This window comes from Pseudomonas sp. PDM10 (assembly GCF_014852295.1).
Classification (GTDB): Bacteria; Pseudomonadota; Gammaproteobacteria; order Pseudomonadales; family Pseudomonadaceae; genus Aquipseudomonas.
The window spans coordinates 226,648-283,964 of the sequence record NZ_JACVBJ010000009.1; the positions used below are offsets into that span (position 1 = coordinate 226,648).

The following is a 57,317-nucleotide window of genomic DNA, read 5'->3' on the forward strand; positions in this document are numbered from 1 at the left end:
TCAGCGTCACTGAGCTGACCAGCGCGCTGCAGACCAGCAGCAGCTCATCGACCAGCACCGACACCAGCGCCGCGTTGCTCAAAGTGCTGGATAGCGACAGCAGTGGCGGCGTCAGCAGCGACGAGTTGAACGCTGCGTTGCAAGCCGGCCGCGAGCGAAACACCGACAGTTCCACCGATCAGTCGAACGTGACCGAAGCCCTGAATAAAATGATTGCCAACCTGAGCAAGCAGTACTCGCTCGACAACGTGGCGACCGTAGGCAAGTACCTGAACGAGGCCACTTAAATCAAAAGCTTCGCGGGCAAGCCTTGCTCCTACAGGTTGATCGTTCCCACGCTCTGCGTGGGAATGCATCCCGTGACGCTCTGCGTCACATCCCGAAGCGGAACGCGGAGCGTCCCATGCGGCATTCCCACGCAGAGCGAGGGAACGATCAATCTCAGGGCCGGCGATCCTCAACCCGGGCCTGACTCTTGCTCCAGTCGTTCAGCAGGCTGTAGGCCACCGCCAACAACGTCGGGCCGATGAACAAGCCGATAAACCCGAAGGCAATCAGCCCGCCAAACACCCCGAGCAGGACAATCACCAACGGCAAATTCCCGCCCCGGCTGATCAGATACGGTTTGAGCACGTTGTCGACGCCACTGATGATGAACATCCCCCAAATCCCGAGAAACACCGCCATCCCGTACTCGCCCTTCCAGGCCAGCCAGGCCGTGGCCGGAATCCACACCAGCGGCGGTCCCATCGGAATCAGGCTCAACAAAAACGTGACGATCCCCAGCACCAGCGCCCCGGGTACCCCGGCAATCAAAAACCCGATCAACGCCAGAACCGCTTGGGCCGCTGCCGTCCCGATCACGCCGTTCACCACCCGCTGCACCGTGCCCGCCACCAACTCAATGTAATACCCGGCACGCTCACCGATCAGACGTTCCAGCAACCCGTGAACAAACGCCGCCAGACGCGGCCCGTCACGGTAGAAAAAGAACACGAAGACGATACTCAACGTCAGCTCAAGTATCCCGCCGCCAATCTGCGCACTGCGCGCCAGCAACCAATTGCCGACCTGACCCAGATAAGGTTTGACCGCCAGCATCATCGCCGCGCCCTGCTGATCGATACTGTTCCAGACCCCCACCAGCCGCTCGCCCACCAAGGGAATAGTGCCCAGCCAGATCGGCGCTTCTGGCAGCCCATCGACCTGCACATCCTTGATGAACGCCGTGGCATCGCGCACATGGTCTGCGAGGTTGAACCCCAGCCAGACCAACGGCAACGCCACCAGCAACATCCAGCCCAGCGTCAGTACTGCGGCCGCCAGAGATTCGCGACCTTTGAGCAAACGCGTCAGCAAACGCATCAGCGGCCAACTGGCAAATGCCAGCACCGCGCCCCAGAACAGCGCCGACCAGAACGGCGCCATCACCCAGAAGCTCGCGCCAAACAGCACCAGAAGCAGGATCTGCACCAACAGCCGATCGTTATTGATCATCTAAATCTCGAAAAAATCAGTCCGCAAAAGAGTAGGCGAACGCAGCGTGTACGTTCGCCGGATAAAGCTTACCGCAACAGTTCGATGTGCAAGCCAGCGCCGTCGATGCTGCCGGCTTCCATCCTGGCGGTACGCACCCCCTGCCCGATCAGTGCCTGACGCCAGGCTTCGGCCTTCGGCCCGGAAACACTGACCCGCAACGTGGTGTCCAGATTCAGCCCACGAGAGATCAGGCGCAGCCAGGACTCGTCAGGATCGCCGGTCAGTTTGGGGAAATCGAGTTCACCGGTGCTTTTGAGCTCTCGAAGCAAGGTTGCAGAAGTCGGCAGCAAATCACCCAGTGGCGCGGCGGCGTCAAACTGTTCGACGTGCAGATAAGCTTTGCGATTGCCGCGCGTGATGCTGTAAAGCGCCACCAGCGTGTTGTCCTGTGGGGCCGCCAGACGCAACAGCAAAAACGCTTGCTGATCATCTGCGCCATAAAGCTTGGCATTGCCGAAGACATCATTGGCCCACAGGCTGCTTTCGCCGCAATCACGGGCCTGGCACCAGAACAGCAACTGGGCCTCCTGCTTCTGCAAGGCTTCACGAGCAGCGGTGAAGGCCTCGGTGGAGGAATGCTCCGGTGGCAACTCGTAGGTTACCGACGTGGTTTGCCCTCGGGCAGCGACCTGGCCGTCGAAGCGCAACTGGCCGCTGATTTTGCGGATCGAACCCAATGGATAGATCCGCTCAAGTTCGGCGACCGGACGATAGTCAACGATCTGCGCATCGGCCATACGCGGCACGATCGGCAAGTCATGGCTGCCCGGGACATCGGCGGCAAATAACAGCGGACTGAAACAACACAGCGCCAGCAGACTGAATGAACGCATGGATAGACTCATCGGATCAGCATGGCCTGGGCACCCTTGATGATACTGGCGTCATCGATGCGCTCAGGCACCAGCAAACCGCGCTGTACCGCCGGACGCGCCTCCATGGTTGCCATCCAGCGTTGCAGGGCCGGCAAACCGTCGACCGCGACACCCGACCACTCATGGCCACGGACCCACGGATAAGTGGCGATGTCGGCAATGCTGTATTCACCGGCCAGAAACTCCACGGCTTGCAGACGCGTGTCGAGCACTTCATAGAGGCGGCGGGTTTCATGTTGATAGCGATCGATGGCGCCCTGGAGCTTCTCCGGGAAATAACGGAAAAACACGTTGGCCTGGCCTTGCATCGGGCCGATTCCACCCATCTGGAACATCAGCCATTGCAGGACCACCGAGCGCCCCTTGGGGTCTTTTGGCAGCAGTTTGCCGCTCAATTCAGCCAGGTAAATCAGGATCGCGCCGGATTCAAACACAGCGAAATCGCCGTTGGCGCGGTCGACAATCGCCGGAATCCGGCCATTGGGATTGATCTTGAGGAAGCCCTCGGACTTCTGTTCCTTTTTGTCGAAACTCAAGGCGTGCACCGTGTAGGGCAGGCCGAGTTCCTCGAGCACGATAGAGACCTTGTGGCCATTCGGGGTCGCAGCGGTGTAGAGATCTATCATGGTTGTCTCCCATTTCAACCCGCCCAGCCTCGACAGTTGCCCGGCGCAAGTCAAGGAACAGCGAAGAACCGATTGAAACAGTCTGCGACAAGGTCGGCACCGGGTTCGTCATTCAGGTGCAAATGATGACCGCCAGGCAGCTGTTCACGGCTAAAGGGTAGACGCTCCAGCAACTCGGGATGTTTGGCGAGCATGCCGTCGGCAGCCACCACCAGTTTTGCAGGACAACTGACTCGCTGGACGAAGGCCATCGCCTGTTCTGAGGTCAGACGCAGCGGCGACGGTAAGGTCAGGCGGTTATCGGTGCGCCAGGTATAACCGCCCGGCACGGGCATCAATCCACGTTGGGCCAGCAGTTCTGCGGCTTCGCGACTGACAGCGACCAAGCCTTTCATGCGCGCCTCGATGGCCCGGTCGAGGGTGTTGTAGACCGGTTTGCGCTTCTCCCGCAAATCCAGCTGCGCTTGCAGGGCCATGCCCATCCGTTCGGCAGCGTTTTCGCCCTTGTCTGTAGGAGGAATGACTCCGTCGATCAAGGCCAGATGGGTCACGCGTTCCGGCAACGAACCGGCCAGCACCAGCGAAACGATCGCGCCCATGGAATGCCCCAGCAGCCCAAAGCGCTTCCAGCCCAATTGCTCGGCCACTTGCAGCACGTCATGGGCGTAGTCCCACAGCGCGTAACCGGCACCGGTAGGCCGATGCCCGGAATGACCGTGACCGGCCATGTCCAGCGCGATGATGCGCAAGCCTTTGAGCTTCGGCGCCAGCCGGGCGAAGCTGTTGGCGTTGTCCAGCCAGCCATGCAAGGCGATCACCGGCAGGCCGTCTTCGGGGCCGAACAAGTGCGCTGCCAACTCGATGTGCGGCAGGCTCAGGCGAACTTCTTCAACGACATTGCTCATGCGCAATCCTGTTGGCGGCGACCGTCCCACCGGCTGAGCAGGTTCTTCAGCAGCGTGGCCGTGTCCTGGGGACGTTCGAGGGGAAACATGTGGCCGCCAGGCATGGTCAGGGACTCGCCCAGCGGCAAGCGCCCCACGAGGCTTGCGTGATGACGCATCACCACTCGGCTCTTGTGCCCGCGAACCACCGCCAGCGGCACTTTCAGTTGCCGTGTGCGGCCGGGACTGGTGTGCGGCACACCACGGTAGATACTGATTTCCGTGGCCGGGTCGAAGCGCAGGCGCAACCTGTCGCCCACCTTGTGCAAACCGTGTTGCAGGTAAGCGTCGAAGCATTCCGGGTCGAAACCGCGAAACAGGGTTTTGCCCGCGAAATAGAGTCGGGCCGCGTCCAGATCGGTGAACTCTTCCCGGCGTCCCAACGTACGGCCGGCCGGGGTCAGGCGATCGATGAAACCGAAGCGTTTGGCGGCGCGGATCACCCATTGATCAGCGCGGGTCAGCACCGGCGAATCAAGCATCACCACGCCGCGATAGAGCTCGGGGCACCGCAACGCCGCGTGCAGGTGCAGCACGCCACCGAAGGAATGGCCGACACCCCACACCGGTTCCGGTTGCTGCTTGAGGTGATGAATCAGCTCATCGACCAGGTTGTACCAGTTGTCGTCCGCCGGAAAACGCGGGTCATGGGCGTGCTGCTGCAGATGCGTCACCTGATACTCGGGCGCCAGCGCCGCGAACAACTTGCCGTAGGTGCCTGAGGGAAAACCGTTGGCGTGGGCGAAAAATATCTGTTGCGACATACCGGTGATCCATCAACGAAAACAAGGGTTGATTGTCCGTAAGACGACGTCCTACAGCAATGACCGTAAGTGCCAGGAATGATGACAGTCCGGTCATGGGGAATGCGAAATTGTGGATGTTCTGAGTCTGGTGCATGCCTCAAGATCCACCCCTCACCCCAGCCCTCTCCCCACGGGGAGAGGGGGAAAGGGAGCAGATCTTCAAGCTTTTCAAACTTTGAGTACGACTTAATATTTCAGGTCGAAGTAGCTCCAAGAACAACTCGGTCAGTCCCCTCGCCCCCGTGGGGAGAGGGTTAGGGTGAGGGGCGGATCTAATTGAAGAAACACACTCTCAACGCGCCGGCGGATTCTCACCCAATGGCACCACCGCCATGGTCAACCGCGACACACAACTGGCCTTGCCCTCATCGCTGGTCAAACGGATATCCCAGACATGCGTCGTGCGGCCAATGTGAATCGGCTTGGCCACCGCCGTGACCCGCCCGCTGCGCAAGCCGCGCAAATGGTTGGCGTTGATTTCCAGGCCCACGCAGTAAAACTTGCTGGCGTCGATGCACAGGTAACTGGCCATCGAGCCGACCGTTTCGGCCAGCACCACCGAGGCGCCGCCGTGCAGCAAGCCGTAAGGCTGGTGAGTGCGATGGTCGATGACCATGCTCGCGGTCAGGGACTCTTCGTCGAAGGCTTCGAAGCGAATATCCAACACTTCGCCGATGGTGTTTTTCTGGATTGCGTTCAACTGTTCAATGTTGGGATGGGTACGCCACAAGCTCATTGCTGACATCCTTTGTTGGTTTTATTCGTGACTCAATCCTGCCACAGCACCGCTTCGCTGCGCGCGCTCCATTCTTCGAAGCGGGCACCGTAAGCCGCCTCGATCACGTTGCGCTTGATCTTCAGGGTCGGCGTCAGGTAGCCGTTTTCCACCGCCCAGCTGTCCTTGACCACCACCAATCGATGCAAGCGTTCGTGTTTGTCGAGGACGCCATTGACCTCCTCCAACAGTTTTTCCAGGCTTGAATGCAGGCCCGCCCGCGCCGTTCCGCTGGCGTCCTGCTGACCGACCGCCGAGAGCACGCACAACCCCAGCGGCGCACTCAGGCCATCGCCCACCACGCACACTTGCTCGATGCGCGAATGCTCCGCCAGACGATTCTCGATCGGTGCCGGGGCGACGTATTTGCCTTTGCTGGTCTTGAAGATTTCCTTCAGTCGACCAGTCAGGCGCAGGTTGCCTTCGGCGTCCTCCTCGCCCTTGTCGCCGGTGCGCAGGAAGCCGTCCTCGGTGATGGTTTCGGCGGTTTTCTCAGGCTCCTTGAAATACCCGAGCATGGTCGCGCCGCTGCGCACCATGACTTCGCCCGACTCGGCGATCCGCACCTCGACCTCCGGGCAGGGCTTGCCGATCCAGCCGGGTTTGTTCTGGCCCGGCCGGCAAACGTGCGAATACCCGCAGCTTTCGGTCATGCCGTAGACCTCCAGCACATCCAGCCCCAGTTTGCGGTACCACAGCAGCAAGGTCTGCGGCACTGGCGCGGCGCCGGACAGGGCGATGCGCAAGGCATCCAGCCCGAGCCCGGCCAGGACTTTGTGGCCGACCCGCTTGCCGATGATCGGCAGACCGAGCAGGAAGTCGAGGCGCATTGCCGGGATCTTGCTGTACACGCCCATCTGGAATTTGGTCCAGATCCTTGGCACACCGAACAGCGCGGTCGGTCGTGCACGGCGCAAATCAGTCAGGAAGGTGTCGAGGCTTTCGGCAAAAAACACCGTTTGCCCGGTGTAGATCGACGCCAGCTCGACGAACATCCGCTCGGCGACATGGCACAGCGGCAGGTAGGACAGCAGCCGATCCGACTCATTCAAGCCAAACAACTGCGTGCCACGAGTGGTGGCAAACCCCAGATTGGCGAAACTGTGCATCACGCCTTTGGGCATGCCGGTGGTACCGGAGGTGTAAATGATGGTCGCCAACTGGTCGGCGGCCGGCTTGGGATCGTCCTGGATCGGTGAGCTCTTTTGCAGGTCGGCCCAGCTGTAGTCGAAAGTACCAGGCGGATGCAACGGCAGGCTGATCGTCGGCAGATCGGGGCTGACCCCGCGAGACATGCCGGGCCAGTCATCGAGTTTGCCGATGAACACCAGCGCCGCTTCGGAGTGTTCAAGGACCTGGGCCACGGTCTCGGCGGTAAGGTTCGGGTAGAGCGGCACCGACACGTGGCCCGCCATCCAGATCGCCAGGTCGGCGATGATCCAGTGGGCGCAGTTTTTCGAGATTAGGGCGATGTGGCTGCCTTGGGGCAGTTCGCGTGCGCGCAGCCAATGCGCAGCGCAGCGCGCCTGATGACCGACGTCGGCCCAGCTCAGGGTCTCGACCTGTCCGCCGCCCGTGGGCTGGACCAGAAAGCGCTGGCGGGGATGACGGGCCTCGCGCTCGTAGAAGACGTCCAGCGGCAAACGAAAAGCAGTAGGCATGCGACTCGCTCCTTTATTTTTGGTCTGGAGCAAGCGTAGCCAACCAAGCAGTTGCTTGGTTGACTATTTCAAACAAAGTCAGGAGTCACCGCCCCCCTGTAGGAGCAAGTCTTGCCCGCGATGCAGACACCGAGGTGTTTCTGCCAGACTGAGTTGATGCCTTCGCGGGCAAGCCTTGCTCCTACAAAGGCAAAGGCAAAAACAACAGCAGTTACGGGTGCTTGATGGCGTTGAGTTTCATCCCGCCGGCCAGCGGCAAATCACCTTCAAGTTCTGCAAGGCCGGCGGTTTTCACCGCTTCCGGGTCTTGCACATGGCCGTGCTGCAAGTAACCCAACAGGTTGCCCACCAGCGGGTTATGACTGACCAGCAACGCGTGATCCACAGACACCAACTGCTCCGCCACCGCTTGCGGGCGGTTGTCGGGAGTCAGCCAGTCGACGGTGCGAATCTCCGGCGCGAAATTCAGCGCTGTACGCACAATTTCTGCGGTCTCCTGCGCTCGCAGGTAAGGACTGGCGTAGATCGCGGTCAGCGGCTTGCCGGCCAACTCGGCGGCAGTGCGCAGCACTTCTTCACGACCATGGGCAGTCAGTGCCCGTTCCGAATCAGGACGTTTGCCGTGTGGCTCGGCTTCCCCATGACGCAGTATCCAGAGTTTCATAGCTTGGGTTCCTCATCTCGGGCCGGGTGTGGTGCCGGCGCCACAGTGTGCGGCGCTTCACCTTCCGGTGTACGCGGCGTTGGCCAGTCGGCGAATGGCCACGGTTTCTGGTCACTGTGGAAACTGCCGAATCGACCGATCTGCGCCAGGAACTGGCTCAGGCTGTCGCCGAAGTTCATCAGGCTGGCGCTCGGGGCGCCATATATCAAACGATAGATCAACTGCACCAGCACCACGGCGCCAAGGATGAACTGCGCCACTTGCCAGACCAGCACATAGACGATCATCCACAACACTCGCAGCAGGATGGATTCGTACTTGTCCTCTGTTTTCGGATCGTTCATGTCTCGCTCTCCCTGATGCTTAGTTGAAACCACTGGTGGAAATAAAATCGACGTCGGTTTTCGGCTCGGCACGCATCAATAGACCGATCACCTGCTCAAGCGTGCGCCCTTCGAACAGGATGGCATGCAGCCCGGCGACCAGCGGCATGTACACGCCCACCTCCTGAGCCTTGGTCTTGAGCACCTTGAGGGTGTTGACCCCTTCAGCGACTTCGCCCAGGCGCGTCACTGCATCTTCCAGGCTCAAACCCTGACCGAGGGCGAACCCGACCTGGTAGTTACGGCTTTTCGGCGACGAGCAGGTGACGATCAAATCGCCGACGCCCGCCAAACCGAGGAAGGTCATCGGGTTGGCGCCCTGATTCACCGCAAAGCGGGTCATTTCCGCCAGCGCCCGGGTGATCAGCATGCTCTTGGTGTTTTCGCCCATGCCCATCGCCACGGCCATGCCGGCAATGATCGCGTAGACGTTTTTCAACGCCCCGCCCAGCTCCACGCCATAGCGGTCGGCGCTGGCGTAGACGCGAAAGGTCTTGCCGTGCAGCGCTTCCTGGACCCGCTGGCAGAGTTCTTCGTCTTCGCTGGCGACCACCGTGGCGGTCAGCGCGTGTTCGGCGATTTCACGGGCCAGGTTCGGCCCGGACAACACGCCGATGCGCGCTTGCGGGGCGATCTCTTCGAGGATTTCGCTCATTAACTTGAAAGTATGGGCTTCGATGCCTTTGGTCAGGCTCACCAACAATTTGCCGTTCAAACGTTCGGCGTGCGGCATCAATACCGAGCGCAGCGCGCTGGACGGCAGTGCGACGAAGCACAAGTCGCAGGCTTGCAGAGTGGCCAGCAGGTCGGTGACCGCTTCCACGGCCGGCAGAATCTTGATGCCTTTGAGGTAACGCGGGTTCTCGCGATTGACCCGTATGGCCTCAGCCTGCTCGGGGTCACGCATCCACAGCCGGACCTGATGCCCGTTCTCGGCCAGCAGATTAGCCACGGCGGTACCAAAACTTCCGCCTCCCAGGACCGCAATTGGGCGCTGTTCAGTCATATGCAATCCGTTAATCCATACCAGTGGCGATGTCGGCATTATACGGAGCGGCCCAGTGGCGGCCAGCCCCCGCATCAATTACCGACACTTGTAGGAAGAAGACCAAGAAAACCGAGGAAAATGCCCGCAACGTGACTGGAAAAGTCATTGCGCTCGGTTAACATGCGCGCCAATTGTTCGCTATCAAGGATGTGTTGTGTCGTTTGGCTCCCCATCACCTCGCTCGCCGCTGGTACTGGCGCTGATGTTCAGCTCGCCATTGCTTGCCGACGACTTGTTCCTCGACAGCGAGCCGCTGCCGCAAGTACTGACCGCGACGCGACTCAAGCAGTCGCCAGCCGCAGTACCGGGGAGCATGACGGTGATCGACAGCGAACTGATCAACGCCAGCGGCGCCCGGGACATCAGTGAGTTGCTGCGACTGGTGCCGGGAATGATGGTCGGCAACATCAACGGCAACCAGGCGGCGGTGAACTATCACGGCACCAATGCGACCGAAGCGCGACGCATGCAAGTGTTGATCGACGGCCGCTCGGTGTACCGCGCAGGCCTGGCCACCGTGGACTGGAGTGACATTCCGGTGGCCCTGGAAGACATCGAACGCATCGAAGTTTTCCGTGGCCCGAACACCGTCAGCTATGGCGCCAATGCGCTGATGGCGGTGGTCAACATCATCACGCGCAACCCGGCCGACAGCCACGGCACGCGAATGAAAGTCACCCGTGGGCAGCGCGGCATCGACGACTTTTACGCCAGCCAGGGCGTGGGCTGGGACGGCGGCGACCTGCGCCTGTCACTGTCCGGCCAGCAAGACGACGGCTTCGACTCGGACCGCAATGGCGCCGACTACCGCGACAGCCGCCGCTTGAACCGCTTCAACCTCGCCGTCAGCCAGACGCTCACTGAAAACCAGAGTATCGACTGGCAATTGAATGCCAAGGACGGGAGCAACCAGCGGCCGTATACCTACCGCCCGGTCTTCTCGGGGATTACCGCTGCCGGGAACAATTCCGACGTCGTCGCCAAGGACTACGCCGGCTCGCTGCGCTGGAACCTCGACATCAATCCCGATCACAGCCTTTACATCCAGGGCTCGGCGCAGCACTGGGATCGTCAGCAGACCTGGCGTGCCTGCGATGCCGAAGTTTCGTTCAGCCCGCAGTTGACCGAACTCTGGCAGCTCAACCCGAATTACACCGAACGCCTGGCACGCAACATGGATCGCTACACCGGCCCCGGCGCGCCCGCAGGTGACCCGACCCAGCGCGCACTGGCCAATCAAGTGCTCGACCAATGGCGAAACGGCGCCCGGCAAACCCTCTGTGGCGATATTGACCAGAGCACCCGGGAATCGCGCTACGACCTTGAATTACAGGACACCCTCAGCCTGTCCGACAGTCTGCGGCTGGTCAGCGGCATGAACTATCGTTACGACCGGGCAGATTCCGAGACCTACTTCAATGGCACCCTCGACGACACCACCTGGCGGGCGTTCGGCCAGCTCGAGTGGCGCGCCACCGAGCATTGGTTGCTGCAGGGCGGTGCGATGTTCGAAGACACGCAATTGATCGGCAGTTCGCTCACCCCGCGGGTGGCGGTCAACTACCTGATCAACCCGCGCCATGGCCTGCGAGCGGTGTATTCGGAAGCCATCCGCTCGCCGGACATGTTCGAGAACAACGTCAACTGGAGCTATCAGGTAAAGAACCTGCGACCCAGCGCCTATGGCCAGTCCAGTGCCCGTTATTTCGTCAAGACCCGTGGCCCCGGCAACCTCGAACAGGAATACATGCGCTCTCGGGAGCTGGGCTATAACGGTTACTTTGCCGAAGTGGGGCTGGCGGTCGATGTGAAACTGTTCTACGACGAAATAACCGGGATGATCAGCGAACCGCTGCGCAACAATCAGTACATCGCCAGCAACTCAAACAGCGCGCGCCTCGAAGGGGCAGAAACCCAGCTCGACTGGAGAATCAGCAGCGCCGATCGCCTGCGTCTGACGTATGCCTACGTCGATGCCGAGGCGAGCAACCCGCAGGATGCCCAACAGACCGCCCGAAACAGCGGTTCCGCCGGGTGGCTGCACAACTGGGGCCACGGCTGGAACAGTGCGCTCTTCTACTATGGTGACGATGCCCTGAACGGCTACCGCTTCGAACGGGTCGACACGCGCATCGCCAAACGCATCGGCCTGGGCAAGGCCAGCCTGGAACTGGCCGGTGTGCTCCAGCAACGCCTCGACAGTCAGCCCACAACCTTCGTCGACAATAACTACGACGAGCGCCGGGTGCTTTACTTCAGCGCAGAGCTGGCGTTCTAAGATGCGGTATAGCCCGTCACGCAAGACGCCAATCCTTGGCCGCCTGCTGGCCGGGCTGTGCCTGGTGTTTGCCGGACTGCTGAGCAGCCTGGCGGCCAGCGCCGCGGACATTTTGCTGACCGGCGCCGAGGACAGCCCCGGCGCGCAATCCTTCGTCCAGGCCCTGCACGAGATGCGCCCTGACGACAGCGTGCGTTTCCAGACACTGGCCAGTCTGCCGGAGCCAGGCAAACTGCCCGCCGGTACCCGTCTGATTCTGCTCGACCTGCCAAGCCTCGACTGGCGCCTGCAAGACCCCCAAGGCCCGGCGACGTTGGTCCTGCGCATCAGCCGCCTGCAAGCCCGCCAGCGTCTGGGGACCACCCTGCCCTCACACCTCAGCCTGCTTTGGAGCGATCAGCCTCTGGACCGGCAATTACGTCTGACCCGGCTCCTCCTGCCCCATGCCAAACGCGTGGGTGTGCTCTTCGACAGCCACAGCGAATTCCTGTTGGAAGAATTGCATCAGGCCGCCCACTCCCTGGGCCTTGAGGTGGTTACCCAGCGTTGGGACAACACCAATGACAGCCGACCATTGCAGACTCTGCTGAAAAACAGCGACGTGTTGCTGGGCCTCGACGACCCCGATTTGTACAACCCGAAAACCGCGAAGAACCTGCTGCTTAGCAGCTACGCGCGGCAAATGGCGCTGATCGGTCCCAATCCCGGATTCGTCAAGGCTGGCAGCCTGGCCAGCACCTACAGCGATCAGAGTGATTGGCTGGAGATTCTCAATGAGCTGCTCGACCGACCACCAACGACATGGCCACGCGCGCATTACCCGCAACATTTCAAAGTCTTGAGTAACCCGCAGGTGGCTCGTTCATTAGGTATAGAACAGATGCCTGATGCGTTTGTCGCAACACAGCTGGCCGCAGGAGAACGCCACCCATGACTTTCCGTCGCCGTTGGGACATCAACACCCGCACCCAAATCATCAGCCTCGGCCCTGCCCTGTTACTGACGTTGCTGTTGATCAGTTTCTTCACCTTCGTGCGGATCCAGGACCTGCGTCAGGAGCTCAATCACACCGGGCAACTGATCGCCAACCAACTGGCACCGGCCACCGAATACGGGGTGATCTCGGGCAACAACGAGGTGCTCGACAGTTTGCTCAAGGCTACCCTGGCCACGCCCAATGTGCGCTTTCTGGAAGTCCAGGACAGCGCCAACCGGATTCTGGTGTACGTCGAGCAACCGTCGGAAACCCACAACCGCTCGCACCAGGTCGAAGTGTTCCAGGCCCCGGTGCGGCTGCAACGCATCCAGCTGCACAATGATTTCCTGCAGGGCAGCCGCGTCGCCAACACGACGCCCAGCGAGGATTATCTGGGTCGGGTGATCGTCGGCCTGTCCAATGACGCCTTCAGCCAGCGTCAGCAGGAAATCCTGCTCAAGGCCGGGATCCTGGCGCTGTTCGCCCTGCTGTTTACTTTTCTGCTCGCCCGGCGACTGGCCGGCAGTCTGTCGCAACCGATCCGCGACATCGGCAACGCGGTCAAGGCGATTCAGGACGGCGACTACAAAACGCCGCTGCCGATCGTCGACGACACTGAACTGGGCGCGCTGTCGCAACACATCAACAACCTCGCCAACGGGCTCGAGCAAGCCAGTCGCGAACAGCATCAAGCAATGGCGCAGTTGATTCAGACTCGCGAGGAAGCGGAAAAGGCCAACAACGCCAAATCCGATTTCCTTGCGATGATGAGCCACGAACTGCGCACACCGATGAATGGCGTGCTGGGCATGCTGCAACTGCTGGAAACCACCGAGATGACCGAGGAGCAGGTCGAATACGCGGCGCTTGCCTCGGAGTCCACCGAACACCTGCTCAAAGTCATCAACGACATTCTGGATTTCTCGCGCATCGAGCGTTCGGAACTGGAGCTGGAACACATTCCATTCAACCTCGCAGACCTGATCGGCAGTTGCGCCCAGTCGTTCTCGCACAGCGCCTTGCAACGCGGGCTCGACCTGGTGCTGTCGATTCCGGACGACATGCGCGCGTTGCAGGTGCAGGGCGACCCGACGCGGATCCGGCAGATCCTGGTCAACCTGATCGGCAATGCGCTGAAATTCACCGAACAGGGCCGCGTCAGCATCGAACCGCAATGGCAGTCGCTGGATCACGAACTGCTGTGGTTCACCTGCACTGTGCGCGACAGCGGGATTGGTATCTCGGCTGAAAGCCTGGAATTGATGTTCAACGCCTTCCAGCAGGCCGACAGTTCTATTTCGAGGCGTTACGGGGGCACCGGGCTGGGTCTGCCGATTGCTCGCACGCTGGCTGAACGCATGGGCGGCACGTTGCGCGCCCAGAGCGAGGAAGGTCGCGGCTCGGTGTTCACCCTGGAAATCCCGCTGGCGCTCTATAAACAGACGCTGCCTGTGCTGGTGCCGCGCATACCGACCGGCAGCGGTGATGGCGAAGGGCGCAACGTGTTGCTGGTGGAAGACAATCCGGTCAATCAGACGGTCATCGAAGCAATGTTGCGCAGTCTGGGCTTTACTGTCAGCGTCGTCACCGATGGCGCCCAGGCTGTGCGCAGTGCGGAGAGTCTGATTTTCGAAGCGATTCTGATGGACTGCCGGCTACCGATCATCGACGGCTACGAGGCCACCCGACAGATTCGCCAATTACCCGGCTGCACAGACTTGCCGATCATCGCGCTGACCGCCAACGCCTTGCAGGGTGACCGCGAAGCCTGTTTATCGGCGGGAATGAACGATTACCTGGCCAAGCCCTTCAAACGCACAGATTTGCAGCAAATTCTGCAGCGCTGGGTGCAGTAGTGCAGGCCTTTCGGCTATCTGCGACTGGCGTGAAAGGCGAAAGTGCGGCAGTCTTAGGCACCCGAACAGGCCCGAAAAGGGGCTTGAATAATAATTTCAGTGCACAAGTGTACATTCATGTCCTTGGTGCTGTGACTTTCACCACAACGCAATAGTCTATGAGTAGGCTGCTGACTCGAGGCATGAACGCCTCGATCGGCCGGGAAGATTTGCCCCACCTGCCGCATGGGACTATTGAGGAGCTCGCATGACCCAACAAAACGCCTTTACTCGGGAAGACCTGCTGCGCTGCAGTCGCGGTGAGCTGTTCGGCCCAGGTAACGCACAACTGCCCGCCCCGAACATGTTGATGGTGGATCGCATCACCCATATCAGCGCCGAGGGTGGCAAGTACGGCAAGGGTGAATTGGTCGCCGAGCTGGATATCACTCCGGACCTGTGGTTCTTCGCCTGCCACTTCGAAGGCGATCCGGTGATGCCAGGCTGCCTGGGCCTCGACGCCATGTGGCAACTGGTCGGTTTCTTCCTCGGCTGGCAAGGTCTGCCGGGCCGCGGTCGCGCCCTGGGTTCGGGCGAAGTGAAATTCTTTGGTCAGGTTCTGCCGACCGCCAAGAAAGTAACCTATAACATTCAGATCAAGCGCGTACTGAAGGGCAAGCTGAACCTGGCCATCGCCGATGGTTCGGTCAGCGTCGACGGCCGCGAGATCTACACCGCCGAAGCCCTTCGGGTCGGCGTTTTCACCTCCACTGACAACTTCTAAGGGTTATCCGCATGCGCCGCGTCGTTATCACTGGTCTGGGCATCGTTTCGTGCCTGGGCAATGACAAAGAGACCGTCTCCGCTAACCTGCGTGCAAGCCGCCCTGGCATCCGGTTCAACCCGGAATATGCTGAAATGGGTCTGCGTAGCCAGGTTTCCGGCTCCATTGACCTTCCCCTCGAAGAGCTGATCGATCGCAAGATCTATCGCTTCGTCGGCCACGCGGCGGCTTACGCCTACCTGGCCATGAAAGATGCCATCGCCGACTCCGGTCTGACCGATGAGCAGGTTTCCAACGTGCGTACCGGCCTGATCGCCGGTTCCGGTGGCGCGTCGACCTTGAACCAGATGGAAGCGCTGGACATCCTGCGCGAAAAAGGCGTCAAACGTGTAGGCCCGTACCGCGTCACGCGGACCATGGGTAGCACCGTTTCGGCTTGTCTGGCGACGCCGTTCAAGATCAAGGGTGTGAATTACTCGATCTCCTCCGCGTGCGCCACCAGTGCTCACTGCATCGGTAACGCTGTGGAGCAGATCCAGTTGGGCAAGCAGGACATCGTGTTCGCCGGCGGCGGTGAAGAAGAACACTGGAGCCAATCGTTCCTGTTCGACGCCATGGGCGCACTGTCCAGCCAGTACAACGAAACCCCGGAAAAAGCTTCCCGTGCCTACGACGCCAAGCGTGACGGTTTCGTCATCGCCGGCGGTGGCGGCATGGTCGTGGTCGAAGAGCTGGAACACGCTCTGGCCCGCGGCGCGAAGATCTACGCGGAAATCGTTGGCTACGGCGCGACCTCCGACGGCTACGACATGGTCGCCCCAAGCGGCGAAGGCGCCATCCGCTGCATGCAGATGGCCATGGCCACCGTTGACACTCCGATCGACTACCTGAACACCCACGGCACTTCGACTCCGGTCGGCGACGTCATGGAAATGAAAGGTGTGCGTGAAGTGTTCGGCGACAAGGCTCCGGCCATCAGCTCCACCAAGAGCCTGTCGGGTCACTCCCTGGGCGCCGCCGGTGTTCACGAAGCGATCTACTGCCTGCTGATGATGGAAGGCAACTTCATGGCGGGTTCCGCCAACATCGACGAACTGGACCCGGAAGTGGCTGACATGCCGATCCTGACCAAGACTCGTGAAGACGCCACCATCAACACCGTGATGAGCAACAGCTTTGGCTTCGGCGGCACCAATGCCACGCTGGTACTGAAGCGCTGGGCCGGTAAGTAATACCTCCCCCGCTACGCTGCACACAAAAACGCCCCGACTGGTTCGGGGCGTTTTTTTTGTGCCTGAAAGATTGAACACCGCAATCCCTGTGGGAGCGGGCTTGCTCGCGATGACGGCACCACATTCAACATTTCTGTATGAATAAGACCGCTATCGCGAGCAGGCTCACTCCCACAGGTTTTGTGTGAAGCCAGACATTTTCTTCAATGCGAACATGAAGCTTTTGTCATGAAACTCAGCGGCCTGCGACCGAATGCCGCGCGCTTCAAGGGCTGCAGGATTTTCTCTGTTTTTGCAAAAGTCCGTTACCAAACCCAGTCGTTTACTTAGCAGGCTAACCAAACATATAACGGAGTCCTGCACACGCCTTGCTGCAGATAACAGAGATTGGAGCTAGCAGATGACTGTAAAAGTAACTGAACGCGACGATTCACATAAGTCCCACGAAGGCGTAGCCGCCGGTATCCGGATCTGGGACGTTCACCAACAAGACATGCTGGTGGGGATGTTCCACTCCGAAACCGATGCCCACAGCTACAAGGCCGAACTGGAAAAACTGGAGCAGCAACGAGCGCTCCAATCCGCATAAGCAATGACAGCATTGAAAACGACAAACCCCGCCATGAGCGGGGTTTGTCGTTGTTGCAGCCTTTAACGGCTTACCACATCAGATCGTCCGGGATCTGATAGGCCGCGTACGGATCGTCCTCGACAGCGACTTCTTCGGTCTTCACGTTCATCTGCACGATACGCTGTGGGTCGCGCTCCTGGATCTTCAGGGCCGCCTCACGCGGGATCACTTCATAACCGCCGGCGTGGTGGACGATGGCCAGCGAACCGCTGCTGAGCTTGTTGCGCATCAGCGTGTTGACGCAGATGCGCTTGACCTTCTTGTCGTCGACGAAGTTGTAGTAGTCCTCGGTCGTCAGCTTCGGCAGACGCGAGACTTCGATCAACTGTTTGACCTGAGCAGCGCGAGCCTTGGCCTCGGCCTTCTCCTGTTGCTGACGGTTCAGCTCCTGATCGCGCTTGACCTTCTCGGCCATGGCTTCCTGAGCCGCCCGCTGCTGCGAGTCATCGAGTTCGATCTGGCCTTTGTGGGCCAGACGCTGCTGTTTCTGCTTCTCTTTGCCGACCTGTTTGGCCTGCTTCTGGTTGACCAGCCCTGCTTTGAGCAACTGGTCGCGAAGGGAAATGCTCATGGTGCTTATTACTCACTTAGGCAACTGCTCAACCGCAGCTGGGCAAATTCTTTTCCTGACGTTTGGCTTCGCCCCACAAGGCGTCCAACTCTTCGAGGGTGCAATCTTCTATGGGACGGTGGGTGTCGCGCAATGCCTGTTCGATAAAACGGAAGCGTCTTTCGAACTTGCTGTTGGCGCCACGCAGTGCAGTTTCGGGGTCGACCTTGAGATGACGCGCCAGATTGACCACGGAAAACAACAGATCACCGACTTCATCGGCAATCGCTACCGAGTCATTGTCGGCCATGGCTTCGAGCACTTCATCGAGCTCTTCGCGCACTTTGTCGAGCACCGGCAAGGCGTCAGGCCAGTCGAACCCGACCTGCCCTGCGCGCTTCTGCAACTTCGCCGAACGGGACAATGCCGGCAGTGCTGCGGGTACGTCGTCGAGCAAGGACAGCTGCATTGGCGTGGATGATTTCTCGGCACGTTCCTCAGCCTTGATCTCTTCCCAGCGCTGCTTGACCTGATCTTCATTCAGACGCGGAACATCCAGCGGTGCGTACAGATCACCGCTAGGAAACACGTGCGGATGACGGCGAATCAACTTGCGGGTGATGCTGTCGATGACACCGGCGAATTCGAAGCGCCCTTCTTCCCGCGCCAGCTGGCTGTAATAAACCACCTGGAACAGCAAATCCCCCAACTCACCCTGCAAGTGATCGAAGTCTCCGCGCTCGATGGCGTCGGCGACTTCGTAGGCTTCCTCAAGGGTGTGCGGGACGATAGTTTCGTAGGTTTGCCTGATGTCCCAAGGGCAGCCGTACTGCGGGTCGCGCAGACGGCTCATCAGGTGCAGCAAGTCTTCAAGGCTGTACATCAATCATGTCTCATCACAAAAACCTGTGGGAGCGAGCCTGCTCGCGATAGCGGACTTGCAGACAACACAGATGTTGACTGAAATACCGCCATCGCGAGCAGGCTCGCTCCCACATTGGTCATCATTACGGCGTCCGGTTACGACGGGTTTCGATGATGTTCGGCAACTGGGAAATCCGCCCCAGCAACCGCCCCAGCGCATCCAGCCCCGGAATCTCGATGGTCAGGGACATCAACGCGGTGTTGTCCTCTTTGTTCGAGCGGGTGTTGACCGCCAGCACGTTAATCCGCTCGTTGAGCAGCACTTGCGAAACGTCACGCAGCAGACCGGACCGGTCGTAGGCGCGGATGATGATGTCCACCGGATAGGTGAGCACCGGCACCGGCCCCCAGCTGACCTGGATGATCCGCTCGGGTTCGCGGCTGCCCAGTTGCAGCACCGAGGCGCAGTCCTGACGATGGATGCTCACGCCGCGGCCCACGGTGATGTAACCGACGATCGCATCCCCCGGCAGCGGCTGGCAGCAACCCGCCATCTGGGTCATGAGGTTGCCGACGCCCTGGATCTGGATGTCGCCGCGCTTGCCCGGTTTGTAGCCGGTGGCCTTGCGCGGAATCAGTTCCAGCTGTTCGTTGCCGCGCTCCGGCTCGACCAGTTGCTGCGCCAGGTTCACCAGTTGCGCCAGACGTAAATCGCCTGCGCCCAACGCGGCGAACATGTCTTCGGCCACCTTCATGTTGGCCTTTTCGGCCAGCTTGTCGAAATCCACCGCTGGCAGACCGAGGCGACTGAGTTCACGCTCCAGCAAGGTTTTACCGGCGGCGACGTTCTGGTCGCGCGCCTGCAACTTGAACCAGTGAACAATCTTCGCCCGTGCCCGCGAGGTGGTGATGTAACCCAGGTTCGGGTTCAGCCAGTCGCGGCTCGGGGTGCCGTGCTTGCTGGTGATGATCTCGACCTGTTCACCGGTTTGCAGGCTGTAGTTGAGCGGCACGATGCGCCCGTTGATCTTCGCGCCACGGCAGTTATGACCGATTTCGGTGTGCACGCGGTAGGCGAAGTCCAGCGGCGTCGCGCCCTTCGGCAAGTCGATGGCGTGACCGTCCGGGGTGAAGATGTAGACCCGATCCGGCTCGATATCGACTCGCAGTTGTTCAGCCAGGCCGCCGATGTCGCCCAATTCTTCATGCCACTCGAGGACCTGACGCAGCCAGGAAATTTTCTCTTCGTAGTGGTTGGAGCCGGATTTGACGTCGGTGCCCTTGTAGCGCCAGTGCGCGCAAACGCCCAGTTCGGCTTCTTCGTGCATGGCGTGGGTGCGGATCTGCACTTCCAGCACCTTGCCCTCGGGGCCGATCACCGCGGTGTGCAGCGAGCGGTAGCCGTTCTCTTTCGGGTTGGCGATGTAGTCGTCGAATTCTTTCGGGATGTGCCGCCACAGGGTGTGGACGATACCGAGCGCGGTGTAGCAGTCGCGCATTTCCGGCACCAGCACGCGAACGGCGCGCACGTCGTAGATCTGGCTGAATTCCAGACCCTTGCGCTGCATTTTGCGCCAGATCGAATAGATGTGTTTGGCCCGGCCGCTGATGTCGGCGTCGACGCCGGTGGCGGTCAGCTCATTCTTCAGTTGGCTCATGACGTCGGCGATGAAGCGCTCGCGATCCAGACGCCGCTCATGAAGCAACTTGGCGATCTGCTTGTACTGATCGGGCTCAAGGTAACGGAAGGACAAGTCCTCCAGTTCCCACTTGATGTGACCGATACCGAGACGGTGAGCCAAAGGCGCGTAGATGTCGAAGACTTCACGGGCGACGCGGTTGCGTTTTTCGTCATCGGCGGTTTTCACCGCACGGATGGCGCAGGTGCGTTCGGCCAGTTTGATCAGTGCAACGCGAACGTCGTCGACCATGGCGACCAGCATCTTGCGCAGGTTTTCGACCTGGCCCTGCGTGCCCAGCACCAGGGATTGGCGGGGGCTGAGGCTGGCGCTGATCGCCGCCATGCGCAGCACGCCGTCGATGAGCTTGGCGACCACCGGACCGAAGCGCTGGCTGATCGCCGGCAACTCGATCTGGCCTTCGCGCACGCCGCGATACAGGATCGCGGCAACCAACGAATCCTGATCGAGTTTGAGGTCGGCGAGAATCTCGGCGATCTCAAGGCCCGTGCGGAAACTCGAGGTCCCTTCGGACCACAGGTTTTTCGCCGCATTGGCTTGTTGTTCAGACGTACGAGCAAACTCGCACGCTTCCTTCAAGGCTTCGCGATCCAGTGCCGGATCGACACTGACCGCATGATCGAGCCAAGCCTCGAGATTGATACTGCCGTCGGTGTTGATCGGCTGGTGTGCTCTCACCTGTACCATCTTGCTTACCTTCCCTACGACGCAGATTCAATGCGTCAAATCGCTGACCTTTCGTTACCCTTGGACGCTCGCGGGGCTAATGCGAGAGTGGCGCGGGCAGGCCAGTCGGACCAGACGAGCCGTCCTAGCTCGCTTCAAATAACGCCATGGCCTCGACATGTGCCGTCTGAGGAAACATATCGAGAATCCCGGCACGTTTTAACCGGTAGCCCTGCTTGATCAATTCGACCGTATCGCGCGCCAGCGTTGCCGGATTGCACGACACATACACCAACCGTTTGGCGCCCAGGGACGCCAGCTTGCGCACTGCCTCGAAAGCACCGTCACGCGGTGGGTCCAAGAGTACCGCACAAAAGCCTTCCCGCGCCCATTCGGCATGGGTCAAAGGCTGGGATAAATCGGCCTGAAAAAACTTCGCATTATGAAGATTGTTGCTAGCAGCGTTCGCGGCTGCCCGCTCGACCATCGCCTGCACACCTTCCACCGCCACCACTTCGCGAACGACCTTGGCCAGCGGCAAGGCAAAGTTACCCAAGCCACAGAATAGATCGAGAACGCGTTCATCCGCCGTCGGCTTCAGCCACTCCAACGCCTGGGCGATCATCGCTTCGTTGACCCCGGCGTTGACCTGGATGAAATCTCCCGGTCGGTACGCCAGGTTCAAATCCCACTGTTCAAGTCGATAACCCAACGACTGGTCAGCCTCGACCGGTTGCGGTTCACCGTCACCGTGCAGCCACAGTTGGGCTTCATGGAAGGCGCAGAAATCCTTGAGGATCGTCATGTCGGCGTCGGACAGCGGCGCCATGTGCCGCAACAAAACCGCCAACGACGAACCGCTGAACAATTCCACATGCCCCAGCGCCTGAGGTTTGCTCAAGCGCCGGAGCATTTCCGGCAAGCGGGTCATGATCGGTTGCAAAGGCTGTACCAGCACCGTGCATTCGTTGATCGCAACGATGTCCTGACTGCCAGCGGCGCGGAAACCGACTTCGAGTTTTTTCGCCTTCATGTCCCAGCGCACCGCCACTCGGGCGCGACGCCGGTAACCGAATTCCGGACCGCTCAAAGGCGCGGCCCATTCTTCGGGTTCGACACCGGCGACCTTCGACAACTGCTCGGCGAGCATGCGCTGTTTCAGGGCGAGTTGTTCGTTGTGCGGCAAATGTTGCACGCTGCAACCGCCACAGCGACCCGCATGCGGACACGGTGCCGGGCGGCGCAGTTCGCTGGCCTGGAACACCCGCTCGGTGCGCGCCTCGACCACTTTGCCGTGGGCGCCCAACACGCGTGCTTCGACTTCTTCACCGGCCAATGCGCCGATGACGAACCAGGTGCGACCTTCAAAAAACGCGATACCACGACCGTCATTAGCCAGGCGCTCGATACTCAAGCGCTGCTTTTTGCCAGTCGGAATTTGCGGGGCCTTGCTACCGCCGGTGGGCTGGAAGCGCAGGCCTCTCTCTTGCTTGGCCATCAGTTGGGCGCGTCGAAAATGCCGGTCGACAAGTAACGGTCGCCACGGTCGCAGATGATCGCGACGATCACCGCGTTTTCAACTTCTTTGGACAGACGCAGCATCGCTGCTACCGCACCGCCCGAGGACACGCCACAGAAGATGCCTTCTTCGCGGGCCAGACGACGGGTCACGTCTTCGGCTTCGCTTTGCGCCATGTCGACGATCCGGTCCACGCGCTCGGCCTGGTAGATCTTCGGCAGGTATTCCTGCGGCCAGCGACGGATGCCCGGAATCGCCGAGCCTTCCATCGGTTGCAGACCGATGATCTGCACGCTTTCGTTCTGCTCTTTCAAGTAGCGCGAGACGCCCATGATGGTACCGGTGGTGCCCATGGAGCTGACGAAATGGGTGATGGTGCCTTCGGTCTGACGCCAGATTTCCGGGCCGGTGGTGGTGTAGTGCGCTTCGGGGTTGTCCCCGTTGGCGAACTGATCCAGCACCTTGCCGCGGCCTTCGGCTTCCATTCGCTGGGCGAGGTCGCGGGCGCCTTCCATGCCCTCTTCCTGGGTGACCAGAATCAGCTCGGCGCCGTACGCCGTCATGGCGGCTTTACGCTCGGCGCTGGAGTTGTCCGGCATGATCAGGATCATCTTGTAACCCTTGATCGCGGCGGCCATCGCCAGGGCGATCCCGGTGTTGCCCGAGGTCGCTTCGATCAGCGTATCGCCGACGTGGATCTGCCCGCGCAGTTCGGCGCGGGTGATCATCGACAGCGCCGGACGGTCCTTGACCGAACCCGCCGGGTTATTCCCTTCGAGCTTGAGCAAAAGGGTATTGCTGGTGGCGCCAGGCAGGCGCTGCAAACGGACCAGCGGAGTGTTGCCGACGCAATCGGCGATGGTTGGGTACTGCAAGGTCATGGCGTATTCGCAATCCAGACTGCGGGGGCGCCTATCATACCGGCAAACGTCGGCAGGCCATATCACGCAAAGTATGGTGCTTATGGTTTATGGGAATAAGGGGCTGGATCAGTACTCTTCGCCTTGCGCGAGATTCAATGCGTAGAACTCATGCAACTTGGCCTGCAACAACTGTTTGTCCGGTAGCTGCACCTGGTATTCAGCGATCAGCGCTGGCGACAAGCTGCGGTTAAGGGCGTACTCGACCACCTCGTCATCCTTGCTGGCACACAGCAACACACCAATGGCCGGGTTTTCGTGGGGTTTGCGTTCATTGCGATCCAGCGCTTCCAGATAGAAGTTCAGCTTGCCCAAATACTCCGGTTCAAAACGACCGACCTTAAGCTCAATGGCTACAAGACAATTAAGGCCGCGATGGAAGAACAGCAGATCCAGGGCGAAATCACGCCCGCCGACTTGCAGCGGGCGTTCAGAACCGACAAAACAAAAGTCGCGACCCAGTTCGATCAGAAATTCCTTGAGGCGCGCCAGCAACCCTTTATGCAGATCGGTTTCGCCATGGCTGGAGGGCAAGTCGAGAAACTCGAGCATGTAGGCGTCGCGGAACACGTTCAGTGCCTCAGGGTGAGTTTGTCTCAGCACCGCAGAGGCTTTTGCCGGTTGGGTCACGCTTCGCTCGAACAGTGCGGTTTTGAACTGACGCTCTAGTTCGCGCTTTGACCATTTTTCCTGAACGGCCATACGCAGGTAGAACTCCCGCTCCTCCGGCAGTTTGCCCAGGCTGAAGATGACCAGATTATGAGTCCAGGATATTTGTCTCACCAGCGGTGAGACTTTCTCGTCGCCGCGATAAGTTTCGTAGAACTGACGCATGCGAAACAGATTGGGACGGGTAAACCCACGCAACCCCGGTTGAGTCTGAGCCAGATGCTCGGCCAACTGGCTGACCACAGAATCGCCCCATTCGGCTTTTTCCAGCTTGCGACTGATGTAAGCACCCACCTGCCAATACAGCTCGATCAACTGGGTATTCACCGCCTGTATGGCTTGCTGCTTGGCACTTTGAATCAGCGCCAGCACTTCATTGAAACGGTCTTCGGTTGTGCTGCCGGGGACGCTGGGTGCAGTCATGCCGAACTCCTGAAGGAAGAGGAAAAACGCAAGTCTATTCCGTCGAATCAGGCACAAGGTGTCGGCAATGACCTTTAGGAAAGGTCGTACAAAATAACGGGAACGCTCCGGCAAAGTTAGAACGGTTGTGGCTGGGAGGGCCTCATCGCGAGCAGGCTCGCTCCCACAGGGTTAAGGGTTGATCACACCATTTGTGGCCGACACACCTCCACTGTGGGAGTGAGCCTGCTCGCGATAGCGTCGTCACTGACGCCATCAATATCAGCCACCAACCGCATATTCAGCCGCAACCCGGTCTCAGTGTTCTCAGCCCAAAGACTGCCCCCCTGACGCTGCACCGCATTCCTCGCAATGCTCAACCCCAACCCAAATCCACCATCCCCCGGTCGCGATCCGTCGAGTCGGATGAACGGCGAGAAGATCCGCTCCAGATCTTCATCAGCCACCCCGCCGCCCTCATCCTCCAGCCACACCTGCCAGAAGTCACCATCGCGCTGACTACCCAGACGCACAACGCCGCCCTGCGGTGAATGACGAATGGCATTGCGCAGGATGTTTTCCAGCGCTTGAGCCAACGTATTGAGATGGCCGCGCACCCAGCAGGACGAATCCACCGCACACTGCAACTGGCTCGCCGGCCAGCCACTTTCATAGCAGGCATTTTCCGTGAGCATTTCCCACAATGCCTGAACCTGGATCGATTCGTCGGGCAACCGAGTGCGCTCGGTGTCGAGCCAGGCCAGTTGCAGGGTGTCTTCGACCAGACGCTGCATGCCATCGACCTCTCGGCCAATGCGCTCGCGCAATTGGGTCAACCCCTGCTCGCTTTCGCTGGCCACCCGCAGGCGACTCAGTGGCGTGCGCAATTCGTGGGACAGGTCGCGCAGCAGTTGTTGTTGCAGGGCCACCGTGCTTTGCAGGCGCTCGGACATGTGATCGAAGGCCCGGCCCAGTTCACCCAGCTCATCCGGGCGATGGGTGATGCGGCTCGACAACCGCACGTTCAACGGGTCGGCACGCCAGGCATTGGCCTGTTCGCGCAGACTGTTCAAAGGCACGACCAGCAACCGATACAGACCGACGCACAGCAGTAAGGTGAACAACCCGGGAATCACCCCGTTGGTGATCACCCGCCAGAACACCCGGTAACGGCCAGGCACGAAACGCTGGGGCAGTTCGATCACCAGGCTGCCAGCGGACGGATCCTTGGGAAAAGGCACTCTCAACCACGGCAAACCTTTGGTATGGCGACTCGTCGGCCAATCCAGACCTCGTAAAAAAGTCAGGCGCCGGGTTTCTTTTTCCGTCAGCGGGTAACTGCTCAATGACTGCAAATCGCCGCCAATCACACCGACCCATGTCGATTCGCGATGTCCGACGCTGTGCAACCAGGCATCGATGCCCGCACTCTGGCGCTCATTCCACACCTGCTCGGCCTCGGCGGCGTAGCGCATCAGCGTGCCCCGTGCCTCGTCGGACAGGAACAGGTTTTTCTGTTCCATATAGCGCCCCCAGGACCAACTGAGCCAGATCATCAGCAGACAGAACGCCACCAACAAACACGCCAGTTTCCAGAACAGCGAATGCCTGCCCGGCAGGTCAGTCCACTTCATCGACCGCACTCAATACGTAACCCTTGCCCCACACCGTGCGCACTTCGCGCTCGAGGTAACCGACGGCCTTGAGCTTGCGGCGGATCTGGCTGATGTGCATGTCGAGGCTGCGGTCATGGGGCGCGTAACCGCGCTGCAGCACATGCTGGTAAAGGAAGGCTTTGCTCAGGACTTCATCGCCATTGCGGTTCAGCGTTTCCAGCAACCGATATTCGCTGCGGGTCAGGCCGGCAGCGTGTTCGCCATAAAAGACATCACAGCCTTCATCGTCGAAACGCAGGCTGTCCGCCGAAGGCGCAATCGGTGCCGGCGCTGGCCGGCGGTCGAGCGCGACCCGTCGCAGGATCGCTTCGATGCGCACCCGCAACTCGACCATGCTGAAGGGTTTGGGCAGGTAGTCATCGGCGCCCAGGCGAAAACCACTGACGCGATCCGCCTCGGCACCGAGCGCCGACATCAACACCACCGGAGTGGAATGGCTCTGGCGCAATTGCGTCAGTACATTCAGCCCGTCCAGGCCCGGCAGCAGAATATCCATCAGCACCACATCGAAGGCTTGCTGGCGGGCGATGGTCAAGCCTTCCAGACCGTTCTTGCACCACGTCACCTGAAAACCGCAACGTCCCAGGTGTTCATGAACATAAGCACCGAGTACGAGGTCGTCTTCTATAGACAGGATACGAGGGTGTCCAACAGCGATGGGAGTCATGACTATCTGCAAATAATTCTCAGTTGTGGATTATTCAAGATTGCCTCGCTGCGGGCAACACAAGGTTTGCCCGTGAGGTAAAAGTGGCGATCCTGCCGACGAATGCCGACATCAATTTTACGAAGATTGCCCGCCTGCAAATCGCTACACTGCGCAGGTGGCGCGTGCTGGACGTACGTGCAGGTCATTAAATCGCTGGATGCAGGAGAGATGCGTGCTCAAGAAACTGGGAATTAAAGGCCGCGTGCTATTGCTGACCCTGTTGCCGACCAGCCTGATGGCCTTGGTTCTGGGTGGCTATTTCACCTGGATGCAGCAATCCGACCTGCAAACCCAGCTCATGCAGCGTGGCGAGATGATCGCCGAACAACTGGCGCCCCTGGTGGCCCCGGCCATGGGCCACAAGAACACCGAGCTGTTGGAACGCATTGCCACCCAATCGCTGGAACAACCGGACGTGCGCGCCGTATCGTTCCTCGCCCCCGACCGCTCCCTGTTGGCCCATGCCGGCCCGACCATGCTCAACCAGGCGCCGATCGGCAACAGTTCGCAGATGCTGCGCCGCAGCGGCAATGACGCGACGCGTTACTTGCTGCCGGTGTTCGGCAAGCACCGCAATCTGGCCGGTGATTTGATTCCCGACGAAGCCGATCGCCTGTTGGGCTGGGTCGAACTTGAACTGTCCCACAACGGCATGCTGCTGCGCGGTTACCGCAGCCTGTTCGCCAGCCTGTTGCTGATCGGCGCAGGGCTGGCCGGTGCGGCGCTGCTGGCGTTACGCATGGGCCGCAGCATCAATCGGCCGCTGAGCCAGATCAAGCAAGCGGTGGCGCAACTCAAGGACGGTCATCTGGAAACCCGACTGCCGCCCCTCGGCAGCCAGGAACTGGACACACTGGCGTCCGGCATCAACCGTATGGCCGGCACCCTGCAGAACGCGCAGGAAGAATTGCAGCACAGCATCGATCAGGCCACCGAAGACGTGCGCCAGAACCTGGAAACCATCGAGATCCAGAACATCGAACTGGACCTGGCGCGCAAGGAAGCCCTTGAAGCCAGCCGGATCAAATCCGAGTTCCTGGCCAACATGAGCCATGAAATCCGCACGCCGCTCAACGGCATTCTCGGCTTCACGCATCTGCTGCAAAAAAGCGAGCTGACCCCGCGCCAGCTCGACTATCTGGGCACCATCGAAAAGTCCGCCGACAGCCTGTTGGGGATCATCAACGAGATTCTCGACTTCTCGAAAATCGAGGCCGGAAAACTGGTGCTCGACCATATTCCGTTCAACTTGCGCGACCTGCTCCAGGACACGCTGACCATCCTCGCCCCGGCCGCCCATGCCAAGCAACTGGAGCTGGTGAGCCTGGTTTATCGCGATACGCCGCTGTCGCTGGTGGGTGACCCGCTGCGGCTCAAGCAGATTCTCACCAACCTGGTCAGCAATGCGATCAAGTTCACCCGCGAAGGCACCATCGTCGCCCGCGCCATGCTTGAAGAAGAACACGAAGACAGCGTGCAACTGCGCATCAGCATTCAGGACACCGGCATCGGGCTGTCGAACCAGGACGTGCGTGCCTTGTTCCAGGCCTTCAGCCAGGCCGACAACTCGCTGTCCCGGCAACCGGGCGGCACTGGCTTGGGGCTGGTGATTTCCAAACGTCTGATCGAACAGATGGGTGGCGAGATCGGTGTCGACAGTACCCCCGGCGAAGGCTCGGAATTCTGGATCAGCCTGAGCCTGCCCAAAACCCGCGACGACGCCGAAGACCTGCCCGGTCCGCCGTTGCTCGGGCGTCGGGTGGCGGTGCTGGAAAATCACGAACTGGCCCGTCAGGCGTTGCAGCATCAACTGGAAGACTGTGGCCTCGAAGTCACTCCGTTCAATACGCTGGAAAGCCTGACCAATGGCGTGACCGGCGCGCATCAGACCGATCAGGCGATCGACCTGGCGGTGCTCGGCATCACCAGCAACGACATGCCGCCAGAGCGCCTCAACCAGCACATCTGGGACCTCGAACACCTGGGCTGCAAGGTGCTGGTGTTGTGCCCGACCACCGAACAGACACTGTTCCACCTCTCGGTGCCCAACCCGCACAGCCAGCTCCAGGCCAAACCGGCCTGCACCCGCAAGCTGCGGCGGGCCTTGTCCGACCTGGTCAACCCCCGCCAGCACCGCAGCGAACCCGGCGAACCGGTGTCCAGCCGCGCGCCAAAGGTGCTGTGTGTCGACGACAACCCGGCCAACCTGCTGCTGGTGCAAACCCTGCTCGAGGACATGGGCGCCAAAGTCCTCGCGGTGGAAAGCGGTTACGCGGCGGTCAAGGCGGTGCAGACCGAAACCTTCGACCTGGTGCTGATGGACGTTCAGATGCCCGGTATGGACGGGCGGCAAAGCACTGAAGCGATTCGCCAGTGGGAAAGTGAACGGCATTGCACACCGCTGCCGATCGTTGCCCTCACCGCTCACGCCATGGCCAACGAGAAACGCGCGCTGCTGCAAAGCGGCATGGACGATTACCTGACCAAACCGATCAGCGAACGGCAACTGGCCCAAGTGGTGCTGAAGTGGACCGGCCTGGCGCTGCGCAATCATGGGCCGGAGCGCTCCAGCGACAGCCACGGTGGCGGTCATGAGTTGCAGGTACTCGATCACGAAGAAGGTTTGCGCCTGGCTGCCGGCAAGGCTGATCTGGCGGCGGACATGCTGGCAATGCTGCTGGCGTCGCTGGAAGCCGACCGCGAGGCGATTCGTTTCGCCCGGGAAAACAACGACCACAACGCCCTGATCGAGCGTGTCCATCGCCTGCACGGCGCGACCCGTTATTGCGGCGTCCCGCAACTGCGCGCCGCCTGCCAGCGCAGCGAAACCCTGCTCAAGCAACAGGACCCCAAAGCCCCCAGCGCGCTGGAAGACCTCGACCGGGCCATCAATCGCCTGGCCGCTCATGCCCGTATAAATGCTTGATGTACATTCCAGGAGGACCGCATGCGTACGATTCTTTTCAGCAGCCAGACTTACGATCACGACAGTTTTTTGAGTGCCGAGCTACCGGCCGGCATTGAACTGCACTTTCAATCGGCGCGACTGAGCCTTGATACGGTGGCGCTGGCGGAGCATCACGAAGTGGTCTGTGCCTTCATCAATGATGACCTCAGCGCGCCGGTGCTCGAACGCCTGGCTGTGGGCGGTACACGCCTGATCGCCCTGCGCTCGGCCGGTTACAACCATGTCGACCTGGCAGTGGCAAAGCGTTTGGGGCTGGCGATTGTGCGCGTCCCGGCCTACTCGCCCCACGCGGTGGCGGAACATGCGGTGGCACTGATCCTGGCGCTCAACCGGCGCCTGCACCGCGCCTACAACCGCACGCGCGAAGGGGATTTCAGCCTGCACGGGCTGACCGGCTTCGACCTCGTGGGCAAGACCGTCGGGGTGGTCGGCACCGGACAGATCGGCGCGACCTTCGCGAAAATCATGAACGGCTTTGGCTGCCAATTGCTAGCGTACGACCCCTTCCCCAACCCGCAAGTCGAAGCCCTCGGCGCCCGTTACCTGAGCCTGCCGGAACTGCTGGCCGAGTCGCATATCATCAGCCTGCACTGCCCGCTCAACGAACAAAGCAAACACTTGATCAATCGCGAGTCACTGGCGCACATGCAAGCCGGTGCGATGCTGATCAACACCGGCCGCGGTGGTCTGGTGGACACGCCGGCGCTTATCGATGCGTTGAAGGACGGTCAACTGGGTTATCTGGGGCTGGATGTGTATGAAGAGGAAGCACAGCTGTTCTTCGAGGACCGTTCCGACCTGCCGCTGCAGGACGATGTGCTGGCGCGGCTGCTGACCTTTCCGAACGTGATCATCACCGCTCACCAGGCCTTCCTGACCCGCGAAGCCCTGGGTGCGATTGCCGCGACCACCCTGCAGAACATCGCCGCTTGGGCGGCCGGCGCGCCTGCGAATCTGGTAAAGGGTGACTGAACCAGATCGAAGGTCATACGCCCGCGCCATACTGCGCTGATGTCCGTGCTAGCATGCCGCGCATATTTGGAGGACCCATGGTCGAACACGATTTCCGCTATAGCCTGATGAACCCGCAACACACCCTCACCGAATGCCGCGCCCTTGTGCCGGGGCGTTATCAAGTCACCGGCAACGGCGGCTCGATTCGTAACAACGACGTGCTGGTAGTGACCCTTAAAGGCGCCAAGGACTTGTCCATGCGCCTGACCGTCGAAACGGTTCGCCACTTGATCAATCCGCCTGGCCAATGGGTCGCGGTAGCCAGTGGTCCGGTGTTCGGCGAACTGGCGATCCACACCTGGAAAGTCAACTGCGACAGCTGCGCCAAAGAGCTGAGCTTCGAGTTCGCGGTCGATGCCAAGCTGGGCAACAAGGCTGAAAAGCCTGCTGCCACCGCACGGATCGCCGACCTGGGCTGGACCACGGTTGGCGAGAAGCACCTGTGCCCGAAATGCCAGGAGCCCGCGTGATGAAACGCCTCGCTCTGACCACTATGGTTGGCGCCAGCCTGCTGGGCTGCGCCGCCGAGCCGGTGCAATTGCAACAAAACCGCAGCTACATTCTGGAGTGGATTGGCGAACGTCCGTTGATGGATTACAGCCACCTGACCGTCACCCTCGGTGAAGACGGTCGGGCCTACGGCAATGGCGGCTGCAACCACTGGTTCGCGCCGTACACCCTGGAAGGCGACAAGCTGAGCTTCGGCAAGGTTGGCAGTACCCGCAAACTGTGTGCGCCGGCGCTGATGGAGCAGGAAAAGCGTTTCCTCCAGGCGTTGGAAAACGTTCAGCGCTGGGACGTCTCGCCGATCGACCAGATGCGCTTCTGGCCGGCAGAAGGCAAGCCGTTGCGTTGGTGGCTTGAAGAGGGTTGAGCCCTCCTCACTGCAGCCAAGTGTATCTGTGGCGAGGGGATTTATCCCCGTTGGACTGCGCAGCAGTCCCTTTTTTGGGGTTGCTGCGCAACCCAACGGGGATAAATCCCCTCGCCACAAAAGCCCTCTCCACAAAAGCTCCCTAGCCACAGTAGGAGCAATCAGTTCTTCGCCTGCAACGCCTCAAGCTTCGCCATCACCCCCGCCGCCGTCTGCTCACCCATCAACTGTTCCCGTACCTTGCCCTTGTTATCGATGATGTAAGTCACCGGCAACGCCTCACTGCGCGGTAACTCGAAAAGATCGGCCGGATCAGAAGCCAGCACGGTGAACTTGATACCCAGTTTTTCACTGGCGCTTTTCAGCTCTTCACCCTGCACATTGTCGAAGTTGACCCCGAACACACCAATCTTCCTGGCCTTGAGCTGATCGGCCAAGGCGTTCAATTCCGGGATCTCGGTCCGGCACGGCCCGCACCATTCAGCCCAGTAATTGAGCACCAGCCATTGTTTGTCCAGACGTTCGGCGGCGACTTTCTGGCCGCTCTGGTCGGTGCCATAGTCGTTACCACAGCCCCCCAGCAATAACGCACCGATGATCGCCAATGCCGTTGCCAGTCGCCTAGTCATGTCGTATTCCTTGTTCAAAATTGAATGCGCCTGCGACCCATCGCCTCCCAAGGTTCTGGATTACGCGCAGCACAGTTAGAATAGCCGTCACCTTACGCAAGATGCGAACCGCACATGACCGATCTGACGCTTTATCACAACCCGCGCTGCTCGAAATCCCGCGGTGCGCTCGAACTGCTCGAAGCCCGTGGCCTGACCCCGACGGTGGTCCGCTACCTGGATACCCCGCTGGACGCGGCGCAAATCCAGAGCCTGCTGACCAAGCTCGGCATCAGCGCCCGGCAACTGCTGCGCACCGGTGAGGACGAGTACAAAACCCTTAACCTGGCCGACAGCAGCCTCAGCGAGGCGCAATTGATCGCCGCCATCGCCGCCCACCCGAAACTGATGGAGCGACCGATTCTCGAAGTCGGCGACAAAGCCATCATCGGCCGTCCGCCGGAGAATGTGCTGGAGCTGCTGCCGTGAGTGCGCCGTACATTCTGGTTCTGTATTACAGCCGTAGCGGCTCGACCAATGAAATGGCCCGGCAGATTGCCCGGGGCGTCGAGCAGGCCGGTCTTGAAGCCCGGTTGCGCACGGTCCCGCCGATCTCGACCGAATGCGAAGCCGTGTCGCCGGACATCCCCGACGAAGGCGCGCTGTACGCCAGCCTCGACGATTTGAAGAACTGCGCGGGCCTGGCCATGGGCAGCCCGACCCGGTTCGGCAACATGGCGGCGCCGCTCAAGTACTTCCTCGACGGCACCAGCAACCTGTGGCTGACCGGTGCTCTGGTGGGCAAGCCGGCCGGGGTTTTCACCTCCACCGCGAGCCTGCACGGTGGTCAGGAAACCACGCTGCTGTCGATGATGTTGCCGTTGCTGCACCACGGCATGCTGATCACCGGCCTGCCTTACAGCGAATCGGCCCTGCTGGAAACCCGTGGCGGCGGCACGCCTTACGGCGCCAGCCATCACGCCGGGGCGGACGGCAAAAGCGGTTTGAATGAACATGAAGTCGCGCTGTGTCGGGCCTTGGGCCTGCGCCTGGCGAAGACTGCACAGAAACTGGGGAACTGACGTGGCCAAAAAGCCGAAGATTTTGCCCTCCATCGAATGGCTCGAACCGCGGGTCCGAGCGATGCGCGTCATCAGCCTGCTGTGCTACTTCGGTTTGGTGGGTTTGCTGTGCGCCTACTACCTGGTGGTCGCCGACCTGCACGGCGCCCGGCCGTGGGTGATTCTGCTAATCGAACTGGTGCCGCTGCTATTGCTGGCGCCGGGGATGATTATCGGCAGTGCGCGCGGGCATTCATGGATGTGTTTTGTGGTGAACCTGTATTTCATCAAGGGCGCATTGGCGGCGTATGACCCGAACCGACAATTGTTTGGTTTGCTGGAGATGGGCGCGAGCCTGGCGGTGTTCTGCTCGGCGCTGCTGTATGTGCGGTGGCGGTTTCAGTTGAACCGCAAGTTGGCTGGCGAAGGCGAAATCTCCGTCGCCTGACACACCGCCATCGCGAGCAGGCTCGCTCCCACAAGGACAGCGTGAATCCTGTGGGAGTGAGCCTGCTCGCGATGGGGGCGACTCGGTCTTAATGATTCACAGTGTAGGCCAGCATCATCGAAATCTGGCTCATCGCCCGCCCGCCACTCTGTTCATGCCACTGGTTAAACACATCCTGTACCAACGCCAGGTCCCGCAGGCTGGTCGGCACCTTGTCGACGATTTTCTGTGCATTCAACGCCGCGACCACGTCGTAGCTCGGCACAAACGTATCCTTGCCCACCATCCGCAAGAACCGCGGAGCCGACAAGCCGCCCAATTGATGACCGCGCTTTTTCAGGCAGGTCCACAACCCAACGATATCCGTGACCGGCCAATCGGCGATCAACGCGCCGAAGCTGCCCTTCTCATGCGCCACATCCAGAATGAACTGCGCGTTGCGCGGCACGCTCTTGAGTTTGCCCAGGTGACGAATGATCCGCGCGTCCTGCATCAAACGCTCAAGGTGTTCGGCACTCATCAGCACGACTTTCTCAGGGTCGAACTTGAAGAACACTTCTTCGAACGCCGGCCATTTGGCGTCCACCAGGCTGTGCTTGAGCCCGGCACGGAAGACGCGCAGCGCCATGGTCGAGAGGTAGCGGTCGTCGCTGATGTTGCGCAATTGCGCCGGGGTTTTCGGAACGGGCAGATGGGCTTCCAGTTCAGCTGCCGAACCGAAGCGGTTCAGACAGTATTCGTGCAGCCACTTGTAATCGCGCATGCCCTTTCCTGATGAGTAAGTGAATAGACTCATGTGGGAGCCAGCCTGCTGGCGATAGCGGCGGGTCAGTCAACAATGATGTGTCTGACCCACCGCTATCGCCAGCAGGCTGGCTCCCACAGTGATTGTGTTTAGAGGTTTACAACATTGACGAAGCGCGAGGCCGCGGTTTCGTCGATACGCAGGTTGGTGAAGTCGAACAGATTACGGTCCGCCAGTTGCGACGGGATCACGTTCTGCAAGCTGCGGAAAATACTTTCGGTCCGGCCTGGCGTCTTGCGTTCCCATTCCTGCAGCATGTCCTTGACCACCTGGCGTTGCAGGTTTTCCTGGGAGCCGCAGAGGTTGCACGGGATGATCGGGAATTGCTTGAAGTCCGAGTAGGCCTGGATGTCTTTTTCGTTGCAGTAGGCCAGCGGACGGATCACCACGTTGCGGCCATCGTCGGCGCGCAGCTTCGGCGGCATGGCTTTGAGCGAACCGTTGAAGAACATGTTCAGGAAAAAGGTTTCGACGATGTCGTCGCGGTGATGACCGAGGGCCATCTTGGTCGCACCGATTTGGTCGGCAAAGGTGTAGAGCGTGCCGCGACGCAGGCGCGAGCACAGCGAACAGGTGGTCTTGCCTTCCGGGATCAGCTCCTTGACCACGGAATAGGTGTCTTTCTCGACGATGTGGTACTCGATGCCCAGCTCTTTGAGGTAGGCCGGCAGCACATGTTCAGGGAAACCCGGCTGTTTCTGGTCCATGTTCACGGCCACGATCTCGAACTTGATCGGGGCGACCTTCTGCAAGTGCAACAGCACGTCGAGCATGGTGTAGCTGTCCTTGCCACCGGACAGGCAGACCATGACCTTGTCGCCGTCTTCAATCATGTTGAAATCGGCAACAGCCTCACCGGCCTGGCGGCGAAGGCGCTTTTGCAGTTTGTTCTGGTTGACCGTAAGAGTGCCCATGACGCGAAATCCGTGAGGTGTGACGAAAGGCCGGCATTTTACGCAAAAACCGGTCACGGGCGAAGAGCCCCCTATCCCCTGTGGGAGCGAGCCTGCTCGCGATGGCGGTGTGACAGGTTGCATTGATATTGACTGACACTACGCCATCGCGAGCAGGCTCGCTCCCACAGAGGTCTGGGTGCACAGACCCTGCGGCGATTAGCAGCGGGGTTTACAGCGCAATTTGCTCTAAAGCCCTGCAACCTGCGTCGTTAAGACCTTTCTATACTGCGACATAAGGTCGCACACTAATCCAGACCTTTCCTTACCCGGCCACTTTGGCCCGTAGGCGCTCCGCTGGGGGGCGACGGTAAAAACAAGAGGAGTGACTGGCATGATCCATCACGTAGTGGGGCTCTTCACCCACCCTGACCAAGAATGGAAAGAGATTCGTGGCGACCAGGAGGAAAGCATCAGCCACATGTATCTCACTCATACCCTGATTCTGGCGGCGATCCCTGCGGTGTCGGCATTTATTGGCACCACTCAGGTCGGCTGGGTCATTGGCAGTCGCGCACCGGTGATGCTGACGGTGGAAAGCGCGATATGGATGACGGTCATGTCGTACCTGGCGATGCTCGGCGGTGTGGCGGTAATGGGCGCGTTCATCCACTGGATGGCTCGCACCTATGACGCCAACCCGAGCCTGGCACGCTGCGTTGCATTTGCGACCTACACCGCGACACCGCTGTTTATCGGCGGTCTGGCGGCGCTGTACCCACACATGTGGCTTGGGATGATCGTCGGCACCGCGGCCATCTGCTACACGGTGTACCTGCTGTATGTGGGGCTACCCACTTTCATGAACATTCCATCAGACGAGGGATTTCTGTTTTCGAGTTCGGTGCTTGCGGTAGGCCTGGTGGTGCTGGTAGCCATCATGGCGTTCACGGTCATTGTCTGGGGACTCGGCGTGGGGCCGGTCTATACGAATTAGCAACACTTCACCCAAAAACAAGATCTGCCAACACAGGCCGCCGCAAGGCGGCCTTCTAGTGTTCAAGGATAGAAACCGGTGACGACCATTCGGCGCCTGAGCGATTCGCAAGTCCCGAGGGTTGCGGCATACTCGACGCCTCTGGAGATCCATCAAGCATGCCCGAGCAACTCAATACCCGCGTCGAAGACTGTTACCAGCTAGCCGAATCCTTTTTCAAACGACCTTTCAAACGCCCCGTGGTGAGCCTCAAGCTGCGCGGGCAAAAAGCCGGTGTCGCGCATTTGCACGAGAACCTGCTGCGCTTCAATCCACAGCTGTACCGGGAAAATACCGAAGACTTCCTCAAACAAACCGTGGCCCACGAGGTGGCGCACCTGATCGCCCATCAACTGTTCGGCGACCGCATCCAGCCCCATGGCGAAGAGTGGCAACTGATCATGCGCGGTGTGTACGAGCTGCCGCCCAACCGCTGCCACACCTATGACGTCAAACGCCGCAGCATGACCCGCTACATTTACAAATGCCCGTGCCCCGACAGCGATTTCCCGTTTTCGGCCCAGCGCCATGGTTTGGTGAGACAGGGGCGGCGGTATCTGTGTCGGCGGTGCCGGAGCACGTTGGTGTTCAGTGGGGAAATGCGGGTCGAGTAGCGGGATTTGTGGTGCGCATGCCCGACGCCATCGCGAGCAGGCTCACTCCCACATTTGATCTGCGGCCTTCACAAATAATGTGTTCACAACAAATTCCCTGTGGGAGCGAGCCTGCTCGCGATGGCGTCCGATCAGGCGCTACACAACCACCCTGGCACGGCGCAACTCTGCGATCCGCTCAGCGCTATACCCCAACTCCCTCAACACCTGATCCGTATGCTGCCCTATAGCCGCGCCGATATGCCGTGGCTCAGGCAACCCATCTGAAAACTTCAGCGGACACGCCATCTGCGCCTGAGTCGTCCCGTCACCACGCGGCACTTCGGTCACCAGCGCCCGAGCCTTCAACTGCGGATGCCGCACCGCTTCGCTCAAACTCAACACCGGCTCGACACACGCATCCAACGTGGCAAACAACGCGCACAACTCGGCGAAATCGTGGGTCTCGAACTCAATCCTCAGCGCGTTCTTCAGCGCCTGTTGCAAGGCCGGTTCCGGCGATAAGCCCAAGGTTTCCAGCGCCTCCAGCCCCAGTGCTGCGCACAGTTGCTTCATGAACGCAGGCTCCAGACTGCCCACCGAGAACCAGCGCCCATCGCGAGAACTATAATAGTCATAGAAACTGCCACCGTTGAGCATCTGCTCCTCCCTTCCCGGCTCTTCGCCACAGGCCAGATACCCGGCACCAGCCATGGCGTTCAGGCTGAACACGCAGTCGGTCATGCTCACATCCAGATGCTGCCCCTGCCCGGTTTGCTGCCGGGCGATGACCGCCGCCAGCAGCCCGATCACTCCGTGCAACGAGCCACCGGCGATGTCCGCCACTTGCATGCCCAACGGCAACGGCCCGCTGTCGGCGTGGCCGGTGTAGCTCGCCAGCCCCGCCAGCGCCAGGTAGTTGATGTCGTGGCCGGCGCGGTCCTTGTAGGGGCCGGTCTGGCCGTAACCGGTGATCGACACGTAAATCAGTTTCGGATTAATCGCCTTCAAGGCTTCATAACCCAGGCCCAATCGCTCCATCACGCCGGGGCGGAACTGCTCCAGCACGATGTCGTAGTCCTGCAGCAACTGCTTGATCACCTCCAGCGCCTCAGGCTGCTTGAGGTCCAGCGCCAGGCTGCGTTTGTTGCGATTGAGGTAGGCGTGGCTGGCGGAGACGCCCTGATCGTGAGGCGGCAAAACCCGCAGCAGGTCCATGCGCGTTGGCGATTCGATGCGCAGCACCTCGGCGCCCATGTCAGCCAGCAACAACGAGGCGAACGGCCCCGGCAGCAGTGTCGAGAAATCCAGAACCTTGAGTGATGCCAGTGGACCGAGCATGGGCGTTCTCCGTAAACGATGCCTCCAGACTAGGCAGCCAATGGCATTGCAGCAATCACCTTATGCGTCAGATGCGCTGACCGTTGCGCTCAAATCCCAGGCATGAAAAAACCCGCCGAAGCGGGTTTTTTCAGTGCAGCCGTCTTATTTGACGTTGCTTGGGGTTGCCTCTTCGACGTGGCCCAGAACATCGTCTTTAGGCTCGTCGGAGATACCGCGACCGCCAGAAGCCAGTTCGGCGTGCATCACGTCGACGTCCAGTTCCTTGACCCACTTGGCCACAACCAGGGTGGCAACAGCGTTACCGACCAGGTTGGTCAGGGCACGGGCTTCGGACATGAAGCGGTCGATACCGAGGATCAGCGCCAGGCCGGCCACCGGCAAGTGGCCAACGGCGGACAAGGTAGCCGCCAACACGATGAAGCCACTACCGGTCACGCCCGCAGCGCCTTTGGAGGACAGCAGCAACACCACCAGCAGGGTGATCTGGTGAGTGATGTCCATGTGGGTGTCGGTTGCCTGAGCAATGAACACCGCCGCCATGGTCAGGTAGATCGCCGTACCGTCGAGGTTGAACGAGTAACCGGTCGGGATCACCAGACCCACAACGGATTTCTGCGCGCCCAGGCGTTCCATCTTGATCAGCATGCGTGGCAGTACCGATTCCGAAGAAGAAGTACCCAGCACGATCAGCAGTTCTTCACGGATGTAGCGGATCACTTTCAACACGCTGAAGCCGTGAGCGCGAGCGATACCACCCAACACGACCAGCACGAACACCAGGCAGGTGATGTAGAAGCACGCCATCAATTGACCCAGTTGCACCAGCGAACCAACACCGTAGGCACCGATGGTAAAGGCCATGGCGCCCAAAGCACCCAGTGGCGCGAGCTTCATGATCATGTTGATGATGTTGAACATCACGTGGGCGAAGCGATCGATGAAGTCCAGGATCGGCTTGCCGTAGGAACCCAGGCGATGCAGGGCGAAACCGAAGATCACCGAGAACATCAGCACTTGCAGGATGTCGCCTGTGGCGAACGCGCCGACGATGGTGGACGGGATCACGTTCAACAGGAAGCCAACAACGCTTTGATCAGCACCGGCTGCCACATAAGCAGCGACTTTGGAGGCATCCAGCGTAGCGACGTCGATGTGCATGCCGGCACCCGGCTGCACGATGTTGACCACCACCAGACCCACCAGCAATGCGATGGTCGAAACGATTTCGAAGTAGAGCAGCGCGTAACCGCCGGTCTTGCCGACCGACTTCATGTCCTGCATGCCCGCGATACCGCTGACGACGGTGCAGAAGATGATTGGGGCAATGATCATTTTGATCAGTTTGATGAACCCGTCACCCAGCGGCTTGAGGGCGACACCGGTCTGCGGGTAGAAGTGACCGAGCAGGATGCCGATGGCAATAGCAACGATCACCTGGAAATACAGGGATTTGTACAGTGGCTGACGAGTCGTCATTGCAAAGTTCCTCAAGAGTGCCCGGTGACAACATCCATCTGTTGCCAAAGACACTTCAATTGCGAACCCTCCTGCACTGGAGGGATTTGTTTTGTCGAGCTGCGCAACGGCAGGCATCTACAGGTTGTATCGCAAGGCCCGTGCCACCTTCGTCAAATCGCCAGCAAGTCTTTTGACATCAAGGGTTGCAGGTTTTTCTTTGTCACCAAGCGGTTACGGCAAAGTGGCGGATTTCCGCCCATCGACCAGACCTCGTCCTACAATTTGGCGGATATCCGCCTTGTCCATCATCAGGCACCACGGCTACCATCCGCCGTTCAATGGACGGACTTGCCTTCTATGCGCGAACGCACCATCGCCAGTCATTTCGCCCGTGCCGCCCTCGGTGGCGCACGCCGGCTGGGTTATGACTATTCAAACCTGCTGCAACAACTGGGCATCAGCGCCGAGTTGCTTGAAGAACCACGAGCGAGAATCGCGCCTGAACAGTTCACCCGATTGATCCAGGGACTGTGGCTGGCACTGGACGACGAATACCTGGGCTTCGGGCCGGTCCCGAGCAAAACCGGGAGTTTCGCGATGATGTGCCATGCGGTGATCCACTGCCGCAATCTGGAGAAAGCACTTCATCGCGGCTTATTGTTTTATAGCTTATTCCCCGACGGTCCGCGTCTGACCCTGACCCGCGAAGACGACATGATCCGCCTGAGCCTCGACGATTCGCAGTTCCGGGACCCGGATCACTTCCTCACCGAGAGCCAACTGATGGTGTGGCATCGCCTCGCCAGTTGGCTGATCGGCCAGCGCATTCGCCTGGAACAGGCGACATTCAGCTACCCGAAACCCGAGCACGGCGCCGAATACGATTTGCTGTTCCCCTGCCCTCTGGCGTTTTCCACGGCGCAAAGCAGCCTGCTGTTTCACAGTCGTTACTTGGACATGCCGCTGTTGCAGGACGAGCGGACACTCAAGCATTTCCTCGAACACTCCCCCGCCGACCTGTTGTCGCGCCCGGATGACGGCGACAGTTTGAGCAGCCAGTTGCGAAGGTTGCTCGGCCGCGACAGTTCACACTGGCCAGACCTGGAAGAGGTCGCCGCGCACCTGCACATCAGCCCGCAGACGTTGCGTCGGCATTTGCGGGAGGAAGGGTCGAGTTTTCAGGAATTGAAGGATCAACTGCGCCGGGACATTGCGATCTATCACCTGGGGCGGGCGGATTTGTCGTTGCAGCAGATTGCCGAGCAGTTGGGGTTTTCAGAGCCTTCAGCGTTTCACCGGGCGTTCAAGAAGTGGACCGGGTTGACGCCGGGGGCCTACCGCGCGCAAGAGAACTGAAGGCGCACTGATCGTTCCCACGCTCTGCGTGGGAATGCAGCCCGGGACGCTCTGCGTCCCTTTCCAGAGCTGGAACGCGGAGCGTCCCTTGAGGCATTCCCACGCGGAGCGTGGGAACGATCGGTTACGCGCGGTCAAACCACCGGAAAATGAATCCGGAACGCCGCTCCGCCCATCGGTGAATCTCCCAGCGTCAACTTGGCGCTGTAGCTCTCGATAATGTCCTTGACCACCGCCAACCCGATCCCCTGCCCCGGATGCTGGCGATCCAGCCGCTCTCCCCTTTGCAGAATCCGCGCACGCTGATCTGGCGGCACTCCCGGACCGTCATCCTCAACGCACAACTCAATCCCGCTCAGGCTTTCGCGCACGCTGATGCGTACTTCGCCGAGGCACAGGCGATAGGCGTTTTCCAGCAGGTTACCCATCATTTCCAGCAACGCCCCCTGCTCGATCGGCACGTAACACTGCGCCGGCAGATCGAAGGCGACCCGCACGCGTTTGTCGCGGTAGACCTTGTCCAGGGTGTCGCACAGGCTTTGCAGCACGGGTTGCAGGCGCACTTGGTGGCGCACCAGACCGCTTTTGCGCAGGCTGGCGCGTTGCAGTTGATAGCTGATCTGCTGGCTCATGCGTTCGATCTGGGTTTGCAGCACCCAGGCCTGATCACGATCGGCCGGACGCCGGGCCATGTCTTCGCTGACGCCTTGCAGCACGGCCAGCGGGGTTTTCAGGCTGTGGGCCAGGTCGTCGAGGGAATCGCGATAGCGGCTGCGTTGTTCGCGCTCGCTGTGCAGCAAGCGGTTGAGGGAACCGGTCAAGCGCAGCAGTTCGCGCGGGTGTTGTTCGCTGAGGCTTTCGCGGGTGCCGCTTTCGATCTCGTCCAGTTCCTGACTGAGCCGGCGCAACGCCTGCAAGCCCCAGGTCAGGCCGATCCACAGCAGCGCGAGCAACACCAGCAAGGCGGCACCGAATCCGAGGTAGAGGTTTTCCCGCAGGCCTTCGAGGGTGGCTTCGTACTCACGCACCGGTTGCAGCGCGACGATGCTGAACGCCGCACTCTTTCCGCCGAGCAGTTTGACCTCGACGTCATAGACGAAGAATTCCTGGCCATCGGCCTCACGAATTCGGGCGAACTCGTTGCCGCGTCCGTCGTAACGCGGTTTGTAGTTGATCTTCTCTTCGCGGGTGGCTTTCGAGCGCCACACCAGGTGAGCTTCGCGGTCGTAGATGTAGCCGAGCAAACGGCTGTCGGTCAGGTTGAAGCGCTCATCGGGCAACTGCGCTGGCATTTGCAGGCTGTTGTTTTCCACACGCGCGGCAGAGATCAGCGTGGTGACGTCCGACGCCAGGCGCTGCTCAATGGAATCCTGCAACGCCAGGCTGAACGCGCCCTGCATCGCCGGCAGCAACGCCAGCATGAACAACACCGCCAGGATCGTGGCGGCGAGCATCAAACGGACACGAAGGGAACGAATCAAGTGCAGCGCTCATTGAACAGGTAGCCGAGGCCACGCACGGTATCGATCGGTTTGAAGCCGGCCGGGCCTTCAAGTTTGCGGCGCAGACGGCCGACCAACACTTCGATCACGTTCGGATCGCGCTCGTCGTCGTCCGGGTAGAGCTGCTCCATCAAGCGATCCTTGGCCACCACTTGCTGGTGATGCCGCATCAGGTACTCGAGGATCCGATACTCGTAAGCGGTCAGCGCCAGCGGTTGATCATCGAGGGACGCCTGTTTGCGATTGAGGTCCAGCAGCAACGGCCCAGCGACGATGGTCGACTGGGTGAAACCGCTGGAGCGGCGCAGTAACGCGTTCAGCCGGGCATCGAGTTCTTCGAACTGGAACGGCTTGACCACGTAATCGTCGGCGCCGGCGGCGAGGCCTTCGACCTTGTCCTGCCAGTTGCCGCGGGCGGTGAGGATCAGGATCGGGAAGGTCTTGCCGCGCGAACGCAGCTGACGAATCAGGTCGAGCCCGCCCATGCCCGGCAGGCCGAGGTCGATCACCGCCAGGTCATGGTTGAACTGCTCGGTCTGGTACAGCGCCTCTTCAGCGTTGGCCACGGACTCGACCACGTGACCGCTGTCCGTCAGGCGGGTTTGCAGGTGATGGCGCAACAGCGCTTCATCTTCGACGACCAGCAGTTTCATAACGCTCTCCCAGGCAAAATCATCATCTCCAAAAACAAACTTCAATGGCTGACAGGGCGACCTGTGGGAGCGAGCCTGCTCGCGATAGCGGTGGGTCAGCCAATATTAATGCTGAATGTACCGCCGTCATCGCGAGCAGGCTCGCTCCCACAGGTTGTGCGGCTTGACCGACTGGCCGCGAAACGCTTTTTAGAAAGCGTAGTTCGCCGACAGGTAGGTCTGGGCGCTGCTGGTCAGGTCCAGCGAACCTTGTTTACTACCACCGCGCTCGCTCATCTCGGTGCTGGCGTTGCTGCGCAGGTAACGGTAACCCAGTTCCACCGAGGTGTTTTGCGAAACCTGTTGCAGGACACCCAACTGGCCGCCGATGGCGTAACCGATGTCGCTGTCGCGGCTGAAACCTGGCGATTCCTGAGTCATTTTGGTCAAGCCGGCTGTGGCGCCACCGAACAGCTTGGTGCTGCCGCCCACCGGGTAGAACAGATCGTAGCTGCCCAGGAGGTTTTCCTGACGCAGTTTAATGCCATTGTGCGAGCCCGACACATTGTCGTAAGTGGCGTAGTAGCGGCCCTGGCTGTTTTGCCGGCCCAGACGCGCACCCCAGGTGTTGTCCTTGCCGATCACGCCGTCGGCGTTCGGGCTGTTGAGGTTGTCGTTCAGGGCGTGGGACTTTTTGACCTTGTCGCTGGTCTGTCCAAAAGTAAGGCTGGCGAAATTGTCGTCGGAAGCGAAAGCCGCGGTACTCGCGGTCAAGACAGTGAAAGCCAGAAGCAGTTTTTTGAAGCCAGTCATAGGGGCGTTCCTTATGCGCTATATGCTATTTGGGTACGGGGCAAGGTTACTCACCCGGCCCTGAACTCCCCCTGAACGCTCTCTGAACCTAAGCTGAACCAGATCGACCCAGCTGTTTTTGACGACTTTTCTGTCAGGAGATCCGACCATGCGCATGTTTCTCGCTTTCGTCTTGCTGGCCTTGAGCGGGCTGACTCAAGCCGCCATCAAGACTCAGGAAATCCCCTATCAAAGTACTGACGGCACCAAAATGATCGGCTATTTCGCCTATGACGATGCCATCAAAGGCGCACGCCCTGGCGTTGTGGTGGTGCACGAATGGTGGGGGCTCAACGAGTACACCAAGCGCCGCGCCCGTGATCTCGCCGGTCTGGGCTACAGCGCACTGGCCATCGACATGTATGGCGATGGTAAAAACACTGAGCATCCCAAGGACGCCATGGCCTTCATGCAGGCCGCGTTGAAAGACAGTGGCGCGGCGAGCGCGCGCTTTCAGGCCGGGCTCGATCTGCTGAAGACACAGCCGCAAACCGATCCGGACAAAATCGCCGCTATCGGTTATTGCTTCGGCGGTGCAGTGGTACTGAATGCGGCACGTCAGGGTTTGCCGCTGGCGGGCGTGGTGAGTTTTCACGGCGCGCTGGCGACCAAAACGCCTGCCACACCGGGTAGCGTGAAAGCCAAGATCCTGGTTGAACATGGCGCTCTGGACAGCATGGTAACGGCGGATAACGTTGCGGCGTTCAAGGCCGAAATGGACAAGGCTGGGGCTGACTATAAGTTTGTCAGCCTTGAAGGTGCCAAGCATGGGTTCAGCAATCCTGATGCGGATCGTCTGAGCCATGGCGATCATGCCGGGCCGGATATTGGCTATAACAAAGCGGCGGATGAAAAATCCTGGGCGGATATGCAGGCGTTCTTCAAAAAAATCTTTGGCTGATCAGTGAACCCTGTGGTGAGGGGCTTTTGTGGCGAGGGGATTTATCCCCGTTCGGCTGCGCAGCAGTCGTATACCCGGCAATCGCTGTTTCCCTGCTGAAATGCGGTTGCAGTTATGGGGGCCGCTTCGCAGCCCAACGGGGATAAATCCCCTCGCCACAACCCCCCCTCACCACAAAATCCCCTTGCCACAAAAGCCATTGCTACTACCCAGCCTGAGAGCAACCCGGCAAAATGCCCCACATGAATCGCGCCCCCGCCCTACCCGTCTGTTGTACCCCACTCGATGCCCATTGGCCGCTGCCGTTTGCGCTGCCCGATACGGTGCTGTTGAGCACGCACTTCGATACCTCGCAACTGGCCAGCGATGATTTCCAGCGCAGCGCCATCGAGCCGCCGCCCACCATCCAGCGTTCGGTCGCCAAGCGTCAGGCGGAGTTCCTCGCCGGGCGGGTTTGCGCTCGGGCGGCGTTGCAACAGTTGGAGGGGCTGAGCTTTATCCCGGCTATCGGCGAAGACCGGGCACCGGTATGGCCGACGCACATCACCGGCTCGATCACCCACAGCACCGGCCGGGCCTCGGCGATTGTCGCGAAGAAAACCCACTGGCGCGGCCTGGGAATGGACCTGGAGAACCTGCTCAACCCTGAACGGGCCGAGCGACTGGCCGGGGAAATCCTCACGCCGCCCGAGTTGCAACGCATGACCGCGGGCCGTCGCGATCAGTTGGCGATGCTGGTAACCCTGACGTTTTCGGTGAAGGAAAGCCTGTTCAAGGCGCTGTATCCGATCGTTCAGCAGCGCTTCTATTTCGAGCACGCTGAAGTGCTGGAGTGGACCGAGCGCGGTGAAGTGCGGCTGCGGTTGCTGACGGATCTGTCCAGCGAATGGTGCAATGGCACTGAGCTGGATGCGCAGTTCGGGGTCATTGATGGGCAGTTGTTGAGTCTGGTCAGTATCAAGGCCTGAGGATTTGGTAGTGGTCTGCGGGCCTCATCGCGAGCAGGCTCACTCCCACAGTTGATCTCTGTTGTTCACACATTGGGTGTTCACAGGAGATCCAATGTGGGAGCGAGCCTGCTCGCGATGAGGCCCTCAAAAGCGACAAAGATCTCAACGCTTCTCCTGATTCCTCGGCCAACTCAAACTGAAACACGCCCCGCCCAGGCTTTTGCTCTTACTGATCAACGCCCGGCCATCATGCCAATGGATGATTCGCCGCACGATGGACAACCCCAACCCATGCCCACCGGAGGCGCGGGTACGGCTGTCGTCGAGGCGCAGGAATGGCGTGAAGATCTTCTCCCAAGCCGTTTCCGGCACGCCCGGTCCGTCATCCTCGACATCCACCCGACAGCGCTGCTGCCCGACCTGATAGCTGACGGTCACCCGTGATTGAGCATGGCGCATGGCGTTGCTCACCAGGTTCTGCAACGCCCGGTGCAGGTAGCGCGGCTCGGCCTCGACCCAGGCGTCGTCATTGTCAGCGGCAGACAAACACAAACCGCGTTGCACCGTGACCTCGGCGCGTAACGGCGCCAGTTCTTCGATCACCTGATTGACCAACGCATCCAGATCGATCCGCTGAAAATTCAGTGCCGGTGAACCCTGCTCCAGGCGTGCGTAAGTGAGCATCTCGTCCACCAGCCGATCGAGATCCTCGATGTCGTTGTCCATGCCTTCACAGTATTTTTCCAACGCCTGCGGCGTGGTGGCCGAACCGATCATTTCCAGACCAAAACGCAACCGCGCCACGGGTGTGCGCAGCTCATGAGACACGGCGCGCACCAACTCACGCTGAATCGCCAGCAACTGCTGCAAGTGCTCGGCCATGCCGTTGAACGCCGAAGCCAGCCGCCCCACCGAATCCGCGCCGCGTGCAGGCACGCGGGTTTCCAGGCTGCCCTTGGCGATGCGCGTGGCGGCCGCTTCCAGGCCACGCAAACGGCGCTCAAGTTGCCGCACCAACAGATAGACGATCAAACCGATCAGGCTCAAACCCAGGGCGGCGATCAGCACCAGCCACTCCGGCGGATAAGGATTCATCTGATACAACGGGCCGATTTCCAGCACCCACGGCGTACCGACCATGCCGGCAAACACCCGGATCGAATCGCCGCCCTTGCCCAGCGCCATCACCGTGTCGCCCTCGGACACCCGGCGACTCTGGTCTTCGTCCATGTCCGCCTGTTCGATCGTCACCAGGCGCAAGTCGAAACCAAACCCTTTATCGCGTTTCAACTGCGCCAGGCGCTCGGGTTGCTCGGCCACCGGGTAGCGCACCAGTTCATCGGCCAGCAGGTAAATAGTCGCCCGGGCCAGTTGTTCGCTGATCTGCTGGACTTCGCCGGTCAGCACCAGCTGTTCCTTGTCGCTGACCAATCGATAGACCTTCGCCGCGTGCGGACCGGTTTGTTCCACCAGCGCCTGACCGTGCAGCACGCGGGTGCGCTGGGTGAGGTCGAGGTCGGTTTGGGCAAAGGTCTTCAGCGCCAGAGGAATCCCCAACAACCGCTCCCACACCAGCAAGGCACGGTGGCGCTCGGTTTCGTTCATCGGGTTCAGATTGTCGGCCATCAGCGAGAACGTGCCGTGGGCCAGGCGTTCGCGGTATTGCTCGCCGCGCACCTGGTTAAGCAGGTGCAAGGCCAGCACGCCGAGAACCGCCACCAGAATCAGCGCCGCGCACATGCCGCCATAGATGCGCAGGAAGATCGAGTTCACAGCGTGCAGGCTTCTGGAACGAACAGATAACCTTTGCTGCGGATGGTCTTGATCAGCCGCGGATGCTCCGGGTCATCGCCGATTTTGGGGCGAATGCGCGAGATGCGCACGTCGATGGAACGGTCCTGGCCGTCATAGCCAATGCCGCGCAATGCAGTAAATATCTCTTCCCGGGACAGGATGCGCCCGGCGTTGGCCACCAGCAGCCAGAGCAGGTCGAACTCGGCGCTGGTCAGTTCGATGCCGTTGTCGTTCAGCCAGGCTTCGCGCAATGCGTTATCGACCACCAAGGGACCGAACTGCAGACGTCGTTGTTTTTCCGGCGCCACTTCCGGGGCTTCACTGCGTCGCAACAAGGCCTGGATGCGCGCCAGCAAAAGTCGGGGGCGAACCGGTTTGCACACGTAGTCGTCGGCACCCAGGTCCAGGCCAAGAATCTGATCGGTGTCGTCGGTGCGGGCGGTGAGCATCAGGATCGGGCCGTCATACTTGTCACGGACCTTGCGGCAAATGCTCAGTCCGTCCTCACCCGGCAACATGAGGTCGAGGATCACCAGGTCCGGTTTCTCCTTGATGATCCGTGCCGCGGCCAAGGCGCCGTTACCCTCGATCGATACGCGCAGACCATTGGCTTCCAGGTAGTCGCGGGTCAGTTCGGCCAGACGCTGGTCGTCCTCGACAATCAATACCTGCCAGTTGTCTTGCTCCACGGTGACCTCTGCTTGCCAACAACACTTAATAAGGAAGGATCCGCCCGTCTTTTTGTAATGATTGGGGAGGATAAGAATGCATCTGCATGGGCCGATTGTATAAACGCCGCTCACCAAGAACACAAGCCGGTAAATGCGTTCGGACAACGGGGTTTTTTGTGATAGGGTTCGCGCCCTTAAAAAGCCGAGCGACTGTTTTCAATCGGTGAAAATCAGTGAAAAACGGTCCGCTCCAGCTAGGTCGCGGCCTACACGCCCGTTCCACCTTTCACACACAATTTACGCACAGGTTTATCCACAGGTAGTACGTTGCAACACCCCCAAAAACGCATTATCTTGTACCCCGGCGCCAAAAAAACCCTACATGTAGGGTTTTGCGTAAAAAACCAAACACAAATCAGACACCGATTTCAAGCGCTTTTATTGCCTCTGTCCGGTTGAACCAAACGTATTTTCGAAAGACCAAACCGCGCGTGCGGATGGCTACTGTTTTTGCGCCGAAAACGGCGTTTACGGTACGGGTGTTGCAGTCAATTACTGTCACCCAAAAGGATCCCGGTTTCAGGTTCAAGGCCTGGGACCAAAGACTTCGGCATGGAAGCGGCGCCCCAATTGCCCCTTCCTGATCTGTCCCGAAGTTGGTATGCCCGGCCCTTCGCCGGTTGTAGTGCTTCAGGACGGAACGGTGGGCACCCAAACGGTGCCCAAACAAACATAGAGAATGTGGAGACAACCCCCCATGCAAACCGACACAACTCGCGAGAACCCGCAGGGCACCTTGCCGCAGGCCGCAGATTCGACTTCGGATCTGTCCGCCACCGCGCCTGGTCAACTGCGCGTGATCAAGCGTAACGGCACTGTCGTTCCTTACACCGATGACAAGATCACCGTCGCCATCACCAAAGCGTTTCTCGCAGTTGAGGGCGGCACCGCTGCCGCTTCGTCGCGAATCCACGACACCGTTGCCCGCCTGACCGAACAAGTCACCGCGACCTTCAAGCGTCGCATGCCCTCGGGCGGCACGATCCACATCGAAGAAATCCAGGACCAGGTCGAACTGGCCCTGATGCGTGCCGGCGAGCAGAAAGTAGCCCGCGACTACGTGATCTACCGTGACGGTCGTTCGAAAGAACGCGCCGCCCACGCACCGGCCGAAGAAGCAGTCAACGCTCACCCGTCGATCCGCATCACCCGCGCCGATGGCACCTTTGCTCCTCTGGACATGGGCCGCCTGAACACCATCGTCACCGAAGCGTGCGAAGGCCTGGAAGAAGTCGACGGCGACCTGATCCAGCGCGAAACCCTGAAAAACCTGTACGACGGCGTGGCCCTGACCGACGTCAATACAGCGTTGGTGATGACCGCCCGTACGCTGGTCGAGCGTGAGCCGAACTACTCGTTCGTGACCGCCCGCCTGCTGATGGACACCCTGCGTGCCGAAGGCCTGAGCTTCCTGGAAGTCGCCGAAAGCGCGACCCACCACGAAATGGTCGACCTGTACGCCAAGGCCCTGCCTGCCTACATCGCCAAGGGCATCGAATTCGAATTGCTGAACCCGGTCCTCGCTACCTTCGACCTGGAAAAACTCGGCAAGGCGATCAACCACGAGCGCGATCAGCAGTTCACGTACCTGGGCCTGCAAACCCTGTACGACCGTTACTTCATCCACAAGGATGGCGTGCGTTTCGAACTGCCACAGATTTTCTTCATGCGCGTGGCCATGGGCCTGGCGATCGAAGAGAAGAACAAAGAAGACCGTGCGATCGAGTTCTACAACCTGTTGTCGTCTTTCGACTACATGTCGTCGACCCCGACCCTGTTCAATGCCGGTACTCTGCGTCCACAGCTGTCGAGCTGCTACCTGACCACCGTGCCGGATGACCTGTCGGGCATCTACCACGCGATCCACGACAACGCCATGTTGTCGAAATTCGCGGGCGGCCTGGGCAACGACTGGACCCCGGTTCGTGCACTGGGTTCGTACATCAAGGGCACCAACGGCAAATCCCAGGGCGTTGTTCCGTTCCTGAAAGTAGTGAACGACACCGCCGTTGCCGTTAACCAGGGTGGCAAGCGCAAAGGCGCTGTCTGTGCCTACCTGGAAACCTGGCACATGGACATCGAGGAGTTCATCGAACTGCGTAAGAACACCGGTGATGATCGTCGTCGTACCCACGACATGAACACGGCCAACTGGATTCCTGACCTGTTCATGAAGCGCGTCTTCGATGATGGCAAGTGGACCCTGTTCTCGCCGTCCGAAGTGCCGGACCTGCACGACCTGACCGGCAAGGCCTTCGAAGAGCGTTACGAGTACTACGAAGCCCTGTCCGAGTACCCGGGCAAGATCAAGCTGTTCAAGACCATCCAGGCCAAAGACCTGTGGCGCAAAATGCTGTCCATGCTGTTTGAAACCGGCCACCCATGGCTGACCTTCAAAGACCCATGCAACCTGCGCAGCCCGCAGCAGCACGTCGGCGTGGTTCACAGCTCGAACCTGTGCACCGAGATCACCTTGAACACCAACAAGGACGAGATCGCCGTTTGCAACCTGGGCTCGATCAACCTGCCGAACCACATCACCAACGGCAAGCTGGACACCGCCAAGCTGGAACGCACCGTGAACACCGCCGTTCGCATGCTCGATAACGTTATCGACATCAACTACTACTCGGTGCCACAAGCGAAGAACTCCAACTTCAAGCACCGTCCGGTCGGTCTGGGCATCATGGGCTTCCAGGACGCGCTGTACCTGCAGCACATTCCTTACGGTTCCGACGCTGCCGTCGAGTTCGCCGACAAGTCGATGGAAGCGGTCAGCTACTACGCGATCCAGGCTTCCTGCGACCTGGCCGACGAGCGCGGCGCCTACGAGACGTTCCAGGGTTCGCTGTGGTCCAAAGGCATCCTGCCGCTGGATTCGCAACAGATCCTGATCGAGCAACGTGGCCAGAAGTACATCGACGTTGACCTGAACGAATCCCTGGACTGGGCACCGGTTCGTGCCCGTGTGCAGAAAGGCATTCGTAACTCCAACATCATGGCCATCGCACCGACCGCGACCATCGCCAACATCACTGGCGTATCGCAGTCGATCGAACCGACCTACCAGAACCTCTACGTGAAATCGAACCTGTCGGGCGAATTCACCGTGATCAACCCGTACCTGGTTCGCGACCTGAAAGCTCGCGGTCTGTGGGACTCGGTCATGATCAACGACCTGAAGTACTACGACGGTTCGGTGCAACAGATCGAGCGCATCCCGCAAGAACTCAAAGAGCTCTACGCGACGGCCTTCGAAGTGGACACCAAGTGGATCGTTGACGCGGCAAGCCGTCGTCAGAAGTGGATCGACCAGGCTCAATCGCTGAACCTGTACATCGCTGGCGCATCGGGCAAGAAGCTGGACGTGACCTACCGCATGGCCTGGTACCGTGGTCTGAAAACCACTTACTACCTCCGTGCCCTGGCCGCGACCAGCACCGAGAAGTCGACCATCAACACCGGCAAGCTGAACGCTGTTTCCAGCGGCGGCAACCACGGTGACGATTCGGTCCTGGCAGCCCCTGCCGGCCCTGCTCCAGTGCCGAAGGCTTGCGCCATCGACGAGCCGGATTGCGAAGCTTGCCAATAAGCTGAGCCGGTAACCCGAAACCCCCGACAGCCCTCTGGATTGTCGGGGGTTTTCTTTTGCCTGCAGGAAAGTGGTGACCGGGCTGACACCATCGCGAGCAGGCTCACTCCTACAAGGGCCGAGTTGGCTCGGAGGAATGCGATCTACTGTGGGAGCGAGCCTGCTCGCGATGAGGCCAGCACAGGTAACCAGAATGCCTGCGTCAGGGACAAATCCCGGTCATAAAAAAACCCCTCTTGCGAGGGGTTCTTTATGCAGCGTTATCCAGCATCAGGTCATCTGAATGATGGTCTGCATGATGGTGCTTTGGGTGGAGATGGTCTTGGCGTTCGCCTGGTAGTTGCTCTGCGCCTTGATCAGGTCGACCAGTTCATTGGTCAGGTTGACGTTGGACTCTTCCAGAGAGTTGGAGTGGATCTCGCCCAAGGTACCGGTGTTCGGCGCATCGTAGCCCGGGATTCCCGACGTATAGGTTTCTTTCCAACTGGTGCCGCCTACCGGTTGCAAACCTTGTTCGTTGGTGAAGCTGGCGAGCGAGATCTGGCCGATGGGCTTGGTCTGGCTGTTGCTGAAATTGGCCAGCATGACACCGCTGGCGTCGATGGTCAGGTTGGTGATCTGGCCGGTGGCGTAGCCGTTCTGCGAAGGAATCGAACGCGCGGTGTCAGCGTTGTACTGCGTGGTTTTGTCCATGGAGACCGTGACGACACCAGAGGCCGCGCCGTTGGCTGTCCATACGCCATTGGTCACGTTACCCGGAATCCAGCCGGTGACTTTCAGGTCGGGGCTGGTTGTCACAGATGGCGGAACGGTCGCAGGAACAACCGGTGTGGTGACCGACGTCAGGTTGCCGGAGCTGTCGAAGTTCATGGTCGAAGCGACAGGAGGAGTAAGAGGATTGGTAGGGTCACTGCCATCCGGGTTGCGACCCTCGATCAGGGTGTAAGTCTTCCAGGTGTTGTCAGCAGTCTTCACCATGTATTGATCCATGATGTGCTTGTTACCCTGGGTATCGTAAATCGGGGTACTGAACTGCTTGGTGAAGGACGCTTCCTTGGACGGGTCAAACGGATTGATCGTCTGGTCGATGATGGGAGCTGTGGAGTTCAGGTTGATCGTCGACGAAACCGTGGAGGTGTTTTTTGGCGCCAGGTTCGACGTATCGATGCGCAGGTCAGTCAAAACGCCATTGAGGATCTTGCCATTGGCATCCACGCCATAACCCTGCAGACGCGCAGAGCCATCGCTATTGGTGACGTAACCGTCCTTGTCGACCTTGAACGTACCGGCACGGGTGTAGGACATCGAACCGTTCTCGCTCAGCACGAAGAAGCCGGAACCGTTGATGCCCATGTCCAGTACGTTGCCGGTGTTGTTGACGTCACCCTGGGTGAACTGCTGGGAAACGTTGGCCAGGCGCACGCCATTACCGATGGTTTTGCTGCCCGAACCCAGCTTGGTGGCCGAGTAAACGTCTTCGAATTCCGCACGGGACGATTTGAAACCGGTGGTCGCGACGTTGGCGATGTTGTTGCCGGTCACGTCCAGTTGTTTGTTGGCTGCATAGAGACCGCTAAGGCCGATATTGAAAGACATATTCCACTCCTTTGTGCCGTGTTAGTCGGCTCTACATACCAATAGTTTGTACTTTGGACAGGGCGATGCTGCCGAGCCCGGCCAGGTTGAGCATCAACTCACCGCCGGTCTGGCTGATGGTCACGCTGTTGACCGTTGCCGGCAGGTACGTCACCAGCGAGGTCGCCTTGCCGTCGTAGGTCGCCGTAGCGCCGAAGGTATAGGTACCCGCCTTGGCCACTTCGCCTGCATCGTTTTTGCCGTCCCAGATGAAACTGGAAGTACCGGCGTTCTGGCTGCCCAGGCCGATGGTGCGGACAACTTTGCCATCGGCATCGGTGATCTTGACCGTGACCGGGTCCACCGACGCCGGTACGGCAATGGTGCCGTTGAAACTCTTGGAGGTATCGACCACCGCCGATCCGCCCGGTGCAATGACCGAACGCCCGACCAGCGACGACGCCTGCAATGCCTGGGACGAGTTGTAATTGCTCGCCAGGCCGCTGACGGTGTCGTTGAGCGTGGTGATGCCTTCCAGGCTACTGAACTGCGCCAACTGGGCGACGAACGCACCGTTGTCTTGCGGCTCCAGCGGGTTCTGGTTTTTCAGTTGCGTTACCAGCAACTGCAGGAACGCGTCCTTGCCCAGGGCTTTTTTGCCGGTGGCGCTGTTCGTCGCCGACGCCAAGCCGTCGGCACTGGTGCTGGTCTTGATCGAGGAGTTGGCCAGGATATCCTTGAGGCTCAAACTACTGGTGGTATCAGTAACACTCATCTGAGTCGCCCCTTATCACTGACCGAGGGTCAGGACCTTCTGCATCATGGTTTTGGCGGTATTCATCATTTCGGCGTTGGTCTGGAACGAACGGCTCGCGGAAATCATGTCAGCCATTTCTTCCACCACATTGACGTTCGGGTAGTAGACGTAGCCTTTGGCGTCGGCCGCCGGATGGTTCGGCTCGTAGCGCGCCTCAAGGTTGCTCTGGTCTTCGACCACACCCAGCACTTGCACGCCTTGACCGGCGGCGTCCTGGTTCTGGAACAGCGAATCGCTGCCGCCGCTCTGCCCGCCCTGGAACATGGTGGCGAATACCGGGTGCCGTGCACGGTAGGTCTGGTCGATGCTCGACGAGACGGTCTCGGCGTTGGCGATGTTACTGGCGACGGTGTTCAAGCGAGTGGTCTGGGCACTCATGCCGCTACCGGCAATGTTGAAAACACTGGCTAGAGACATGACTTACTCTCCACGAAGGGCTGATACCAGCCCTTTGAATTTGCTGTTGAGCAGGGTGAAGCTGGCCTGGAAGTTGACCGCGTTTTCCGCGTAGTTCGACTGTTCCAGCTGTGCGTCCACGGTGTTCTGGTCGATCGACGGTTGCATCGGCGTGCGATACATCAACGACTCGTCGCCATTGCCCAGACCTTCGGCTTCGATATGACGGCTGTTGGTCATGTTTAAGGCGAAAGATCCGCTCTTGGTCTTCTCGTTCTGTGCGGCGAGCACTTTGGAGAAGTCCAGATCCCGAGCCTTGTAGTTCGGGGTGTCGGCGTTGGCGATGTTGTTGGCCAGGACTTCGGCACGCTGAGCGCGGAAGCCCAGGGCTTGTTCGTGGATACCGAGCGCTTTATCGAAGCTGATGCTCATGTCGGAAACCTTCGGGTGACCTGATTTTTCGTAACAAGGACATAGCAAGCGTCGTGCCAATTCAAAAAAGCCCATAAACCGGGGCTTTGCGGGCAGTGGCAATGTGGCAATGCCAGAAAAGCGGCAACCGATTTCCGCCGCCTGCCGCTTTTCTGCCGCTTATCACCCCCGCACGAACACCTTCTCCCCCTGTGGTAGCCAGCCCTGTGGCGAGGGGATTTATCCCCTCGCCACAGGGGATCGGCGGTGGGCTTGAGGAATGAGCAGGCAAAAAAAAACGGGAGCCCCTGAGGACTCCCGTTTTTTGATGACGCCAACGAATCACTTCGCCTGGTAAATGATCCCCGGGCTGCACTGGACCATCTGGTAATGATCCGGCAAACCGTTCAGCGCCTCGGAAGCACCGAGGAACAGATAACCGCCCGGCTTCAACGTGCTGTGAATGCGCAACAGGATGTCCTTCTTCACCTCGGCGGAGAAGTAGATCAGCACGTTGCGGCAGAACACGATGTCAAACTTGCCCAGCGCCGCGTAGCTGTCCAGCAGGTTGAACGAGCGAAACTCCACCCGGCTCTTGATCGGTGCCTTGATGGCCCAGCGTCCCGGCCCTTTTGGGTCGAAGTAACGTTGAAGGCGCTCGGGCGACAGGCCACGGCCGATGGCCAGGCTGTCGTATTCGCCGGTCTTGCAGTTGGTCAGCATGGTGCCGGACAGATCGGTGGCAACGATCTGCACGCCCATCTTCAACTGGCCCATGTTCACGCGCTCGAACTCATCGATCGACATCGACAGCGAATACGGTTCCTGACCCGACGAACAGGCCGCCGACCAGATCCGCAGACGCTGGCCAGGGGCGGCCTTGATCGCTGCGGGCAGCACCTTGTTCTTCAAGACTTCAAACGGATAGGTGTCACGAAACCACAGGGTTTCGTTAGTGGTCATGGCATCCACCACCATCTCGCGCAAACCGCTGCGCGGCTGGGTCTGGATGCGCTGGACCAGCTCACCCAGGGACTTGATGCCTTGCTGTTCCATCAGTTTGTTGAGACGGCTCGAGACCAGGTATTGCTTGTTTTCACCGAGCAAAATGCCACAGGCTTTTTCCAGGAAGACCCGGAACTGTTCGAAATCCAAATTACCCGTAGACAAAGATACCGCCTCTTAAATCGTATTAACCGTTAGGGGCAGAAGGCCCCTAGCTGATGTCTGCTGCTTTGATCCGGTTGACTACCCGGGATGCCAGGTCATCAGGACGGAATTTGGCAAGGAAGTCATCGGCACCGACCTTCTTGACCATCGCCTGATTGAATACACCCGACAACGAAGTATGCAGGATGATGTGAAGCTTTTGCATGCGAGGGTCGTTGCGGATCTCGGCCGTGAGGGTGTACCCGTCCATCTCCGGCATCTCGATGTCGGAAATCATCATCAGGAACTCTTCTTCCGGCTTCTTGCCCTCGTCGACCAGCTTGCGCAGGTAATCCAGCGCTTGTCGACCGTCGTTCAACGCCACCACTTCGACACCGACCGTCTGCAGGCAACGAGTCACCTGCTTGCGCGCCACCGACGAGTCATCGACCGTCAGTACTCGCAAAGAGAGCGCCTTGTGCTGGGTTTCGACATCCACCACGCCGACGGAAATCGCTTCCGGTGTCGGCGCCACTTCTGCCAGCACTTTCTCGACGTCGATGATTTCGACTAACTGATTGTCGACCCGAGTCACAGCCGTCAGGTAATGATCGCGTCCCGTGCCCTTGGGTGGCGGATGAATCTCCTCCCAGTTCATGTTGACGATGCGTTCCACCGACCGCACCAGGAAACCCTGGGTCTTGGTGTTGTACTCCGTGATGATCACGAAGGGATTGCTTTGATCTTTCAGCGCACCGGAGCCGGTCGCCATCGCCAGATCAAGAATCGGAATGGTCGCCCCCCGAATATTTGCCACACCGCACA

At 59.9% G+C, this 57,317-nt stretch carries 54 protein-coding genes (2 of these 54 only partly in view); 20 read left to right on the forward strand and 34 right to left on the reverse strand.

Annotation, left to right across the window (positions count from 1 at the left end; all coding sequences use genetic code 11):
• On the forward strand, positions 1 to 287 hold the end of the coding sequence (gene xopAW, locus IB252_RS28805; protein ID WP_192411038.1) for a XopAW family type III secretion system calcium-binding effector. The gene continues 340 nt to the left of window position 1, outside the view; only the last 287 of its 627 coding nucleotides appear in the window; its start codon lies beyond the left edge, outside the window; its stop codon occupies positions 285 to 287.
• A gap of 154 nt (positions 288 to 441) precedes the next feature.
• Here the strand turns inward: xopAW and IB252_RS28810 are convergent, their stop codons facing one another.
• From IB252_RS28810 to IB252_RS28855, 10 genes are all read right to left on the reverse strand, one after another.
• Positions 442 to 1,497 carry an AI-2E family transporter gene (locus IB252_RS28810; protein ID WP_192411039.1) on the reverse strand — a complete coding sequence of 352 codons (1,056 nt, stop codon included), beginning with the start codon at positions 1,495 to 1,497 and terminating at the stop codon, positions 442 to 444.
• A 68-nt stretch (positions 1,498 to 1,565) separates the two neighbouring features.
• Entirely contained in the window at positions 1,566 to 2,372 is an 807-nt protein-coding gene (locus IB252_RS28815) for a DUF4892 domain-containing protein (RefSeq protein ID WP_111451727.1), read from the reverse strand.
• 8 nt (positions 2,373 to 2,380) lie between these two features.
• Positions 2,381 to 3,040, reverse strand: a complete 660-nt coding sequence (locus tag IB252_RS28820) for a glutathione S-transferase family protein (RefSeq protein ID WP_008148047.1) — start codon at positions 3,038 to 3,040, stop codon at positions 2,381 to 2,383.
• A gap of 50 nt (positions 3,041 to 3,090) precedes the next feature.
• Positions 3,091 to 3,945 (reverse strand): alpha/beta hydrolase, encoded by an 855-nt coding sequence (locus tag IB252_RS28825; RefSeq protein ID WP_111451725.1) that lies wholly within the window; start codon positions 3,943 to 3,945, stop codon positions 3,091 to 3,093.
• Positions 3,942 to 4,748, reverse strand: a complete 807-nt coding sequence (locus tag IB252_RS28830) for an alpha/beta fold hydrolase (RefSeq protein WP_008148042.1) — start codon at positions 4,746 to 4,748, stop codon at positions 3,942 to 3,944. Before IB252_RS28830 ends, IB252_RS28825 begins: the two co-directional genes overlap by 4 nt.
• 334 nt (positions 4,749 to 5,082) lie before the next feature.
• Positions 5,083 to 5,526 carry a hotdog fold thioesterase gene (locus IB252_RS28835; protein ID WP_192411040.1) on the reverse strand — a complete coding sequence of 148 codons (444 nt, stop codon included), beginning with the start codon at positions 5,524 to 5,526 and terminating at the stop codon, positions 5,083 to 5,085.
• 32 nt (positions 5,527 to 5,558) lie between these two features.
• Positions 5,559 to 7,226: an AMP-binding protein gene (locus IB252_RS28840; protein WP_192411041.1), complete on the reverse strand. Its 1,668-nt coding sequence runs from the start codon at positions 7,224 to 7,226 to the stop codon at positions 5,559 to 5,561.
• A gap of 211 nt (positions 7,227 to 7,437) precedes the next feature.
• Complete coding sequence (gene sixA, locus IB252_RS28845) at positions 7,438 to 7,890, reverse strand: phosphohistidine phosphatase SixA (protein ID WP_008148035.1); 453 nt, start codon at positions 7,888 to 7,890, stop codon at positions 7,438 to 7,440.
• Entirely contained in the window at positions 7,887 to 8,234 is a 348-nt protein-coding gene (locus tag IB252_RS28850) for a DUF4389 domain-containing protein (protein WP_008148033.1), read from the reverse strand. Before IB252_RS28850 ends, sixA begins: the two co-directional genes overlap by 4 nt.
• 19 nt (positions 8,235 to 8,253) lie before the next feature.
• On the reverse strand, positions 8,254 to 9,279 hold the full coding sequence (locus IB252_RS28855) for an NAD(P)H-dependent glycerol-3-phosphate dehydrogenase (RefSeq protein ID WP_192411042.1): 1,026 nt from the start codon (positions 9,277 to 9,279) through the stop codon (positions 8,254 to 8,256).
• Between the two features lie 196 nt (positions 9,280 to 9,475).
• Here IB252_RS28855 and IB252_RS28860 point away from each other — a divergent pair, with 196 nt between their 5' ends.
• The 6 genes from IB252_RS28860 (at position 9,476) to IB252_RS28885 (ending at position 17,015) form a co-directional block, all read left to right on the forward strand.
• On the forward strand, positions 9,476 to 11,599 hold the full coding sequence (locus tag IB252_RS28860) for a TonB-dependent receptor plug domain-containing protein (RefSeq protein ID WP_192411043.1): 2,124 nt from the start codon (positions 9,476 to 9,478) through the stop codon (positions 11,597 to 11,599).
• Position 11,600: 1 nt separating this feature from the next.
• A complete protein-coding gene (locus IB252_RS28865) occupies positions 11,601 to 12,533 on the forward strand; it encodes an ABC transporter substrate-binding protein (protein WP_192411044.1) in 933 nt (310 codons plus the stop codon).
• Positions 12,530 to 14,431, forward strand: coding sequence for an ATP-binding protein (locus IB252_RS28870; RefSeq protein ID WP_192411045.1), 1,902 nt, complete (start codon positions 12,530 to 12,532; stop codon positions 14,429 to 14,431). Before IB252_RS28865 ends, IB252_RS28870 begins: the two co-directional genes overlap by 4 nt.
• Positions 14,432 to 14,678: 247 nt before the next feature.
• Complete coding sequence (gene fabA, locus IB252_RS28875; protein WP_111451717.1) at positions 14,679 to 15,194, forward strand: 3-hydroxyacyl-[acyl-carrier-protein] dehydratase FabA; 516 nt, start codon at positions 14,679 to 14,681, stop codon at positions 15,192 to 15,194.
• Positions 15,195 to 15,205: 11 nt separating this feature from the next.
• On the forward strand, positions 15,206 to 16,426 hold the full coding sequence (gene fabB, locus IB252_RS28880) for a beta-ketoacyl-ACP synthase I (protein ID WP_192411046.1): 1,221 nt from the start codon (positions 15,206 to 15,208) through the stop codon (positions 16,424 to 16,426).
• A 400-nt stretch (positions 16,427 to 16,826) separates the two neighbouring features.
• Positions 16,827 to 17,015, forward strand: a complete 189-nt coding sequence (locus tag IB252_RS28885; protein ID WP_008148017.1) for a hypothetical protein — start codon at positions 16,827 to 16,829, stop codon at positions 17,013 to 17,015.
• 70 nt (positions 17,016 to 17,085) lie between these two features.
• Here the strand turns inward: IB252_RS28885 and IB252_RS28890 are convergent, their stop codons facing one another.
• From IB252_RS28890 to IB252_RS28925, 8 genes are all read right to left on the reverse strand, one after another.
• Positions 17,086 to 17,628: a DUF2058 domain-containing protein gene (locus tag IB252_RS28890; RefSeq protein WP_111451715.1), complete on the reverse strand. Its 543-nt coding sequence runs from the start codon at positions 17,626 to 17,628 to the stop codon at positions 17,086 to 17,088.
• A gap of 28 nt (positions 17,629 to 17,656) precedes the next feature.
• Positions 17,657 to 18,490, reverse strand: a complete 834-nt coding sequence (gene mazG / locus IB252_RS28895; RefSeq protein WP_192411047.1) for a nucleoside triphosphate pyrophosphohydrolase — start codon at positions 18,488 to 18,490, stop codon at positions 17,657 to 17,659.
• A 124-nt stretch (positions 18,491 to 18,614) separates the two neighbouring features.
• The gene (gene relA, locus IB252_RS28900) at positions 18,615 to 20,858 is read right to left on the reverse strand and encodes a GTP diphosphokinase (RefSeq protein WP_192411048.1); all 2,244 of its coding nucleotides are present in this window, start codon (positions 20,856 to 20,858) and stop codon (positions 18,615 to 18,617) included.
• Between the two features lie 124 nt (positions 20,859 to 20,982).
• Positions 20,983 to 22,335 carry a 23S rRNA (uracil(1939)-C(5))-methyltransferase RlmD gene (gene rlmD, locus IB252_RS28905; RefSeq protein ID WP_192411049.1) on the reverse strand — a complete coding sequence of 451 codons (1,353 nt, stop codon included), beginning with the start codon at positions 22,333 to 22,335 and terminating at the stop codon, positions 20,983 to 20,985.
• Entirely contained in the window at positions 22,335 to 23,237 is a 903-nt protein-coding gene (gene cysM, locus IB252_RS28910) for a cysteine synthase CysM (protein WP_008148007.1), read from the reverse strand. Before cysM ends, rlmD begins: the two co-directional genes overlap by 1 nt.
• Before the next feature lie 108 nt (positions 23,238 to 23,345).
• Positions 23,346 to 24,368: a PDDEXK nuclease domain-containing protein gene (locus IB252_RS28915; protein WP_192411050.1), complete on the reverse strand. Its 1,023-nt coding sequence runs from the start codon at positions 24,366 to 24,368 to the stop codon at positions 23,346 to 23,348.
• A gap of 182 nt (positions 24,369 to 24,550) precedes the next feature.
• Positions 24,551 to 25,981 carry a sensor histidine kinase gene (locus IB252_RS28920; protein ID WP_192411051.1) on the reverse strand — a complete coding sequence of 477 codons (1,431 nt, stop codon included), beginning with the start codon at positions 25,979 to 25,981 and terminating at the stop codon, positions 24,551 to 24,553.
• Positions 25,968 to 26,690, reverse strand: a complete 723-nt coding sequence (locus tag IB252_RS28925) for a response regulator transcription factor (RefSeq protein WP_192411052.1) — start codon at positions 26,688 to 26,690, stop codon at positions 25,968 to 25,970. The genes IB252_RS28920 and IB252_RS28925 overlap by 14 nt, the downstream gene beginning before the upstream one ends.
• A 214-nt stretch (positions 26,691 to 26,904) precedes the next feature.
• On the opposite strand from IB252_RS28925, the gene IB252_RS28930 reads away from it, so the two are divergent.
• From IB252_RS28930 to IB252_RS28945, 4 genes are all read left to right on the forward strand, one after another.
• Positions 26,905 to 29,658: a response regulator gene (locus tag IB252_RS28930; protein WP_192411053.1), complete on the forward strand. Its 2,754-nt coding sequence runs from the start codon at positions 26,905 to 26,907 to the stop codon at positions 29,656 to 29,658.
• A gap of 21 nt (positions 29,659 to 29,679) precedes the next feature.
• Positions 29,680 to 30,672, forward strand: coding sequence for a 2-hydroxyacid dehydrogenase (locus IB252_RS28935; protein WP_192411054.1), 993 nt, complete (start codon positions 29,680 to 29,682; stop codon positions 30,670 to 30,672).
• 77 nt (positions 30,673 to 30,749) lie between these two features.
• Positions 30,750 to 31,184, forward strand: a complete 435-nt coding sequence (locus IB252_RS28940) for a hypothetical protein (RefSeq protein WP_111451706.1) — start codon at positions 30,750 to 30,752, stop codon at positions 31,182 to 31,184.
• On the forward strand, positions 31,184 to 31,588 hold the full coding sequence (locus IB252_RS28945) for an META domain-containing protein (RefSeq protein WP_111451705.1): 405 nt from the start codon (positions 31,184 to 31,186) through the stop codon (positions 31,586 to 31,588). Before IB252_RS28940 ends, IB252_RS28945 begins: the two co-directional genes overlap by 1 nt.
• A gap of 161 nt (positions 31,589 to 31,749) precedes the next feature.
• On the opposite strand, the gene IB252_RS28950 is transcribed toward IB252_RS28945, so the two are convergent.
• On the reverse strand, positions 31,750 to 32,217 hold the full coding sequence (locus tag IB252_RS28950; RefSeq protein WP_192411055.1) for a TlpA disulfide reductase family protein: 468 nt from the start codon (positions 32,215 to 32,217) through the stop codon (positions 31,750 to 31,752).
• A 114-nt stretch (positions 32,218 to 32,331) separates the two neighbouring features.
• On the opposite strand from IB252_RS28950, the gene arsC reads away from it, so the two are divergent.
• Genes arsC through IB252_RS28965 form a run of 3 tightly spaced genes read left to right on the forward strand, consistent with a single transcriptional unit; the run spans position 32,332 to position 33,705 of the window.
• Complete coding sequence (arsC, locus tag IB252_RS28955) at positions 32,332 to 32,685, forward strand: arsenate reductase (glutaredoxin) (protein WP_192411056.1); 354 nt, start codon at positions 32,332 to 32,334, stop codon at positions 32,683 to 32,685.
• Positions 32,682 to 33,278, forward strand: coding sequence for an NAD(P)H:quinone oxidoreductase (gene wrbA / locus IB252_RS28960; protein ID WP_111451702.1), 597 nt, complete (start codon positions 32,682 to 32,684; stop codon positions 33,276 to 33,278). The genes arsC and wrbA overlap by 4 nt, the downstream gene beginning before the upstream one ends.
• 1 nt (position 33,279) lies before the next feature.
• The gene (locus IB252_RS28965) at positions 33,280 to 33,705 is read left to right on the forward strand and encodes a DUF2069 domain-containing protein (protein WP_111451701.1); all 426 of its coding nucleotides are present in this window, start codon (positions 33,280 to 33,282) and stop codon (positions 33,703 to 33,705) included.
• A gap of 88 nt (positions 33,706 to 33,793) precedes the next feature.
• Here IB252_RS28965 and IB252_RS28970 read toward each other — a convergent pair whose 3' ends face one another.
• Both IB252_RS28970 and ttcA read right to left on the reverse strand, forming a co-directional pair.
• A complete protein-coding gene (locus tag IB252_RS28970) occupies positions 33,794 to 34,468 on the reverse strand; it encodes a DNA-3-methyladenine glycosylase I (RefSeq protein WP_111451700.1) in 675 nt (224 codons plus the stop codon).
• A 131-nt stretch (positions 34,469 to 34,599) separates the two neighbouring features.
• The gene (ttcA, locus tag IB252_RS28975) at positions 34,600 to 35,424 is read right to left on the reverse strand and encodes a tRNA 2-thiocytidine(32) synthetase TtcA (protein ID WP_008147982.1); all 825 of its coding nucleotides are present in this window, start codon (positions 35,422 to 35,424) and stop codon (positions 34,600 to 34,602) included.
• Positions 35,425 to 35,797: 373 nt separating this feature from the next.
• On the opposite strand from ttcA, the gene IB252_RS28980 reads away from it, so the two are divergent.
• Both IB252_RS28980 and IB252_RS28985 read left to right on the forward strand, forming a co-directional pair.
• On the forward strand, positions 35,798 to 36,400 hold the full coding sequence (locus tag IB252_RS28980) for a Yip1 family protein (protein WP_008147981.1): 603 nt from the start codon (positions 35,798 to 35,800) through the stop codon (positions 36,398 to 36,400).
• A gap of 158 nt (positions 36,401 to 36,558) precedes the next feature.
• Entirely contained in the window at positions 36,559 to 37,053 is a 495-nt protein-coding gene (locus IB252_RS28985; RefSeq protein ID WP_192411057.1) for a SprT family zinc-dependent metalloprotease, read from the forward strand.
• 138 nt (positions 37,054 to 37,191) lie between these two features.
• On the opposite strand, the gene IB252_RS28990 is transcribed toward IB252_RS28985, so the two are convergent.
• The gene (locus IB252_RS28990; protein WP_192411058.1) at positions 37,192 to 38,373 is read right to left on the reverse strand and encodes a CaiB/BaiF CoA transferase family protein; all 1,182 of its coding nucleotides are present in this window, start codon (positions 38,371 to 38,373) and stop codon (positions 37,192 to 37,194) included.
• Between the two features lie 144 nt (positions 38,374 to 38,517).
• The gene (locus IB252_RS28995; RefSeq protein ID WP_192411059.1) at positions 38,518 to 39,852 is read right to left on the reverse strand and encodes a dicarboxylate/amino acid:cation symporter; all 1,335 of its coding nucleotides are present in this window, start codon (positions 39,850 to 39,852) and stop codon (positions 38,518 to 38,520) included.
• Positions 39,853 to 40,191: 339 nt separating this feature from the next.
• Between IB252_RS28995 and IB252_RS29000 the strand changes: the two genes are divergently transcribed.
• Positions 40,192 to 41,190 carry an AraC family transcriptional regulator gene (locus IB252_RS29000; protein WP_192411060.1) on the forward strand — a complete coding sequence of 333 codons (999 nt, stop codon included), beginning with the start codon at positions 40,192 to 40,194 and terminating at the stop codon, positions 41,188 to 41,190.
• 134 nt (positions 41,191 to 41,324) lie between these two features.
• Here the strand turns inward: IB252_RS29000 and IB252_RS29005 are convergent, their stop codons facing one another.
• The 3 genes from IB252_RS29005 to IB252_RS29015 all read right to left on the reverse strand — a co-directional run bounded on the left by IB252_RS29005 (position 41,325) and on the right by IB252_RS29015 (position 44,137).
• A complete protein-coding gene (locus tag IB252_RS29005; RefSeq protein ID WP_008147974.1) occupies positions 41,325 to 42,671 on the reverse strand; it encodes an ATP-binding protein in 1,347 nt (448 codons plus the stop codon).
• Entirely contained in the window at positions 42,668 to 43,345 is a 678-nt protein-coding gene (locus IB252_RS29010) for a response regulator (protein ID WP_054054836.1), read from the reverse strand. The genes IB252_RS29005 and IB252_RS29010 overlap by 4 nt, the downstream gene beginning before the upstream one ends.
• A gap of 189 nt (positions 43,346 to 43,534) precedes the next feature.
• Positions 43,535 to 44,137 carry a hypothetical protein gene (locus IB252_RS29015; RefSeq protein WP_192411061.1) on the reverse strand — a complete coding sequence of 201 codons (603 nt, stop codon included), beginning with the start codon at positions 44,135 to 44,137 and terminating at the stop codon, positions 43,535 to 43,537.
• 148 nt (positions 44,138 to 44,285) lie between these two features.
• Between IB252_RS29015 and IB252_RS29020 the strand changes: the two genes are divergently transcribed.
• Positions 44,286 to 45,077: a dienelactone hydrolase family protein gene (locus tag IB252_RS29020; protein ID WP_192411062.1), complete on the forward strand. Its 792-nt coding sequence runs from the start codon at positions 44,286 to 44,288 to the stop codon at positions 45,075 to 45,077.
• 242 nt (positions 45,078 to 45,319) lie between these two features.
• Complete coding sequence (locus tag IB252_RS29025) at positions 45,320 to 46,045, forward strand: 4'-phosphopantetheinyl transferase family protein (RefSeq protein ID WP_218537615.1); 726 nt, start codon at positions 45,320 to 45,322, stop codon at positions 46,043 to 46,045.
• 144 nt (positions 46,046 to 46,189) lie between these two features.
• Here IB252_RS29025 and IB252_RS29030 read toward each other — a convergent pair whose 3' ends face one another.
• Together IB252_RS29030 and IB252_RS29035 are read right to left on the reverse strand one after the other, a co-directional pair.
• The gene (locus tag IB252_RS29030; protein ID WP_192411064.1) at positions 46,190 to 47,800 is read right to left on the reverse strand and encodes an ATP-binding protein; all 1,611 of its coding nucleotides are present in this window, start codon (positions 47,798 to 47,800) and stop codon (positions 46,190 to 46,192) included.
• Entirely contained in the window at positions 47,797 to 48,510 is a 714-nt protein-coding gene (locus tag IB252_RS29035) for a response regulator (protein WP_111451690.1), read from the reverse strand. Before IB252_RS29035 ends, IB252_RS29030 begins: the two co-directional genes overlap by 4 nt.
• A gap of 739 nt (positions 48,511 to 49,249) precedes the next feature.
• On the opposite strand from IB252_RS29035, the gene IB252_RS29040 reads away from it, so the two are divergent.
• Positions 49,250 to 52,144 (forward strand): ribonucleoside-diphosphate reductase subunit alpha, encoded by a 2,895-nt coding sequence (locus IB252_RS29040; protein WP_192411065.1) that lies wholly within the window; start codon positions 49,250 to 49,252, stop codon positions 52,142 to 52,144.
• 270 nt (positions 52,145 to 52,414) lie between these two features.
• On the opposite strand, the gene flgE is transcribed toward IB252_RS29040, so the two are convergent.
• The 6 genes from flgE to IB252_RS29070 all read right to left on the reverse strand — a co-directional run.
• Positions 52,415 to 53,740, reverse strand: a complete 1,326-nt coding sequence (gene flgE, locus IB252_RS29045) for a flagellar hook protein FlgE (RefSeq protein WP_111451688.1) — start codon at positions 53,738 to 53,740, stop codon at positions 52,415 to 52,417.
• A 31-nt stretch (positions 53,741 to 53,771) separates the two neighbouring features.
• Positions 53,772 to 54,494 (reverse strand): flagellar hook assembly protein FlgD, encoded by a 723-nt coding sequence (gene flgD / locus IB252_RS29050; RefSeq protein WP_111451687.1) that lies wholly within the window; start codon positions 54,492 to 54,494, stop codon positions 53,772 to 53,774.
• Between the two features lie 15 nt (positions 54,495 to 54,509).
• Positions 54,510 to 54,953, reverse strand: a complete 444-nt coding sequence (gene flgC, locus IB252_RS29055; protein ID WP_046046514.1) for a flagellar basal body rod protein FlgC — start codon at positions 54,951 to 54,953, stop codon at positions 54,510 to 54,512.
• A 3-nt stretch (positions 54,954 to 54,956) separates the two neighbouring features.
• Positions 54,957 to 55,364, reverse strand: a complete 408-nt coding sequence (gene flgB / locus IB252_RS29060; protein ID WP_008147960.1) for a flagellar basal body rod protein FlgB — start codon at positions 55,362 to 55,364, stop codon at positions 54,957 to 54,959.
• 321 nt (positions 55,365 to 55,685) lie between these two features.
• Positions 55,686 to 56,513, reverse strand: a complete 828-nt coding sequence (gene cheR / locus IB252_RS29065) for a protein-glutamate O-methyltransferase CheR (RefSeq protein ID WP_074879171.1) — start codon at positions 56,511 to 56,513, stop codon at positions 55,686 to 55,688.
• Positions 56,514 to 56,559: 46 nt separating this feature from the next.
• Positions 56,560 to 57,317: the 3' portion of a chemotaxis protein CheV gene (locus IB252_RS29070; protein WP_008147956.1), read on the reverse strand. 175 nt of this gene lie beyond the right edge of the window; only the last 758 of its 933 coding nucleotides appear in the window; the start codon falls outside the window, past its right edge — the gene reads right to left on this strand; its stop codon occupies positions 56,560 to 56,562.

Bases quoted from the DNA above. Each gene is read 5' to 3' on its own strand.
- IB252_RS28810 (WP_192411039.1), bottom strand. From the start codon at position 1,497: ATGATCAATAACGATCGGCTGTTGGTGCAGATCCTGCTTCTGGTGCTG.
- IB252_RS28815 (WP_111451727.1), bottom strand. From the start codon at position 2,372: ATGCGTTCATTCAGTCTGCTGGCGCTGTGTTGTTTCAGTCCGCTGTTA.
- IB252_RS28820 (WP_008148047.1), bottom strand. From the start codon at position 3,040: ATGATAGATCTCTACACCGCTGCGACCCCGAATGGCCACAAGGTCTCT.
- IB252_RS28825 (WP_111451725.1), bottom strand. From the start codon at position 3,945: ATGAGCAATGTCGTTGAAGAAGTTCGCCTGAGCCTGCCGCACATCGAG.
- IB252_RS28830 (WP_008148042.1), bottom strand. From the start codon at position 4,748: ATGTCGCAACAGATATTTTTCGCCCACGCCAACGGTTTTCCCTCAGGC.
- IB252_RS28835 (WP_192411040.1), bottom strand. From the start codon at position 5,526: ATGAGCTTGTGGCGTACCCATCCCAACATTGAACAGTTGAACGCAATC.
- IB252_RS28840 (WP_192411041.1), bottom strand. From the start codon at position 7,226: ATGCCTACTGCTTTTCGTTTGCCGCTGGACGTCTTCTACGAGCGCGAG.
- sixA (WP_008148035.1), bottom strand. From the start codon at position 7,890: ATGAAACTCTGGATACTGCGTCATGGGGAAGCCGAGCCACACGGCAAA.
- IB252_RS28850 (WP_008148033.1), bottom strand. From the start codon at position 8,234: ATGAACGATCCGAAAACAGAGGACAAGTACGAATCCATCCTGCTGCGA.
- IB252_RS28855 (WP_192411042.1), bottom strand. From the start codon at position 9,279: ATGACTGAACAGCGCCCAATTGCGGTCCTGGGAGGCGGAAGTTTTGGT.
- IB252_RS28865 (WP_192411044.1), top strand. From the start codon at position 11,601: ATGCGGTATAGCCCGTCACGCAAGACGCCAATCCTTGGCCGCCTGCTG.
- IB252_RS28870 (WP_192411045.1), top strand. From the start codon at position 12,530: ATGACTTTCCGTCGCCGTTGGGACATCAACACCCGCACCCAAATCATC.
- fabA (WP_111451717.1), top strand. From the start codon at position 14,679: ATGACCCAACAAAACGCCTTTACTCGGGAAGACCTGCTGCGCTGCAGT.
- fabB (WP_192411046.1), top strand. From the start codon at position 15,206: ATGCGCCGCGTCGTTATCACTGGTCTGGGCATCGTTTCGTGCCTGGGC.
- IB252_RS28885 (WP_008148017.1), top strand. From the start codon at position 16,827: ATGACTGTAAAAGTAACTGAACGCGACGATTCACATAAGTCCCACGAA.
- IB252_RS28890 (WP_111451715.1), bottom strand. From the start codon at position 17,628: ATGAGCATTTCCCTTCGCGACCAGTTGCTCAAAGCAGGGCTGGTCAAC.
- mazG (WP_192411047.1), bottom strand. From the start codon at position 18,490: ATGTACAGCCTTGAAGACTTGCTGCACCTGATGAGCCGTCTGCGCGAC.
- relA (WP_192411048.1), bottom strand. From the start codon at position 20,858: ATGGTACAGGTGAGAGCACACCAGCCGATCAACACCGACGGCAGTATC.
- rlmD (WP_192411049.1), bottom strand. From the start codon at position 22,335: ATGGCCAAGCAAGAGAGAGGCCTGCGCTTCCAGCCCACCGGCGGTAGC.
- cysM (WP_008148007.1), bottom strand. From the start codon at position 23,237: ATGACCTTGCAGTACCCAACCATCGCCGATTGCGTCGGCAACACTCCG.
- IB252_RS28915 (WP_192411050.1), bottom strand. From the start codon at position 24,368: ATGACTGCACCCAGCGTCCCCGGCAGCACAACCGAAGACCGTTTCAAT.
- IB252_RS28920 (WP_192411051.1), bottom strand. From the start codon at position 25,981: ATGAAGTGGACTGACCTGCCGGGCAGGCATTCGCTGTTCTGGAAACTG.
- IB252_RS28925 (WP_192411052.1), bottom strand. From the start codon at position 26,690: ATGACTCCCATCGCTGTTGGACACCCTCGTATCCTGTCTATAGAAGAC.
- IB252_RS28935 (WP_192411054.1), top strand. From the start codon at position 29,680: ATGCGTACGATTCTTTTCAGCAGCCAGACTTACGATCACGACAGTTTT.
- IB252_RS28940 (WP_111451706.1), top strand. From the start codon at position 30,750: ATGGTCGAACACGATTTCCGCTATAGCCTGATGAACCCGCAACACACC.
- IB252_RS28945 (WP_111451705.1), top strand. From the start codon at position 31,184: ATGAAACGCCTCGCTCTGACCACTATGGTTGGCGCCAGCCTGCTGGGC.
- IB252_RS28950 (WP_192411055.1), bottom strand. From the start codon at position 32,217: ATGACTAGGCGACTGGCAACGGCATTGGCGATCATCGGTGCGTTATTG.
- arsC (WP_192411056.1), top strand. From the start codon at position 32,332: ATGACCGATCTGACGCTTTATCACAACCCGCGCTGCTCGAAATCCCGC.
- IB252_RS28970 (WP_111451700.1), bottom strand. From the start codon at position 34,468: ATGCGCGATTACAAGTGGCTGCACGAATACTGTCTGAACCGCTTCGGT.
- ttcA (WP_008147982.1), bottom strand. From the start codon at position 35,424: ATGGGCACTCTTACGGTCAACCAGAACAAACTGCAAAAGCGCCTTCGC.
- IB252_RS28980 (WP_008147981.1), top strand. From the start codon at position 35,798: ATGATCCATCACGTAGTGGGGCTCTTCACCCACCCTGACCAAGAATGG.
- IB252_RS28985 (WP_192411057.1), top strand. From the start codon at position 36,559: ATGCCCGAGCAACTCAATACCCGCGTCGAAGACTGTTACCAGCTAGCC.
- IB252_RS28990 (WP_192411058.1), bottom strand. From the start codon at position 38,373: ATGCTCGGTCCACTGGCATCACTCAAGGTTCTGGATTTCTCGACACTG.
- IB252_RS28995 (WP_192411059.1), bottom strand. From the start codon at position 39,852: ATGACGACTCGTCAGCCACTGTACAAATCCCTGTATTTCCAGGTGATC.
- IB252_RS29000 (WP_192411060.1), top strand. From the start codon at position 40,192: ATGCGCGAACGCACCATCGCCAGTCATTTCGCCCGTGCCGCCCTCGGT.
- IB252_RS29010 (WP_054054836.1), bottom strand. From the start codon at position 43,345: ATGAAACTGCTGGTCGTCGAAGATGAAGCGCTGTTGCGCCATCACCTG.
- IB252_RS29015 (WP_192411061.1), bottom strand. From the start codon at position 44,137: ATGACTGGCTTCAAAAAACTGCTTCTGGCTTTCACTGTCTTGACCGCG.
- IB252_RS29020 (WP_192411062.1), top strand. From the start codon at position 44,286: ATGCGCATGTTTCTCGCTTTCGTCTTGCTGGCCTTGAGCGGGCTGACT.
- IB252_RS29025 (WP_218537615.1), top strand. From the start codon at position 45,320: ATGAATCGCGCCCCCGCCCTACCCGTCTGTTGTACCCCACTCGATGCC.
- IB252_RS29040 (WP_192411065.1), top strand. From the start codon at position 49,250: ATGCAAACCGACACAACTCGCGAGAACCCGCAGGGCACCTTGCCGCAG.
- flgE (WP_111451688.1), bottom strand. From the start codon at position 53,740: ATGTCTTTCAATATCGGCCTTAGCGGTCTCTATGCAGCCAACAAACAA.
- flgD (WP_111451687.1), bottom strand. From the start codon at position 54,494: ATGAGTGTTACTGATACCACCAGTAGTTTGAGCCTCAAGGATATCCTG.
- flgC (WP_046046514.1), bottom strand. From the start codon at position 54,953: ATGTCTCTAGCCAGTGTTTTCAACATTGCCGGTAGCGGCATGAGTGCC.
- flgB (WP_008147960.1), bottom strand. From the start codon at position 55,364: ATGAGCATCAGCTTCGATAAAGCGCTCGGTATCCACGAACAAGCCCTG.